The sequence below is a fragment of the Hylemonella sp. GW821-FHT10B10 genome (assembly GCF_059415585.1).
Window position 1 is genome coordinate 284,707 of the sequence record NZ_JBWKNN010000004.1, and the last position, 54,566, is coordinate 339,272.

Consider the following 54,566-nt stretch of genomic DNA (forward strand, 5'->3'; position numbering starts at 1 on the left):
GCGTCAGGGCTGTGGTCATGGAACGGTCCTCCTCATGGGTTTGCGTTTCATCTTACCCTCAGCCATGCCGGGCCGGAAACTAGGAGCGTACGGGCACGTTGCCGTGGTGCGGGCGCATGCGGTCCAGCACCTGGGTGCTCATGCTGCGCGAGAGCTCTTCCTTGCCCAGGAAGACCGTGCCCAGGCCCTCCTGGCGCAGCAACAGAGCTTCGTCCTCGCTCAGGGTGCGCAAGAGGATCTCCACCTGCGGGTTGAGCGCGCGGGCCGTCTCCACCATGCGACGCGCGCGCATGGAATCGGGCGGGGTGATGACCAGCATGGCCGCGCGCGCGATGTGCGCCTGGATCAGTACCTCGGGCTCGGCCGCGTCACCGCTGACGGCGGGGATGCCCTCCTTGCGCAGCGTCTCCACCAGTTCGCGGTTCTGCTCGGCCACGACAAAGGGGATGTCCTGCTCGCGCAGCTCGGCCGCCATGCGCCGGCCCACGCTGCCGTAACCCACCAGCACCACCTGCCCCGTGAGCTGTTTGGGATCGGTGGTTGTGGGCAGCTCGGCCAGCGGGTCGTCGCGCTGTTCGAAACGACGCACCAGTTCAGAACGCTGGCGCAGCCAGGCCTGCAAGGGGCCGATGGCGGCGAAGAGGGCCGAGTTGGCGGCGATCGAGATCAGCGCGCCGGCCAGCACCAGGCTCTGGCCTTCGGCCGGCAGCAGGTTCAGGGCCACGCCCATGCCGGCCAGGATGAAAGAGAACTCGCCGATCTGCGCGAGGCTGGCGCCGATGGTCAGCGCGGTGTTGAGCGGGTAGCGAAACAGCAGCACCAGGCCGACAGCGGCCAGGGTCTTGCCCACCATGATGATGGCCACCACGGCCAGCACCTTGAGCGGCTCCTGCCAGAGCACGGCCGGGTCGAACAGCATGCCGACCGAGACGAAGAAGAGCACGGCGAAGGCATCACGCAACGGCAGCGATTCGTCGGCCGCGCGATGGCTGTACTCGGACTCGCGCATCATCATGCCGGCGAAGAAGGCGCCCAGCGCGAAGGACACGTCAAAGAGCATGGCGGCGCCGAAGGCCACACCGATGGCCGCGGCCACCACGCACAGGGTGAACAGCTCGCGCGAGCCGGTACGCGCCACCCACCACAGCAGCTTGGGGAACACGCGCCGCCCCACCACCAGCATCACGGCGATGAAGGCCGCCACCTTGGCCAGCGTCAGGCCCAGGGTGGTCCAGAGATGGCCGGCATCGGCCACCTTGCCTGCGCCCGCCTCGCTCATGACACCGGCCAGGGCCGGCACCAGCACGAGCACCAGCACCATGACGAGGTCTTCCACCACCAGCCAGCCCACGGCGATACGCCCGTTGATGCTGTCGAGCAGGCCCTTGGCCTCCAGCGCGCGCAGCAGCACCACGGTGCTGGCCACCGAAAGGCACAGACCGAAGATCAGCGCCCCGCCCCAGTGCCAGCCCCAGGCCATGCTGACCCCCATGCCCAGGGCCACGGCCACCGCGATCTGCACGATGGCGCCCGGCACGGCGATGCGCCGCACCGCGAGCAACTCGCGCATGGAGAAGTGCAGGCCCACGCCGAACATCAGCAGCATCACCCCGATCTCGGCCAGCTGGCCGGCCAGGCCAATGTCCCCTACAAAACCCGGCGTGGCCGGGCTGATGACCACACCAGCCAGCAGGTAGCCCACCAACGGCGGCATCTTGAGCTGGATGGCCAGCAGGCCGAGAATCATCGCGAGGCCGAAGCCGGTGGCGATGATGGCAATGAGGCTGACGTCGTGGGGCATGGTATCTATCATGAAGGATTCGTGAAATCGTAGCGTCTTGAAGGGATACAACGCCGCCACACTCTGGCGCGCGCGTCCTGGCTGGAGTAAGCTGGATTGGGTGCGCTGACCCGGCAGCGCCGCATGCACAAACAGACTGCAACCCATGAAAAAACAACTGCTGGCGCTTGCCGCCTTCCTGCTGATACTCACCCCGGCCTGGGGCCAGCCTGCCAATGGCGGCTACCGCTTCTCTCCGGTCAACCAGTTCGACATCAACCTGACGGCCGCGTACTGGAACCCCATCATCCAGTACGTGGCGGACAAGAGCGGCGTCAAGCTGAGCCTGAAGATCGGGCGCACCTCGGCCGACACCACGGCCTATGTGCTCACGCAGGAGGTCGAGTTCGTCTTCTCCAACCACCTCTTCAGTCCCGAGCGGGAACAGCTGGGCTGGAAGGTGTTCGGGCGGCGCCAGATGCCGGCCGTCCAGGGTCAGATCGTCGTGCCGGCCGACTCGCCCATCACCGATCTGGCTCAGCTCAAGGGCGAGGAAGTCGCCTTCCCCGGTCCCGAGGCCTTTCTGGCCTACAAGGTGCCCTACGCGCAGCTGCTCAACCGCGGCGTTGACGTCAAGGTGGTGTTCGGCGGCAACCAGAACGGCGCCCTGGCGCAGCTCATGGCCGGCAAGGCCAAGGCCGTGGGCGGCAACTCGCAGCTGATCGAGGGCTACGCCAAACGCGAAAACAAGAAGTTCCGGGTGCTGTGGACTTCCGAGCCCTTCCACGACCTGGCGCTCATGGTGTCCAACAAGGTTCCCGAGAAGGATGCCCAGGCCGTGGCCCAGGCCTTCCTGGACATGCACAAGGACCCCAGGGGCCGTGACATCCTGCACCAGACCTCGCAGAAAGTGGGCTTGCCGGCCGATGCCTACTTCATTCCCGCCAGCGCGGCAGACTATGCGGCCTACCGCCGCTTCTACCAGACCGCTCCGGTCCAGCTGCGCTGATCGGCCATGCTCTCGCCCCTGATACAGCTGCTGCCCAACTCGCTGGTCAAGCGGGTGTTCGCGCTCTACGCGATCACCATCCTGCTGTTCTTCGGCACCGGCATGTGGCTGTTCTATTACTACGAGTTCACCGAGGAAATCGAAAAGGTCCAGGAGACGGCCACCATGCTGGTGGAAGCCACGGCCCAGACCATCTCCGACAACGCGGTGATCGGCGACTACGACGTCATCCAGCGCACGCTGGCGGGCAATATCCTCGGTTCGCCTTTTGCCTCAGCCGCCTTCATCGACCTGCGCGGCGGAATCGTACAAGGCGAAAACGCCTCGGCCAAAGTCACGGGCTACGTCCCTGGCTGGATGCGCAACCGGGTGGCGGGGCTGCTCTACGACATCAACCGCCCCATCACGGCCGGTGGCAAGGACTACGGCGTGCTACGCCTGCGTTTTGCCGTGGACGTCGTGGCCCACAACCTCTGGAAGCTGCTGCAGACCGTCGTGGCCATGACGCTGGCGAGCCTGGTGGGCGGCCTGTTCGTGATGTGGTATTCGCTGCAGCGCTGGCTGGCTTCCTTCCAGCGCATGGACACCTCCCTCTCCACCAGCGACCCGCGCTTCGAGGAGCTGGTGAGCGACATGGTGAAAGCCGTGCCCGTGGAATTCCGCCCCACCTTCGAAGCACTGCACCGCGTCTCGGCCAGCCTGCGCCTGGAACTGAAGCAGCGCGAGCAGGCCCTGACGGCGCTGCGCCGCGCGCTGTCCAACCTGCTGCCCGACGCGCCCTCCACCCCGGCGGCCCAGAGCATGGACATTGCCGCGCTGTCGCGGGTGGTGCTGCAGGTCATCGAAGAGCGCGAGGACAGCCGGCGCGCCCTGCAGGACGCCATGCAGACCGCTGAAGCGGCCAACCGCGCCAAGAGCGAATTCCTTGCCGTGATGAGCCATGAGATTCGCACGCCCATGAACGGCATCATCGGCATGACAGCGCTGACCCTGGAAACCGAACTCGACGACCAGCAGCGCGAGTACCTCAGCCTGGTCAAGAAATCGGCCGACAGCCTGCTGGCCATCATCAACGACATCCTGGATTTCTCCAAGATCGAGGCGGGCCAGCTTCTGCTGGACTTGCGCCCGTTTCGTCCGCATTCACTCGTGCGCGGCACGCTCAACAGCCTGGACATGCAGGCACGCCTCAAGGGCCTGCGCCTGGCGTACGAGCCGCAGGCCACCGTGCCACCCCATCTGATCGGCGACCCGGGCCGCCTGCGCCAGGTCCTCGTCAACCTGATCGGCAATGCCATCAAGTTCAGCAAGCAGGGCATCGTTCAGGTGCGCGTGCTGCGTCAGCCCGACCGACGGGGGCAGGTGGTCCTGCGCTTCGAGGTGCAGGACCAGGGCGTCGGCATCGAGCCCGCCAAGCAGAAATCCATCTTCGACCCCTTCACCCAGGCCGATGCGTCCATCACGCGCCACTTCGGCGGCACGGGCCTGGGCCTGGCCATCTGCGGCAAGCTGGTCCACGCGATGGGGGGTGAGATCGGGGTGCGCAGCGCACCGGGGAAAGGCAGCACCTTCTTCTTCACCACCGCCTTCGACATCGACCACAGCGAATCGAACAGCGACATCATGTCCATGGACAACGCATCCGACATGGCTGGCGCGGCCAACTCGCTGCGCATCCTGCTGGCGGAAGACAACGAGGTGAACCAGAAGCTTGCGCTCAACCTGCTGGAACGCGAAGGCCATGAAGTCGAGATCGCCCCGGACGGCGCCCTGGCCGTCGAGATGGCCACACGCGGCGACATGCCCTATGACCTGATCCTGATGGACATGCAGATGCCGGTCATGGACGGGCTGGAGGCGACCCGCCGCATCCGTGCCCACGAGCGCAGCACCCGTGAACACGTGCGTATCGTTGCCATGACGGCCAACGTCATGGCGGAAGACCGCGAGCGCTGCCTGGCCGCCGGCATGGATGAGTACCTGTCCAAGCCGATCCGTATCGACGAGCTGAGGGCCGCCTTGCGCTGGCAGGACGCCGGCTACAGCCCGACCATGCCAGGCAGCCTCTCCGCCGACGGCGAGCTGATCCTGCCGACGGCCAAGGTGTCGGCGCCAGCGCCCAGACCCCAACCTGACGCCAACGTGACTTTTGACTACGCGGCGGCACTGGCCCAGGCCGATGTGATGGTCGTGCGCATCATCGGAGACTCTTTCCGCGGCAACTGGCCCGTTCAGATCCGCGATATGCGGCAGGCCCTCGCGCAGAACGATGCCAAGCTACTGCAGCGCAGCGCGCATTCACTGCGCGGGCTGCTGGGCAATTTCGGCGCCGAACCGGCCGAGGCGCTGAGCCGCAAGATCGAGGTGATCGGCGCGAAGGGCGCGACCGATGAAGCAGCCCCTCTGCTGCCGCAGCTCGAAGCCGAACTCAAAGCGCTCGACGCAGCGCTCACCCGCTTCCTGAGCCAGCCAGCCTGAGCGGCCTCAGTGCGTGGGGACGAAACGCCGGCGTACGGTCTCGACCTCGTCGAGCCGGTCCAGGAAGACATCAACGCACTGCGGGTCGAAATGCACGCCGCGCTGTGCGCGCATGAAGGTCACCGCGCGCTCCATGTCCCAGGCGGGCTTGTAGGGACGCGCCGAGGTCAATGCGTCAAAGACATCGGCCACGGCCACGATGCGCCCCACCAGGGGGATGGCGTCGCCCCTGAGCCCCAGCGGATAGCCGCTGCCGTCGAATTTCTCGTGGTGGCTCAGGGCGATGACGGCCGCCATCTGCAACAGCGGCGAGCCGCTCTCTGACAGGATCTGGTGGCCGATCACCGGATGCTGTTTCATGATGGCGAATTCCGCGTCGTCCAGCTTGCCGGGTTTGAGCAGGATGTTGTCCGGTATGCCCACCTTGCCCACGTCGTGCATGGGAGCGGCCTCCAGGATCAGTTGCTGCTGCTCCAGTGGCAGGCCCAGGCGCACGGCGATCATCCAGGAGTAGTGGGCCATGCGCTGGATGTGGTCCCCCGTCTCCGGGTCGCGGAATTCGGCCGCCTTGGACAGGCGCAGGATGGTCTCGCGCTCGCGCCGCACGATCTCGTCGGTCGCCTTGAGCACCTCTTCGGCGAGCCAGCTGGCGCGGTCTTCCAGGCGCTTCTGGTTGGCGCGCAGGGCCAGCATATTGCGCATGCGCGCCTTGAACTCGATCTTGTCCAGCGGCTTGGTGAGGAAGTCGTTGGCGCCGCCCTCCAGCGCGCGGTAGCGCACGTCCATTTCGTCGTTGGCCGTCACCATCAGCAGGGGAATGTCGGCACGCCCTGGCGTGGCACGGAAGCGCTGGATGAAGGCCACGCCATCGAGCTCCGGCATCATGTAGTCCACGATGACCAGGTCGGGCGTCGCCGCCTGGCAATGGGCCAGGGCCTGCAAAGGGTCGGTGTAGGCCTGAACCTCGTGCGATTCACCCAGCTGGGTGATGAAGTGCTTGAGCAGCAACAGATTGGCCTCGACGTCGTCAATGATCACAATCTGCATGGCTTGGCGTCTCCACCTGGCTGTTCTTGCCAGCCATCTTACCCCTGCCTCGGCCCGCCAGACCCGGCTGGCGCAAAAGCTCAGCGATTCAAGCGGATCATGTGCACTTGTACACGCAGGCCAGCACAGGCAAACCCAGAGCGAGCCACGCCAGCACATCCAGCAGACCGTCCCCCAGCAGACCGGCCACGAGGCCCGCGACCGTCACTGCGGCCAGCATCAAGGGGATTCGGAAGACCGGCAGGGCCCGCTTGTCAGTCATACGCCGCCCTCTTGGGTGTGCACCAGCCCCTGGGCCTGCGTCGACTTGTTGCCGGTCTCGCTATGGCCGTTGGGCTTGCGCAGCCACAGGTACAGGCCGCTGCCGAGCACAACGATGGTGATGATGTCCAGCAGCGCCCACAGGACCTTCATCGGCAAGCCGCCGTAGTCACCGAAATGCAGAGGCTGCGACAGGTGCAGCGTCTTGAGATACCAGGGCGGTTCCACCGAGCCGGCCAGCTGCCCGGTCTTCACGTCGACCAGCACGGGCTGGTACAGCTTGGACGTCAGGGGTGTGTTGCCGCGCATGTAGATTGCATAGTGGTGCGGCGTGCCGCCCAGCACCCCGGGGAAGGCGATGTAGCTGAAGGTCATGCCCGGCTCGGCCGCCTCGGCCTGACGCACTGCGGCGTCGAGCGACACAAAGGTATGCTGCGGCGGTGTTGCGCCATCGCCGTACTGCTGCAGCCAGGGGGTGAGGTGGTGCTCGCGCCAGTAGTTGACCACCGGTTGTTCCAGCGTGTTGATCACACCGGTCAGGCCGACCACCAGGGCCCAGGCCGTGGTGGTGATCCCCAGCAGGTTGTGCAGGTCCAGCCAGCGCACACGGCGCGACTTGTCCTTGCGGACTTCGCCGTAGGGCAGCTTCTGCATGAACGGGGCATACAGCACCACGCCCGACACGATGGCGACGACCAGCAGCAGGCCCATGAAACCCAGGAACAGCATGCCCGGCAGGCCCGCGAACAGATCGATGTGCAGGCGGGCCATCCAGTACATGAAGCCCTCGGAGAAATTCGGCGCCTTCAGGACCTCGCCGGTCCTGGCGTCGATGGCGAGCACTTCGAATTTTTCCGTCTCGTCGAGCCGGTCTGCCAGCGACACGTACCAGAAGGTCTTGTCGTCCTCTTCCTGGCTCATGTACATCACGTACTTGCCCGGGAATCTGGCTCTGGCCTGCTCGACCACCCCGTCCAGCTTGTAGCGCGGTGTGTCGGCCGGCATCTCCGCCGTCGTAACCTCGCTCCCTGTGAGGTGCCCGATCTCGTGGTGGAAGATCAGTGGCAGGCCGGTCAGGCACAACAGGAGCATGAACACCGTGCAGACCAGGCTGCTCCATTTGTGCACCCAGGACCAGGTCCGTATCGTCTGGCTTTTCATCATCCTCTGTCTCTCCCAAAATCGGGCACGCCGCGCCTGGACGTGCGACGTGCCCGGCCCTCCTGTTGCCCTTGCCTCTTCAGAAGTTCACCGTCGCGCTCACGTTGATCGAGCGCGAGTCGCCGGCCTTGATGTAGTCGGCGTACTGGTACATCCAGTACTGCTTGTCCAGCAGGTTGTTCACGCTCACGCGGTAGGTCGTTGCATAACCTTGCAGCTTGGTGTCGTACGACGCCCCGAGGTTGACCAGGGTGTAGCTGTCCACCGACAGGTCGTTGGATGCGCGCAGCGGCGTTGCGCCGGTGTACTTGGCGCCCAGGCGCACCTGCAGGCCTTGCACATCGGGCACGCGGTAGGCCACCTGTGTGGTCGCAACGACCTTGGGCGCGCCGACGACGTCGTTGCCGTTGTTGGCACTGCCCGACACGTACTCGGTGTCCAGCAGCATCAGATTGCCGCCCACGCTCCACAGCTTGCTCAGGCGCGCCGTGGCACCGAGCTCCAGGCCCTGGTAGATCGACTTGCCGTCCTGCACCAGGAAGTTCGAGGCGTTCTTGTATTCGGACTTCTTCTCCACCCGGAACAGGGCCGCCGTGCTCGACCATTGCGGACTGTCGGTCTTGACGCCCAACTCCCACTGCTTGCTGGTGATGGGGTCCAGCATCTCGCCCACGGTATTGGCGTAGCCGCTGCCGGCCGTGATCACCGTGCCCTGCTGCAACGACTCCACGTAGCTGGCGTAAGCCATGCTCTGCGGTGTCAGCTTGTTCATCAGCGCCAGGGTCGGCGTCACCACGCCGCTTTTCTCGTAGATCGATGTCACCGCACCGGCGGCATTCATGCTCTTCTGCTCGTAGTTGGTCCAGCGCAGGCCACCCAGCACCGACCAACGATCGGTGAGCTCGACCCGGTCGCTGGCAAAGGCCGTCTTCTGCGTGGTTTCGACCGCGCGGTAGAGCTGCAGCGCGTCGAAAGAACCCACGCTGGTGTAGCCCACGGTGTTCTGCGCGTACAGGTTGCCCGTGCCCACCCCGGTATTCCACACACTGGCGTTGGCGTAGTCGTTCGCCTGCTGCTGCCAGGACACCCCCGCCACGAGGTTGTGGCGCACCGTGCCGGTCGCCACACGACCGGTGGCCATGGCGTCCCAGTAGTTGTACTGGTAGCGCTCGCCGTAGTCGGAGCGGTCGACGCTGTAGTTGCCGGCCACGTTCTGTACGTTCAGGATCTGCTCGTTGCGGCGCGTCTTGCTTTCGCTGTGGCTAAAGTTGGTCTGCGCCTGCCAGTCCGGGTTCAGCTGGTATTTGAGGCCGGTCGCGAGGTATCCGAACTTGTTGTCGGTGTAGCTGCCCGGCCCGACCAGCTTCTGGTCGTTCTTGACGACCGATGGCAGCTGCGCGCCGGTGTAGCTGCCGGTCTTGATGGTCGGCTCGGTGTCCTTGGCCAGGCGCTCCTGATAGAGGCCCTGGAAATCCCAGGTCAGGCGATCGCTGAGCTTGGCATCCAGGGCCAGCAGCATGGAACTGCGCTCCAGCGCACCGCCGTTGGGCGCCGTGCCCTGCTCACGCGTGACGTTCACCCGGTAGCCCAGCGCGCCGTCGCCACCTGCACGGCCGCCCAGATCCACATTGGCGCGCACCAGGCTGCTGGTGCTGTAGCCCAGCGTGACGCTGCGCGTGGGCGTATCGGTCGGCTTCTTGGTGACGTAATTCACCACGGCACCCGGCGCGCCAAAACCGTACATGAAACCCGATGCGCCCTTGAACAGCTCGACCTGCTCGAAGTGCTCGTAGGGCAAGGTCGTTGAATAGCCCAGGAAGGGCTTGCCGTCGATGCGGTAGGAGTTCTGCCAGTCCAGGTCCAGGCCGCGCACCGTCAGGTAGGTGCCCCAGGCGGTGTTGGCGCCGGTGTTGTCGGACACCGAGGCATCCTGGTTGAACAGATCACCCAGTTTCTGCGGGGCCTGCTCCTGGATCTGCTCGCTGCTCACCACCGCGCTGGAAAAGGGGGTGTCCTTCTGGGTGACGTTGCCCAGCGCGCCGGCCCCCACCACCGAGCCCAGGTTCTGCGTCACCCCGAACACCGCCGGGGCCACCACTTCCACGCTGGGCAACACGCCTTCCTGCGTGTTCTGGGCCTGTGCCAAACCCGCGCAGAACAGCGTCAATGCCGTCGCAAGCTGGTGCTTACTAAAGATTTGATCCTTTTCCTTGCATGGTTTTCCGGAACCTCGTTTTCGCACGCTCGCCATCGCTATCCCCTGTTGGTGAAAGCGACAGATCTTATTGCAAGTGAGAATGATTTGCAATTAATAATGCTTTAGGACATCAAAACCCGGGGAAACTGAAGGGCTAAAAGGGAGGTGCAAGCCCGGGTCAGGCCGAACTTGCGCACCCCTCCGACAGCCGCTCAATAGCGCAACAGCACCGGCGCCCCGCCCAGTTGGGCGTTCTGCAGCCAAGCAAAGACCGAGTCCACCGTGACCGTCTCGATGCGGTCGCTGTAACGCTTCTCGCTCGGGTGGTCATCGAAGGCCACATTGGCGGCGCCTATGCGCCCGCCCAGGCGCGTCAGGGGCCGGATGATCAGCACGCTGGGCTGGTAACCCTTGAACTGCAGCCAGGCCTGGGCGCGTTCGCGTGAATACACCGTGGGCTCCATGGCCGCGGCCAGCGTCTCGATGGCCCACTGGTTGCTCTGCTGGTACTTCTGGCTCCAGGGGTAGCTCACGATGTTGTAGGGCCGGTGGTGCAGTGCGGTCGCGCGTTGCTCGTGCAGCAGCAGTGCGTGCAATTTCGCCTGCACCTCTGGCGTGGGCACCACCCAGGCCGCCTCCAGGCGCCAGAGGTCGTCCAGGAAGAACTCGCCCAGGCCCTGGCGGTAGATCGCCGCTTCCTGCGTGCCGCAGTGGTTGAGCTTGTGCAGCACGCGCCAGACATGCCCGCCCTGCCCGTCGGGCTGCTTGTAGGCAAAGCCCAGATGCGACCAGCGCAGGCCGTACTTGCTCAAGTCCTGCCCGGCGCGCGCCAGCAGCACCACCTGCGCGCCGCTGGCGTCGAGCGCCTGCAGCGTGCGTTCGGCCAGCGTGAGGCCCCGCTCTACGGTGATGGCCTGCAAGGGCCGGTTTTCGCAGCTGCGCCCGGCGTGGGCCGGCGCCGCGGCCAGCAGCAGGGCCGCCAGCAGCCCTGCAAACCATAAGCGTGTGAACTTCATAGCGCCACCCGCTCGTTGTGCAGCAGGGCCCGGCCCAGCGCATTGGGAATGAAGGCGATGGCCTCACCCGCCACCGAGAGCACCACACCCGCGCCGATCACGCTGACGGCCAGCACCGTGCCCACGCCCACAACAGATGCGCCCAGGCCCTTGCCCACGATCTCGATGCTGGCCACCGCACCGTCGGAGGCCCGCTCCAGCACATAGACGGTGCCACGCGCGGTGGACTCCACGGTCTTCACGATCAGCACCGCACCGCTGACGGACAGCGCTACCGGCACCATCACCACCGCGGCGGCGGCCGCGCTGCCCACGACCACCACCGAAGCGATGGGCAGGGCCGAGAGCGTGCTGAGCGCCGAGGCCTCGGTGTGGGCACGGGCCGGCAGGGTCACGCTGCCCAGGGCCATGGCAACAGCCAGGGCCAGAGAGAGATAACGTTGTTTCATGATGACTCCTGGTGTCTTGGTGTCATTCATTCGCCACGCGCAGCAGCACGGCGACCTTCCAGGCGGGCCTCGGCCAGGTCGGCTTCGTGCCCGTCACGCAGGGTCTTGGCCAGCGTGAAGGTGGTGGTGATCAGGTAGAGCCAGCTCACGCCCAGGAAGGCCTTGTAGGTCTCGCTGATCTCCATGCGCAGCAGACCCCAGCCCGTGAGCGCCATGGCCAGGAAGAAACCGATCCACACCACGAACTTGAACATCGGCGAGTCGGCCGCCTTGCCCTCGGCCTGCGCCTTCTCGTTGTCACGCACGAACTTGGCCAGCACGAAGGCCGCCGAAAGGCAGAAGAAGTACCCCATGACCATGAAGGCCCGGTCCAGGTCCTTGCCCGGCAACCAGGCCAGGCCCACGCCGCAGAGAAAGACAGCCAGCAGAAAGGAAACCCAGACCTGGAGAGACCAGGCTTTGGAATCACGGTGGATGAGCACTTGCATGTAGGACCCCTTGGGGTTGTTGAACATGCAGCGGACTGTGCAGCGGAACGCTTCAAAAGGAAGCGCCTGGATAGCCCGGTTCTGTTTCTGAAAACCGAAAGTATCCTTATTGGATACTTTTTGGGACGTCGTTATGTCAGGGGGCGCACCACCAGCTCCTGGTAACCGGTACCCGCATCGGGCTCGCGTGCGAGTCGCCAGTCGGGCAGCGTGGCCAGCAGGACCTCCGCCGTCGTCCGGACCTCGTTGCCATGGACCACGTGCCCGCCAAAGACCCGGCCCTGTGCGTCGGACACAGACATGTGCAGGTGCGCCCCCTGGGGCGTGAGCGTGCCGGAGAGCGTGAGGATCTCGAAGGGGCCGCTCAGCGTGGTCTCTTCCGTGGCATCGGCCAAACGCAGCCTGGCATGGACCAGGCTGCCGATGCCGGCGACCACAAAGGCCGAGCCCGTGGGCTCGCTCTGTGCGGCTTCTTCGAGCGCACGGCGCAGATCAACCCCGGGTGGCAGGCGTATGGGGCGGTAGCTCATACGCGGGCTCAGCGTACGGGAAAGGCCGGCCCCGGGCTGCCAGGGCTTCCTGTGATGGCCGCCCCGAGATCCGCCAGCGCGGAGGCTATGGCATGGGCCACGGGCGGTGATGCCAGCATGCCCTCTTCCGTCAAGGTGTCCGCTGTCAGCTGGATGCCGACCGATGCGGACTCGATCACGGCGGCGGACATGGTCTTGAGAGTTTCCCGCAGCGCGGCATCCGAGTAATAGGCTCGGGGTTGTGCATTCAGCAGGACCACCGGCTTGTCGATGAAGGATTCGAGACTGACCAGCCAGTCGAGGGCGTTCTTCATGACCCCCGACACACCATGCGCGTACTCCGGGCTGGCGACGATCAGGGCGTCCGCACCCGCAACGGCGGCGCGCAGCTCGGCGACCGGACGGGGAACGGATGCCTCCAGATCGATGTTGAACAGCGGCAGATCACCTATGCCACTGAACACTTCGACCTGCATGCCTTGCGGCGCCAATCTTGCCGCGGCGCGCAGCAAGGCCGTGTTGATGGAGGCCGCACGCAGGCTGCCGGACAGGGCGATCACTTTCATATCAGCCGACATTAGACAACGTCGGCCTGGACGACCGCAGTCCGGCGCGAACCACGCACTAAACGCCCACCGGCAGCTTGGAGCGCATGGCCTGGCGACGGTCCAGCTTGCGGCCATCGGCGATGAAAGTGCCGTCGCCCACGGCATGCAACATGCGCCGCTCCTTGCGCGTGGCGTCCACCCAGGCGGCCACGCCCCGCAGGAAAACGACGCCGTGTTTCCTGTTGTAGTCGATCACCCGGCACTCGATGTTGGCCAGACATTCCTGGATCAGCGGCGCCTTGACCTTGCTGGCTTTGAGCGGCGTGAGCTTGAATTTCTCGAACTTGTCCGTGTCCGTGCCCGAGCAGGTGCCGATGCCGACGACCTTATCCAGCAGGTCCACAGGGGGAATAGCGATCACGCATTCCTTCGTCTTGCGCAGCGCGGCGAAGGAATGGTTCCACGGCCCGGTGGTGAGGGCGAACACCGGCGTGAAGTCCACCACCATGGTCCACGAGATGGTCATGATGTTGCTCTGTTTGCCGTCGTGCGTGGTGACCAGCACCACGGGGCCGGGCTCGAGCAGGGTGAAGGCTTTGCTGAATGGGAGTTTCTTCATGGACGCCTCCGTCATTGCCTGCGCGTGCTGCTCTGTCTTACACCGAGCAGCAGCCTAAAGATATTGGAATGCAGAACTCATTTCCGCGCTCCGCTATCACGCTGAACTGAGAACAAGAAGCACGAAAGCTCGAACCTTGAACTCAACGGCCACGTCGTAGTCGAGAAAACTTCTCACGGTGCGACTTATCGAGCTTTCTGATATCTAAAGCTTCTCGATAGCAAGGGTGGATCTCCCACGCAAGCCCAAAGTCATCATCTGTCCGCGAAGTTAGGAAGTCGGGCATCTGGTCAAAGCGATAGTGTTCATATCCGGCGTTTGATTCACTTCTGGCCATAATGAAACCAATGCGATACAGGAATCGGGCGACCTCTTTCGGCGATCGCGCATTCTCGCCTTCGATTCTGGGAGTAAGGTGATTGAGGATGCGGTTGTTAATCCAGCTGAAAAGCTTATCCCGTGGCATCAGCCGATCCGCGCCGCGAAAGCCGTTGAGGAGCTCCTCGATTTGTGGGCACTGATGCTTATGCTCTGCAACCAGATCGGCTATACGCTTCGCCCCGTATTCGCCCCACACAAGATCCAAGTCTTCTTTCGTGATTACTGTACGTCGATGCCTCAGTGCGGAGGCCTGAGCGAGCTTGCACAGCTGAATGGCCCAGCGCGGTCGCTCGTAAGAAAGCGTGTAGATAACTTTGTAGGTATCGACCATCTTTTCGGCCCACTCCATCTTTGGAGCGAACACCCTTTCAAGAAGCTGCTCATGCCCCTCTTCCTCCGAAAGGCCGCGCGGCATGGGGGGAACTTTGTTGCCAGATCTCTCGATTTCGGTCGCGATCCGGAGATAAAGCAGCCTAAGAAAATCCTCCTGATACCAGAGTATTTCGAACACATACTGCTCCATCTTGTCGAGAGATTCGTCATATCGACGAATCAATGCCCAGACGTCAGTGCGCATTGTTGCTCGGAAAAAAATTCCCTTTAAGTCTTGCGCCAAGTAACGACATGCCGAGAAAAAAGTGCTGAGTGCCAAGGACTCCTGATTGGTGTTCTGATACGTTGCATCTAGGTCGTCGATCAGAATCCAAACCTTTCGATCTTTCACTCTTTTAAGTAGCTCCAACTCGTTCGGAGCGCGGAGCTTCTTCGGATGCCCATCACCGAGAATTCTGTCGAATCTTTCAACAAGACAACTCACGAGATTTTTGGACTTGTAGCCGTCTAGCTCAGCCGTCTCGACAAGAGTAATTGAGTCATCTGTAAGCGCCAGATTCATTCGCTTCGCTAGCTCGCGGTTCACGAGGGCGCAAAGACGAATCATCCAATCATTTATGTAATCGTTTGGCGTAACCAGGGGCGATGAGAGACCAAATTTGGCACGAACCAAGTCTGCGCCTCGACACTTGATGACGAGTGCATCTGCGTCAGAACTCGCCAGGCGATGGCTCGCCCATTGGAGAAGCGCAGATTTTCCGACGCCTTTTTTTGCAGAAGCAACAAGTATCTTGTTGTCTTCGAGCAAAAACCTTTTGAAGGCCGACTGCTCAACAAAATACTTTGCCAACTGCTCAGGATCAGCGTCATCCCCAGCTTCATTTCCAAAGTCTATGTCTCTTAGTATGTTTGTCACTCTGGCCTCCGATTCCTTAGCTGAACAGTGTAGTTCGATTCTTGATTTCGCCCCTCAGGATGAACAGAGCAGTGCCCTATTAACCCAATCGCCAAAATGTTATTTACGCCTCTTTTGCCAACAATCCAGCCACCCTCTCCCGCAGCTCATCCAGCTGCACTCGATCCGCGGGTAGCGTCGCTCCCACATTCAGGCCCACCGTGTTGAAAATCCCCCGCCGGAACGGCTTGGCCATGGCCGTGGGCTTGCCGCCCACCAGCTCGGCGCGGCTGAAGTAGGAACCCCAGAGGTTGGTCAGCGCCATGGGCACCACGGGGGCGGGCTGCAACTCCAGGATTTTCATGAGGCCGCCCTTGAACTCCTGCAGCGTGCCGTCGTGCGTGATGCCGCCTTCGGGGAAGATGGCCAGCAGGTCGCCTTCTTTCAGCACCTGGGCGGCGGCGGTGAAGGCCGCGTCGTAGGCCGCCGGGTCTTCGGCACGCGGGGCGATGGGGATGGCCTTGGCCAGTTTGAAGAGCCAGCCCAGCACCGGGATCTTGAAGATGCGGTGGTCCATGATGAAGCGGATGGGCCGCGGGCTGGCCGCCATGAGCAGCACCGCGTCCACAAAGCTCACGTGGTTGCAGGCCAGGATGGCGGGGCCCGTTGTGGGGATGTTTTCATCGCCCGTGACCTTGAAGCGGTAGACAAAGTGGCTCATGACCCAGGCCACGAAACGCAGCAGATACTCGGGCACCAGCAGGAAGATGTAGAGCGCCACCACGGCATTGGCCAGGCCCACCAGGAAGAAGATCTGCGGGATGGTGACGTCCATGGCCAGCAGCGCGCCCGCGATCAGCGAGCTGGCGATCATGAAGAGCGCGTTGAGGATGTTGTTGGCCGCGATGATGCGGGCACGGTGCGTGGCCGGGCTGCGCAACTGGATCAGCGCGTACATGGGCACGCTGTACAGGCCGGCAAACAGGCTCAATAGCAGCAGGTCGGCCATGACGCGCCAGTGGGCGGGCAGGGCCAGGAAGGCGGCCAGGCCCATCACCTCCGACGCCGGCAGCTTGTGCGAGGCGAAGTAAAGGTCGATGGCAAAGACCGTCATGCCGATGGCGCCCAGGGGCACCAGGCCGATTTCCACGTGGCGTCGGCTGAGCATTTCGCACATGAGCGAGCCGATGCCGATGCCGATGGAAAACACCACCAGCAGCAGCGAGGCCACGTGCGCGTCGCCGTGCAGCACTTCCTTGGCGAAGCTGGGGAACTGGCTCAGGAAGACAGCGCCGAAGAACCACATCCAGCTGATGCCCAGCAGCGAGCGGTAGACCACGATGTTGCCGTGTGCGAGCTTGAGGTTGCGCCAGGTCTCGCTGACGGGGTTCCAGTTGATCTTCAGGCCGGGGTCGGTGGCTGGCGCGGTGGGGATGCGCGCCGCGAACAGGCGGCCGACGACGGCCAGGGCCACGCAGGCGAAGGCCACGTTCTGGTGCCCCACCTCGGGAATGGCGACGATGATGCCGCCCACCACATTGCCCAGCAGGATGGCCACGAAGGTGCCCATCTCCACCATGCCGTTGCCGCCCGTGAGCTCTCGCTCGCTGAGCACCTGCGGCAGGTAGGCGAACTTGACCGGGCCGAAGAGTGTGGAGTGCAGGCCCATCATGAAGGTGCACAACAGCAGCGCCGGCACGTTGGCCATGATGAAGCCCCAGGCCGCCACCAGCATGATGGCGATTTCCAGGTTCTTGACGAAGCGGATCATGGCCGTCTTCTCGAACTTGTCGGTCAGCTGGCCGCTGGTCGCACTGAAAAGCAGGAAGGGCAGGATGAAGAGTGCGCCGATCACCAGGCCCGCCATGGCCGGCGGCAGCCAGCTGACCTGCAGCTGGTAGGTGACCATGACGGTGAAGGCGAACTTGAAGAGGTTGTCGTTGGCGGCGCCGCTGAACTGCGTCCAGAAGAAGGGCGCGAAGCGGCGCTGGCGCAGCAGGGCAAACTGGTTGGGGTGGGCATCGGCGGCGGCATGCGGCTCGGCCGGCCAGGTCTTGTCAAAGTCGCGCAAGGCGTGCTCCTCTTGAATTGTTCTTAGATGTGCATGGCATTCTGCCCCAGCGCGCGCAGCGCGCTGATGACAGGCCATGCGGCGAACGCGGCCACCAGATGCTTGAGGCTGTGGCCCGAGACCAGCTGTGCCGTGAATGCGTACACCGCCGCGTCGTACTGTTCCAGCGCCTTGGCCGCGGCATAGATGGCGATGACCACGCCCCAGCGCACAGCCAGCGCCCCGGGCAAAGGTTTCACCGCCGCCAGCACCAGCAGCAGCACCATGCCGCTGCCCTGCAGCAGGGCCCAGGGCAGCAGGTTGCCGCTGGCGGCCCAGGCCCCCACGGCCAGCGGCCCGCACAGCAGCACGGCCGCGGCGAACCACCCTGCTGCACGCCCGCCGACATGCGCGGCCACGCCCAGGCCCAGCAGGCCGGCGAAGGCCACCGTCATGCCCAGGCGGTCCACCACCAGGCCCGCGTTGTCGGGCGCCACGTGGTACCAGGCCGAGCACAGGGCCGTGACGATGAGGCCCACGAAGAAGAGCGCGGCCAGCTGGCGCTGCGGCTGCTCCAGCGCAGCGGTGGGCACGCGGCGCAGCACGTACAGGCCCAGCAGGCCGAAAAACGCGAACGGCAGATTGCTCAGTACGTCGAGTGCGCAGGGCAGGCCCAGCCAGCTGCGCTGGTCGGCGAAGTCATGGAAATGCGGGGCTTGCGCCAGCGGCGGCATGAAGGCGGCCAGCAGCACAAGCGCCAGCACACCGAGCCACAAGGGCACGGCCGAACGCGTGGACACGGCGGGGGCGAAGGTGGCTTGTTTCATCACGGCCTCCTCAGCGCCGCATCGCGTCGATGGCCGAGACGGTCAGCAAGCCCGCCCAGAACAGGCCGTAGAGCAGCGCGGCAGCCACGGGCACGCTGAACAGGAACAAGGCGGTGTTGCGCAGGGCACGGCCCTGCCTGTAGCCCTTGTAGATCAGATAGACCAGCAGCGGCGAGCCGTAGGCATACAGCAGCACGGCGAAGTAGAGGATGTAGCCCAGGTGTTCACGCATGGTTGACTCCGTAATCAAGACGGGTGCATGTTCGGACCGACGGGGCTGGGAAGTCTCGTATTTGATGACCAGGCCGATGCATGGTATCTTGAAGTATCTATTTTTGATACCGAGGGCCTGTTCGCACTAATTTCTCAAGTGCGAACGAGGTGCAAACGGTGCCAATCTAGGCGCACGACGAAACCCAGACTGGTGGTCTGGGTGAGGAGTGCAACAACGAGTGGCGCTGTTTGCACCCCGTTCCCTTCGGGTTGTGGCCAAAAAGGCCATGCGGGGTGTTGCGCGGACTTGCCGGGGGGCTACCCCGGCGGCGTCCACGCGCCTACCGCATGACCTTTTTGATCCACAACGCATCTTGAGAAATTAATGCAAACAGGCCCTTTATGAGCACCACCGCCGATCTCGTCCTGACCCTGAAGAAGGAACTGAAGGCCGCCCACCTGACCTATGCCGACCTCGCGAAGAAGCTGGGCATGGCGGAGAGCAGCGTGAAGCGCATGCTGGCCAAGGGGGACATGCCGCTGTCACGCATCGACGCGATCTGCCGCGCGCTGAAGCTGGATTTCGCCGAGCTCGCGCGCCGCGTGGCCGACGCCCAGCCCCTGCTGGCCGAGCTGACACAGGCCCAGGAGAAGGCCGTGGTGGCGGACAAGAAGCTGCTGCTGGTGGCCATCTGCGTGCTGAGCCAGTGGACGCTGGAGCAGATGGTGGCGGCCTACCGCCTGAGCGAGGCCGAGTGCGTGAAGTACCTGGCGCAATTGGACCGCATCGGCATCATCGAGCTGCGGCCACTCAACCGCTACCGCCTGAAGCTGGCCAAGACCTTCCGCTGGCGCCCGCACGGCCCGGTGATGGACTACTTCCGCGAGCACGCGCTGCTGGACTATTACAGCGGCGACTTCGACGGCCACGGCGAAGGCCTGCTGCTGGTGCACGGCAGCGTGAGCCGCAGCCTGGCGCCCTCCTTCATGGAACGGCTGCAGCGCGTGGCGCAGGATTTCGCGCAGCAGCACCAGGCCGACCAGAAGCTGCCCGAGAAGGACCGCGAGGGTTACACCCTGCTGCTGGCCATGCGCAGCTGGGAGTTCGAGGCGTTTGCGAAGCTGCGACGCTGATGAATCAGTCCGCCAGGAACACCGTCAGCACGCCGGTGTAGCCATACACGTGATGCCGCGCGATCTCACCGCCGGCGAAGAATCCCACCAGGGGCACATCACCCAAGGCATGGCGCACGATCTGCAACTCCGCGCTGGGGCCGCCGAAGTGCGGGCCGCCGCGGCCTGAGCAGCTGACGTAGACCGCGCCGGCGATGCGCCGCGAGGCCGGTGCCAGGGGTTCGGGCTCCGCGCCCGCAGGGGCCACGGTAAGCGGCAGCTCCTCGGGTTCCAGCTCCTCGCGGATCTCGGCGCAGATGCGCATGAGGTCGGCGCGCGCGGCCTGCACATTGCGCTGGCAGAAGGCCAGTTGCATGCCCTCTTCCACCACCTCGGCCAGGGCCACGCCACCGCGCTGCGGGTCCAGGCCGATGATGTGACGCACGCGCACATCGCTGCCAAAGTTGCCGGTGCGGTTGATGGCGCGACCGTCGGCCGCCACGTCCTGCATGTGGACCAGACCGGCCAGCGTAGCGCGCACGGCGCTGAGCGCCTGTTCGGGTTCATCCAGGCTGACATCGAGTTCGCGCAACAGCACCTGCAACGCGGGCTCGCCGTCGAGCTGGTAGACCACGTTGCGCTCGGCTTCGGTGATGGTGTGGCTGCCGGCCACGGGGCAGCAGCCCTGGGTCACACGCGAAACCACGGACACACCTTCGCCGAAGGCCACGCCGCTGAGCCCGCCGTGGAAGACACCGGTGGAGCGCCCCTGGCCGCGGATGAAACCGTCACCGCCCAGGGCGAACTGCACGCTCTCGCCGCGGCTCGCGGCCAAGCCACCGAAGAGGTAACCGCTGTCGGTGCGCGCGGCCATCTCGTTGATGAGCTCGGAGAGTTCGGGGGTGCGGCCGTCGGCGTGCACCAGTGCGGTGTGCGCATCGAAACTCAATCCCAGGGGGGCCACGCCGGAGAAAACGCGGTACTGGTCGGCCGGCAGGTCGCAGAGCATCACCGCCATGGCCGGTTCGTCGAAGTACTCGACGTTGGTGGCGGCTATGCCCACACCCACGGTGCCGGCCCAGTCGGTGACCTCGGGCAATTCGGCACTCAGGTGGGCCAGGATGGCTTCGGCATCGGCCGCGTAGTGGTCGCTGATGTAGAGCAGAGCCAGCGTAGGACTGGCAGCACCGGGCAGGGCCAGCTGCGCGCGCAGCTGGGCCAGCACCAGCGCGGCGGCCATGCGCCATTGCGGGTGGGTGGCGTGGGCCAGGGGGAAGTTTTTCATCAGCGGCTCAAGACGCAGGCGGTTTGGGCTTGCGCGGGGTGGTTTTCTTTGCGGCCTTGGCAGGCGGCGCGGGCGCAGCCGCGGCAGCGCTGCGTGCGGCCACGTCTTTCATGGCCTGGCCGGCGATCTGCTGGAACTGCTGCGTGAGCGCGCCCCAGTACTGCATGGGATCGGCCATCGGGGGTGTTGCGCCGGCGGCCGTGTTTTCAGCAGGGGCGGGCTTGGCTTGTGCAGCCGTGGGCCTGGCCGCAGGCGCCGCACCCGGCATGGGCCAGGCCATGCCGGTGCCGGGCATGGGCACGTTCATGCTCTTGAGCGTGGCCAGGGTCATCTTCTGCACTTCGAGCGCCTGGATCGTGGCCTTGAGCGCGGCGGCGTTCTGGTCCAGCCAGAACTGCACGGCCTTGAGTTCGGAGATGCGCTTGTCCAGCGCTTCGGGGTCCATCGTAGGAGCGACCCAGCCGGCTGCGGAGGCGTTGCCACCCTGGGCGAGTTTTTGCAGGAAATCGAAGCCCGGCACGAACTGGCCAAAGCCTGTGGGGTCTGACGGTTTGCTCATCCAGCCGCTCCTGCAGGGTTCACTGGGAAACAGCTTACCCCATGGCAAGCCGCTGCGCTGCGTGGTCCCCAAAAGAAACCGGCCCGCGTGGCGGGCCGGTCACAGTGCGCAAAGGCTTTACTCGACGCGGCCGATGCGCTGCACCAGCGCGGCCATGGCCTTCGCGTCCGCCTGCACGAAGCGCTCGAACTCGGGCGTGTCCTGGTACATGAAGGAGGTGCCTGCCGCCACCAGCGATTGCTTGGCGCGCGCGTCTTCGCTGGCTGCCTTGGCGGCCTGGCGCAGCCTGGTCACCACGGCTTCGGGCGTGCCGGCCGGCACGAACAGGCCGGACCACTGCGAGTAAGTGATCGGCACACCGAGTTCCTTAAAGCTTGGCACCTCGGGCAGAGCCGCCAGACGGCCTTCGCCCCAATGGGCCAGCACGCGCAGCTTGCCGGCGCGCACGTGCTGCATCACGCTGGAGGGGCCGGTGGACAGGGCGTCGATCTGGCCGGCCAGCAAGGCCATGACGGCCGGGCCCGCGCCGGTGTAAGGCACGTGCAGCATGAAGGTGCCGGTGGCGACCTTGAGCTGCTCCATGGGCACGTGCATGGTGCCGTAGTTGCCCGAGGAGCCGAAGGTGGTCTGGCCGGGTTTGGCCTTCACGTGGGCGATGAAGTCCTTGTAGGTCTTCCAGGGGCTGTCGGCGCGCACCACCAGCGCGGTGGGGTCGGCCGTGAAACGCGCGATGGGCTTGAGCTGGTCCAGCGTGTACAGCGGGTTGCGTTTGAGCACCTTGTCGGCTTCGGGCAGCACGACGACGGAGGACAGGGACATGAGCAGGTTGTAGCCGTCGGCGCGCGACTTGGCCACCTGCGCCATGCCGATGCCGCCGCCAGCGCCGCCCTTGTTCTCCACCACCATGGGTTGGCCCAGAGCGCGCGCCATGGCTTCTGCCACGGGGCGGCCCACGGTATCGGCCACACCACCCGGCGGGAAGGGCACGAGCATGGTGACGGGTTTGCTGGGGTACACATCCTGCGCAAAGGCGGGCAGGCCGGCCGCAGCCAGCGCGGCTGCGCCCAGTTGCAGGAATTCGCGGCGTTGGGTCATGCTGGTCTCCTTGTGTTGGAACATCGTCTCGAACTTGGGGCTCAGATTTCCTGGACCGGGTTGCTCAGCTCGCCCAGGCCGCTGATGGCCACGCGCACCACGTCGCCGTGCTTGAGGAACTTGGGCGGGTTGAAGCCGATGCCCACGCCCACCGAGGTGCCGGTGAGGATGATGTCGCCGGGCAGCAGGGTCATGGCCGCGCTCATCTGTTCGATCAGGGTGGGCACGTCGAAGATCAGCTGCGAGATGTGGGCGTTCTGGCGCTGTTCGCCGTTGACCCAGGTCTGCATGCGCATGTCGGTGGGGGCTTCGTCGGTGGTGGTGATCCAGGGGCCGATGGGGCAGAAGCCGTCGAGCGACTTGCCCAGGAACCACTGGGCGTGGTTCTTCTGCAGGTCACGCGCGGTGACGTCGTTCGTGGCGACAAAACCCCAGACCTGCTTCATGGCGTCGGCCTTGCTGACGTTGCGGCAGGTGGTGCCGATGACCACGCCGATCTCGCCCTCGTAGTCCACCGACTGGGTGTGCTTGGGGTTGAACTGGATGGGATCGGTCGGGCCGTTGAGCGTATGCGTGGCCTTGGTGAAGATCTGCGGAAAGGCGGGAATGGCCGAGGCACCGCCGCTGGTGGCGTTGAAGCCGCTCTTGTCAAACTCCATGGCGTGCTCGTGGTAGTTCTTGCCCACGGCAAAGGGGTTGCGCAGGAAGGCCGAGAGCGGCGCCATGAACTTCACCTGGGCCATGGGCACGCGCGCCGTCACGGCGGCCTGCAGCTGCGCTGCGCTCACGCCGAGCTGGATGACGTTGAGCACCGGGTTGGGATGCTGGGCCAGCGTGCCGCCGACCAGGGCGACTTCCTTCTTGGCTTCGTCGACCAGGGCGAGGTGGATCTGGCCGTCTTTTTGGACACGTGCGACTTTCATGCGGACTCCTGAGGGGCAACCGGATATTGGTTGCCATTGGTTTATCTTGGTGAAAAATTATAAAGACCGATTATCACTCTTGCGTTGGTGGAAAACACGTAGTCCTGTGCTTTATTGGTTTCATTTGGTCTATCATTGACCAGAATCCTCCAACCTTTGCCTTGCGACCCATGGACCCCACCGCCCTGCTGCGTGAAACCCTGCTCGAAAAGCTGAAGTCCGGCATCTGGCGCGCCGGCCACCGCATCCCGACCGAACGCGCGCTGTGCACCGAGTACAGCCTGGGCCGCTCGGCCGTGCGCCGCGTGCTGGGGCAACTCAAGGAGGCCGGCCTGATCACGCAGACGGTGGGCAGTGGCACCTATGTCAGCGAGCGCATCGCCACCCTGCTGCCGGCACTGGAGTCCAGCGCGGCCACCGCGGCGGTCAGCCCGTCCGAGCTGATGGAAGTGCGCATGGCGCTGGAGCCGGCCATCGTGGAGATGGTGATCCGCAATGCCACGCCGGCCGATTTCGCACGCATGGCGCAGTGCTGCGATCGCGCGGAAGCGGCCCATACGCTGGAAGACTTCGAGCACTGGGACGGTCTGCTGCACGAGGTGATTGCCGAAGCCGCGCACAACAGCTTCGTGAGCCAGGTCTTCAAGCTCATGAACCAGGCCCGCATGCAGGGTGAATGGGGCATGCTCAAGCGGCGCAGTGTCACGCCCGAGCGGCGCGACGCCTACCAGCGCGAACACCGTCAGCTGGTCGCCGCGCTGCGCGAGCGCGACCTGGACCGCGCGCTGGACTGCACCCGCGGGCACCTGGTGCACGTGCAGCGCAATCTGCTGGGACGTTAGCGCCGGCCCCGGCGCGCAGCCTCAGTGCTTCGCGTCGGTACCCGGTGCCGCCATGCGCACCGGCAGCTGCACCTGCAGCTTGCTCTCGACGCCCTTGGCGTCCTTGAACACCAGGGTCAGGGGGATGGTGCTGTCCTTCCTCAGCGCGGTCTTCAGGTCCATCAGCATCACGTGGTAACCGCCAGGCTTGAACTCCACGGTCTTGCCGGCAGGCAGCTCGATGTCCGGAGCGGCGCGCATCTTCATAATGTCGCCCTCCATCTTCATCTCATGCACTTCGGTGATGCCGGCCACCGGCGAGGACGCATCGACCAGGCGCGTGTTTTCCTTCGCGGTGAGCTTCATGAAAGCACCGCTGGCCTTCTGGCCCTGCACGGTGGCACGGACCCAGGCCTCGCTGACGTCGACGGTCTGCGCATGCGCGCAGCTGACCGATAGCGTGAGTGCGGCAACGAGGATGTGGATGAATTTGCAAGACATGGCGTGACTCCTGATGGAAAACTATAAAGGGAAAGCTCAGTGGGCGTGCATTGCGGACGGCCCCGAGGGCAGCACCTCGAGCAGGACCGCAGGCGTCTTGAGGCCGCGGGTTGACGTGCCTTGCGCGGGAATCTCGGACCAGTCCAGCCGGCCTTGGGCGCAAGTCTGCTCTACACGGAACCACAGGGCCCCGGCCTGTTCGGGCACGGTGGCGCGCAAGACGAACTCGTCGTACCAATCGTCCTGCAAGGCGTAGGCCGGGCTGCTGGCTGTCCAGCTGACCTCGACCACGTCGACGCTGACGGCCTTGCCGTGGCTGCTGTAGGGCTGGGCCAGGGTTTCGCGTCGCACGGCCAGGGTCCAGCCTGCCTTGGGCATGGGCTTGGCGCCGCGCACGCCAGCGGGCAGGACCACCCGAATGGCCGTGGTGGGGCTGCCGTCGCAGCCGTGACCCACGCGGAAGACAGCGCGGTAGCTGCTGCCGGCCAGCGCGGCCTGGTCTTCCAGGACCACGTGGGCCGAGGCGGGAGTGGAGATCGCCAACACGGCGCTGGTGCCAAGGAAAGCAAGAAGGTTTTTCATAGGGGCTCTTTCAGAAATTGACTTTGAGATCCGCCACGTAGGTGCGTTGCGGATAGGGGTGGAAGTTCCAGTAGGTTTCGTCGGTGAGGTTGTCGATGCCCAGTGAAGCCACGGTCCTGGGGTTGAAGCGGTAGCGCCACCGCACATCGGTCACCAGGTAGCTGCTGGCACCTGTGTAGGCGTCACCGTTGACGTCGGAGTTGTCGAGCGTGGAATACTGCTTGCCGCTGTAGCGCACCCCCAGGGAGCCGCTCTGCTGCTCGTCGAAGCGGTAGTTGGCCAGCGCCGTGGCACGCCAGACCGGCACACGCGGCTGGTACTTGCCCACGCTGGCCGGGTTGGTCGGGTTGCTGACGATGCGCGAGTCGGCATAGGTCAGGCTGCCAGACAGCTCCAGGCCCTTGAGCAGCGCATCGCTGCCGTTGTAGGCCAGCTCCACGCCCTGGGTATTGACCGCGTCGATGTTCTGCACACGGCTGGTGGTAGTGCTGCCAGGGATGAGCTGCGAGTAGAGCGCATCACGCGTGTCCTCGTTGAACACGGTCAGGCGCAGCAGACCGCGGCCCAGGTCCTGCTCCAGGGTGAGCTCGGTGGTCCAGGATTTTTCCGGTGCCAGATTCGGGTCGTTCACGAAGGAGAGGTTGGCGTTGGAGGTGGCACCGTAGAGTTCCTGCACAGTAGGCATGCGCACAGCGCGGCCCGTGGCGGCCTTGAGCACCTTGTCGGCCGACCACTGATACGCCAGTGCGGCCTTGGGCGAGACGTAGTTCTCGATGCGGCTGGCGTAGTCCACCGGGGTGGAGCCGCTGAGGCGGGTGTAACCACCCGACGCGCTCCATTGCTCAACGCGCGCGCCCAGCACGGTCTTCCACCGCGGCGCGAAGGTCCAGCTGTCCTGGCCATAGAGGGCCTGAGTCTGCGTCTTGCCGCCGACGTCGCTGTTGAGCGAACCCGCGCCATCGGTCAGCCAGTTGCCGGCGATGTTGGATTTGAGGATGCGCAGCTGGTAGTTGTCCTGCTGGGCGCCGAAGTCCACGATGTGCGCGCCCTGCAGGCCCTGGGGTCGCCAGGTGCCGCGCGCCACCACGGTGGACCAGCCCGTGCCCTTCTGGTCGGTGATCGTGCCCGCGCCGCCGCCCAGGGTGGAAGTGGCCGAGAGTGTGGCCGCACGCAGCTGGTCGCGGCCATAGTCATAGACGCTGGCAGCCAGCTCCCCGTCCCACTCGCCTTTGGTGTTGCTCTTGAGCGAGAGGCCGTGCATCACGTGCGCCAGGCTCTCACGCGAGGCATTGAAGGCATTGTTGACGTTGTAGCTCTGGCCGTTGATCTGCACGTCGCCGTAATACACCGCATTGCCCGCGGCGTCGCGCAGATAACTCTGCGGGTTGCCTTCGGCGGTGTTGGCCCAGCTGCCCAGGGTGTAGCTGGCGCGCAGCGTGGGCGAGAGGTCGTAAGCCAGCTTGATCCGGGCCTGGTCCTGCACGGTGTGGTACTGGGTGTTGGTGCCCAGGATGTAGTTGTCCGCATTGGTGGTGCTCAGGGTGCGCACGGCACCGGTGACCGGCGTGGCGCCCGCGCCGCCCGTGGCCGACAGCAACTTGGTGGCGAACACCAGGGGCTGGCCCGTGCTGTCCGTGTGGTTCACATGGACCCACCAGGACCAGTCGCCACTGCGGCTGCCCAGCGAGGCGCTGCCCTGGCTGCCGCCATAGCTGGCGCTGCTGTTGTAGAGCTTGAAGTTCTGGTTCCAGGCACCCACGCTGGCCGAGCCCTCGAAGTGGCTGGGCATGCGCGTCACATAGTCCACCACGGCGCCCACGGAGTTGCCCGGATAGGCCGCTGAGTAGGGGCCGTACATGACGTCGACCCGCTCGATCTCCTCGGGGCTCACCATGCCCCAGCGCGGCGCATAGGTGGCGCCATTGCCCAGGTAGTTGGAGAGCAAGATGCCGTCGGCGTACACCGCCGAGCGCGCGCTGTTGCCCGTGCCCGAGGCGCGACTGGACAGCACCGCGTGGTTGTAGTCACCCACATAACGCTTGCGCACCAGCAGGCTGGGGAAGTACTTCAGCGCATCCTCGCTGTCGGTGGCATTGACGGTCTCCGCGATCTGCTCGCGCGTCACACCCTCGATGGTGGCGGGAATCTGCGTGGGCAGCGAGGTGGGCTGGCCGCTGTTGACGGTGACCACACCGAGCGACTTCGCCGGCGCATCGGTTTCGGCCTGCGCCGCGACGTTCTGGGCCGAGACCTCAAAAGCCAAGGGACAGGCCAGGGCCAAGGCCATGACCAGGCGGTTCTTCCGCATGAATACGCTCCGGAAACATCAGGGGATGCAGCCGCGCCTTTCACCCGGGTGAAAAGCGGGAACTGCGCAGCGATGGATCAGGAAAGCGAGGGAGGCCCGCGCGCGGGCAGTGCCGCAGCCGTGCGGCCGGAGAGATGTGCGGCGGCCACCGGGAGCAGCACATGTGCCAGCGCTGCGGGAAGCTGCGCTGCAGGCTGGGCCAGGGACGGCGGCGCGCCGGCGGTGACACAGAGGGGGCAATCCAGTGTGAGGCTGGATGCCGCCTGGCTGCCGTCGTCGCTCGTGACGATCAGCTTCATGGCCCCGCCGCTGGCGCAGACCAGTTCCATGGACTGCGGCTTCACCAGGGGCGACGCGATGGCAACGCCCAGCGCGAACGTGAACCACACCAGCACAAGGCGGGCGAGGAAACGGGCGTGGCGCAGGGTCTGCATGCGCTGCATTATCCCCCACCGGTCCCGGCCGGCTGCCGGCACCGACCTTGACCTGTGTCAAAGACGAGCGCAGAGTGGACGCGCATGATGGCTCCGTACCCTGATGGAGAGTCCGATATGAGCACCCAGATCACAGCACCCTTCAAGAAGCAGCTGCTTGAACAGCGCTCCTCCCTGCTGGCCCAGCTGGCCAGCCTGCGCGGCGGCAACGTAGGCCGGGCGCAGGCCTCGGACGAGCATTTCGGCGGGCAGAAGGAAGATTCCCGCGCGCAGATGGAAACCGAACGCGAGCTGGAATTCACGCTCGATGCCCGCGAAAGTGCCGAACTCGACGCCGTGGATGCCGCGCTGCAGCGCATCGCCGACGGCAACTATGGCGTGTGCGTCGATTGCGGCAGCGACATCGCCGCCGCCCGCCTGCATGCCGCGCCCGAAACGCCGCGCTGCCTCAACTGCCAGGACAAGTTCGAACACGGGCGCCGCGCCTGACGCGCACCCTTCACCTTACGACCCGAAGAAAGAAACCACCATGCCCACCTTCCACGCCATCGTCTGGCTCGACCGTTCCGAAGCCCACGTCATCCTCTTCGACCGCGAGCACATCGCCGCGCAGAAGATCAAGTCACGCAGCCACCACAAGGCCACGGGCGGCCACACGGGCTCGCACCAGGGCTCGGGTCGCGGCGACAGTGCCACCGGCCACCACAGCCCCGCCGGCGGCCACAGCAGCGGCGACGAGACCTACTACCACTCGGTCGCCGAGGCCCTCAAGGGCGTGCACGAGATCCTGATCACCGGTCCGGCCCAGGCCAAGGACGAGTTCAAGGCGCATTGCACGCGCCATGACAAGGATATAGCCAAGGCCATCGTCGGTGTAGTCACCAGTGACCACCCGAGCGACGGCCAGCTGGTGGCCATGGCCAAGCAGTATTTCCTCAAGTACGACCAGATGAACTAGAAGCTCTGACTTGCCCTCGGCGCAAAAAAAGGCGACCCTCGGGTCGCCTTTTTTGCGGGCGGGTGGCGCCTTACTTCGCCAGTGGCACGATCTTCTGGTCGATGGCGCCGAAGACCGACTGGCCGTCCTTGCCCTTGATCTCGATGCGGATGGTGTCGCCGAACTTCATGTAGTCAGTGACGGGCTGGCCATCCTGGATGGTTTCGATCGCGCGCTTCTCGGCGATGCAGCTGTAGCCCTTGCTCCACTCCTTCTTGCCATTGACTTCGGTGGCGCGGTTGCTGACCGTGCCCGAGCCGATGATGCTGCCGGCGCGCACATTGCGCGTCTTAGCCAGGTGCGCGATGAGCTGGCCGAAATGGAAGGTCATTTCCTCACCGGCCTCGCACATGCCCACGGTGCGACCGTTCCAGGCGCTTTGCAGGGTGAGGTGCAACCGGCCCTGCTGCCAGCTGTCGCCCAGTTCGTCCAGCGTGACCGCGACGGGGCCGAAGGCGGTGGCGGGTTTGCTCTGCAGGAAACCGAAGTTCTTGGCCAGCTCATCCGGAATGAGGTGGCGCAGGCTGACGTCATTGGCGATCATCACGAGACGGATGCCGTCCAGGGCCTGCTCGGGGCCGGCGCCCATGGGCACGTCGGCGGTGACCACGGCCACCTCGGCCTCGAAGTCGATGCCGTGCTCCTCGCTGACGCAGACCACGTCATCACGCGGGCCCAGGAAATCATCGCTGCCGCCCTGGTACATCAGCGGTTCGGTGTAGTAGTTGGCCGGTACCTCGGCCTTGCGCGCCAGGCGCACCAGCTCCACATGGTTGATGTAGGCCGAACCGTCGGCCCACTGGTAGGCGCGCGGCAGCGGCGCCATGCATTGCGCCGGGTCAAACGGGAAAGCGTGACGCGCCTTGCCCTGGTTGAGCGTGACGTAAAGGTCCTGCAGCTGCGGCGAGAGGAAGTTCCAGTCGTCCAGCACCTGCTGCAGGTGGTGGGCAATGCCGGTCGCATAATGCGCCGTGCTCAGATCGCGCGAGACGACGACCAGTTGGCCGTCGCGCGAACCGTCCTTGTAGGTGGCAAGCTTCATCGATGGTTTCTCGAATGACGTATCGTTAAACTGAGTGCACCCGTCGAAACGGGGTTCCTTCCAATTACATCATGGACAAGACACGCGCAGGCATCCAGTCGGTCGAGGTGGGCTTTGCCCTCGTCGACGCGCTGGCCCGCGCCAACGGGCCACTGATGCTGCGCGACCTGGCTGCCACCGCCGGCATGAGCGCGGCCAAGGCCCACCGCTACCTGGTGAGTTTCCAGCGCCTGGGCCTGGTCAGCCAGGACGCGGCCAGCGCACGCTACGACCTGGGCCCGGCCGCGCTGCGCATGGGCCTGGCGGCCATCACGCGGCTGGACGCCGTGAAACTGGCGCGTGAACGGATGCCCGCGCTGATGCGGCACATCGGCCACACGCTGGCCCTGGCGGTCTGGGGCAACCACGGCCCCACCATCGTGCACTGGGAAGAATCGCCCCAAGCCGTCACCGTGAACCTGCGCCTGGGGGATGTGATGCCCCTGCTGTCGTCGGCCACGGGGCGCTGTTTTGCCGCCCACGTATCACGCGACGCCATCGCGCCCCTGCTGCGCACAGAACTCGCGCACGCCCGCAAACTGGACCGCACGGACCTGCCGCGCAACCAGGCAGAACTGGCCGAGTTGCTGCAAGATGTGCGCAGGCAGGGCATGGCCCGTGTGGTGGACACTCTGCTGCCCGGTGTGGCCGGCTTTTGCGCGCCGGTATTCGATTTCGACGGCCACCTGGTGCTGGGCATGGTGGCCATGGGCTCGGTGGCCCATTTCGACACGGCCTGGAATGGCACGGTGGCCACGGCGCTGGGCCAGGCCGCACGCCAGCTTTCGCACGAACTGGGGCACGCGGCTTGAAAACTTCTTCTGCGATTTCTGCATGCCTGCTGGCTCTGCTGTACACCGCGGCGCTGGCCGCCCCCCCGGCGCCGGCGCCCTCTGTCGCGGCCGGCGCGCCAGCCGTCGTACCGGCGCTGGTCCTGCCGGCCCCGCTGCGCCTGCACTACGCCATCCGCGGTCGCGTCGGTTTCCTGCCCTACCGTGCCGGGGGTGAACTGCTCTGGACCCACGACGGCCGTAGCTACCAGGCCCGCATGGAGGTCAACATTTTCCTGCTGGGTTCGCGTGTGCAGCACAGCCAGGGTCGGCTCACAGCAACGGGCCTGCAGCCGCAGCGTTTCGTCGACCGCGTGAGCAATGACCGCAGCGTGGACTTCGACTACCCGGCGGCCCGCATCCGGTTCAGCGAAGGCACGGAACCGGTGCCGCTGCCCGAGGGCGCACAGGACCATCTGAGTGTGTTCATGCAGCTGGGCAGCCTGGTCGCCGCAGCCCCGCAGCGTTACCCGGCGGGCACGGCCATCACCTTCCCGGCCATGGGCATCTACGGACCGGAAAGCTGGCGTTTTGTGGTGGCGGGCGAGGAAAAGATCGATCTGCCCGGAGGCGAGCAGGCTACCGTCAAGTTCACGCGGGCGGCCACCCGCAGCGACGAACCCAATGCCGAGCTCTGGCTGGCGCCGGCCCTGGGCTGGCTGCCCGCCCGCATACGCCTGTACCAGGACAACGGCGACTATGTCGACCAGCTGTGGCGGGGCAGCGAGACGCCCTGAGCTTACCGTTGCAGGGCCCTTGAAATCAGCCGCGGCGGCGCCAACTGGGAAACAGGCCCTTTATGGCCGACACACCATGAACACGCTCTACGACTCTGACGACTACATCGTGAACCACCTGCTGGCCACCGCCGAGCCGGATGCCACGCAGGCGGTCGAGGACAGCGACGGCAACCTGCCGGCGCTGCTGCGGCACGGCTTCGAGATCGTGGACAAGCGGGCCGGCAAGGGCATCTATCTGGACGGCACCTGGGCCGAGCTTTTCCAGCAGCGCCTGGCCGAATGGCAGCGCACGACACCGTCGCAGGAAGAGGTGGAAGACACGCTGGCCCAGTACACCGAACTGGCCACCCTGCCGCTGCACATGCACTGAGTCGGGATCAGCGCGGCGCGTAGAAGCGGCGATACAGAGGGTCGATCAGCAGCAGCACGGCGAACAGCCGGCAGAGCTGGAACACCGTCACCACCGGTGCCCCCAGCTGCAATACCTTGGCCGTGATGGCCATTTCGGCGATGCCGCCGGGTGCCGTACCCAGCAACAGCGTAGCGGGGTGCAGGCCGGTCGCCTGGGCCAGCAGCCAGCCCAGGCCGGCACTGGCGAGGATCATGGCCAGCGTGCCCAGGGCCACGGCGCCCAGCCAGCGCGGAGCGGTGTGCACAAAGGCCGGCGTGAAACGCACGCCCAGGCTCACGCCGATCACCAGCTGTGCGGCATTCGACAGCCAGGACGGGATGCCCGTGAGTTCAATGCCGCCGAGCGTGATCGCCATGGCCACCACCATGGGCCCCATGAACCAGGGGTTGGCGCGGCCCAGGCGCTCCAGTGCCCAGGCCCCGGCCGCCGCCGCGCAGGCCAGCAGCACAAAACCGCCGGGCTGGAAGACGCGCGAGACCAGTACCGTTGTGTCCAGCCCCTGCACGCCACTGAACTGCAGCGCGAAAGGAATCAGCACCGCCACGATGAGCACGCGCAGGCTGTGGGCGGCCGCCACCAGGTCGGTGCGGGCATGGGAGCGCTCGGCCAGCAACGTCATTTCGGAAGCCGCGCCGATGGCGCTGGCAAACCAGGTCGTGGCCCGGTTCATGCCCGGTAGATGCCCCTGGCTGCGCTGCAGCCACAGGCTGAACAGCCAGCCCAGCAACAGGGCCCAGACCACCCCGACCAGGATGGCCCACCAGAGGCTGACCACCAGCGCGCCGACCGCCGGCGTGAAGTACAGCCCGAGCGCCATGCCGATGGTGCCCTGCCCGACATTGCGCAGCACAGGCCAGCTGGCCGTGGGCGAGCGCAGCATGGAGGCGATGGCCGTGGCCAGCAGCGGTCCGATGAACCAGGGCAGGGGGATGCGCAACCAGACGCAGCACAGGGCGGCACACAGGGCCAGCAGCAGCGTGGCAGCGATACGGGCAGGGGAAGTGAAACGCATGAAGAGCGCGTAGTATCGCCTCAAGCAAGGACCGACGCATGAAGACCAACGGACCCGAACATTGCGTGGTGCAGACGACCCTGCCCAGCGAAGCCCAGGCCGCCGAACTGGCCCGCGCCATCGTGCAGGCCCGCCTGGGCGCCTGCGTACAGCTGCAGGCCATACGCAGCTTCTACGTTTGGCAGGAGCAGGCCCATGACGAGCCTGAATGGCTGTTGAGCATCAAGACCCGCTGCACTCTCTACCCCGCGTTGGAAGCCTGGATCCGCGAGCGTCACCCCTACGAAACACCGGAAATCATCCAGTTGCCCATCACTGCCGGCAGCGTGGCCTACCTGGCCTGGGTGGACCAGCACACCGGCTGAGACCCCGGGCGAGGGTTGGCTCCGGAAAATAGCGACAATTGGGGTCTGCGGCTGCCAAAAGCGGGCGCGGGCCCCATTTCACTGTCCTCACATCCCGGTTTATGAGCCAAGCCTACATCCTCACCTTCTCCTGCCCGGACCGCCTGGGCATCGTGCACGCCGTCTCCGGTTTCCTGCTCGAGCGCGGCGGCAACATCGAAGAAGCCGCCCAGTACAACGACCCGGCTACCGGCCTGTTCTTCATGCGCGTGCGCTTCTCCTGCGGCCAGGTGACGTACGAGGACCTGCAGGTGCAGCTCAAGCTCTTCGCCGAGCCCTTCGCCATGCAGTGGAGCCTGCACGCGGCCGCCACGGCCATGCGCACCGTGCTTTTCGTCAGCAAGGAAGGCCACTGCCTGAACGACCTGCTGTTCCGCTGGAAGATCGGCCTGCTGCCCATCGACATCCGTGCCATCGTCTCCAACCACCGCGAGTTCTACCAGCTGGCGGCCAGCTACAACGTGCCCTTCCACCACATCCCGGTGACGGCGGCGACCAAGGCCCAGGCCGAGGCCAAGCAGTACGAGGTGGTGCAGGCCGAAGGCGCCGAGCTCGTCGTGCTGGCGCGCTACATGCAGGTGCTCAGTGATGACATGTGCCGCAAGCTCTCGGGCAAGGCCATCAACATCCACCACAGCTTCCTGCCCAGCTTCAAGGGCGCCAAGCCCTACTACCAGGCGCACGACCGCGGCGTGAAGCTGATCGGCGCCACCGCCCACTATGTGACGGCCGACCTGGACGAAGGCCCCATCATCGAGCAGGACGTTGCCCGCGTGGACCATAGCAAGACCGTGGAAGACCTGACGGCCATCGGCCGCGACACCGAGAGCCAGGTGCTGGCACGCGCCGTGAAGTGGCACAGCGAACACCGCGTGCTACTCAACGGGCACAAGACGGTGATCTTCAAATAAGCGGTCTTAGTTGAATATGCAAAAGCCCCGTGTTATACAACTCGGGGCTTTTTTGTTGCGAGCTACCGCATTACAGCCGCCCGTATTTCGACGGAGAACAACTCAGGTTTCCCGAGCAATCGCACGGTGTGATTACTAGTCCGCCCTATAGAGCACCCATCCTTCAAAGCTCCGCACGAAGTAAAGCTCGGAGATTGCTTTGCCCTTGAATTTATAGACGAAACCAGACGTGCCGTCAGCCATGCGCAGGTTAACGTCAACGACATCCTTGGACGTCAGGGACTCCACTCCATCCCTTCCAAACAGGAATGTGTTTAACGCCGTTTTGCCTGTGATCTGCTCAACAATGGGACCGTCGACAAGTGAGAAGCTGGACGAAATGCTTTCCGCAATTCGATAGTAGTTTTTCGCGCGGATGTTCTGCAAGAATGCATCCAGATCTGGGCGTTCACCGACCTGAGCCGGACCGCTAAACACGATCTTGATGCTCGTGACCTTGTTTTCTTTTTCCTCGAAGCTGAGGTTGTCGCCGAAATAATTGATATAGGTGTTGGGAATGGACTTCTTCGTCTTGAGATCCTCTGCCTGCTTGCGTTGACTCGGCTTACCCAGCTTCTCAATTGCCATTCTTGCGTCTGACCCAAGATTGATGCCATCAAGCCCCATATTCTGTGGGTTTCTTTCGCCTGCTATCTGAACGGAAACGATGAGATCAGGCCTTGCTTTGTCCGTTTCGAAGAAAACGTTGTGGCCATCTCGCCGATATGCATAGGCCTTCCAACCATCATCAAAGGAAAAAACCTTATCCGGCTCTCCGAATTGCTGCTTGGTGAATCTCAACTCCTGGCCAATTTTGAAGCCATACAGCGTGTAGTAATTTCCGGCGGTAGATTCAAAACTCAGAAGTAAAAGACCATAGAACGCGATGGTCGAAATGAGATGCTTCATGGTGCGATGACCCTCCCTTTGTTAGCTGACTATGCTGTCATACCTTCGGCAGATCGTCCACAGTCGTATCCCTCATAGAGGATATGAGCCACAGCTTTGCGCGTTGAGCTCTTGGGTGACGCCGGTGCCCGTCGTGCCAGTGAACACTTAGTACATATAAACAAAAAGCCCCGACTCTTTCGAGTCGGGGCTTTTTGATGTGCAGTGAACGAGATCAGGCCGCGGCAGCCACCTTCTCCTTGAACCCCATCTTGTCCAGCGCGTCAGCCAGCTGCTTCACGCTGCGGTCCGGATTGTGCAGCTTGTCCAGGCCGAAGAGACCGATGCGGAAAGTGCTGAAGTCGGCCGGTTCGTCGCACTGCAGGGGCACGCCGGCGGCGGTCTGCAGGCCCAGACCCAGGAATTTCTTGCTGTTCTGCACTTCGGGGTCGGTGGTGTAGCTCACCACCACGCCCGGGGCCTTGAAGCCCTCGGCGGCCACGCTGACGAAGCCGCGGCTTTCCATCAGTTCGCGCACCTTGGCGCCCAGGGTGATCTGCTCCTGCTTGACCTTGTCGAAACCGTAGGCCTTGGTCTCGCGCATCACCTCGTCCAGTCGTGTCAGGGCGTCGGTGGGCATGGTGGTGTGGTACATGTGGCCGCCGTTTTCGTAGGCCTCCATGATCTGCAGCCACTTCTTGAGGTCGGCCGCGAAGCTGGTGCTGGTGGTGCCTTCGATGGCCTTGCGGGCACGCTCGCTGAGCATGACCATGGCGCAGGCGGGCGAACCGCTCCAGCCTTTTTGCGGGGCGCTGACCAGGATGTCCACGCCGGTGGCCTGCATGTCCACCCACATGCAACCGGAGGCGATGCAGTCCAGCACGAACAGGCCGCCGACTTCATGCACGGCATCGGTGACCTTCTTCAGGTAGTCGTCGGGCAGCATCATGCCGGCCGCGGTTTCCACGTGGGGGGCGAAGACCACGTCGGGCTTCTGGGCCTTGATGGTGGCCACGACCTCGTCCACCGGACAGGGCATCCAGGAAGCCTGCGAGCCGGTGCCGACACGACGGGCCTTGAGCACCGTGGACTGGGCCGGGATGCCGCCCATGTCGAAGATCTGGGTCCAGCGGTAGCTGAACCAGCCGTTGCGGATGACCAGGGTTTTCTTGCCGGTCGCGAACTGGCGCGCCACGGCTTCCATGCCGAAGGTACCGCTGCCGGGGACCAGCACCGAGGACTTGGCCTTGTAGACTTCCTTGAGGATGCCGGAGATGTCCTTCATCACGCTCTGGAAGCGCTTGGACATGTGGTTGAGGGCGCGGTCGGTGTAGACCACCGAGAACTCGAGCAGTCCATCGGGATCGACGTTGGGCAGAAGACCTGGCATATAAAACTCCGTTATCTCAGACAGTTAATCTGCCATTTTCTCACCAAGCCGGACCAGGCGTGTTGCAGCCCAGCCCGGGTTGAACCCCAGGGAAACCCGGGGCCAGAGCATGACCACGGTGGAACCCAGCAGGAAACGGCCCATTTCTTCACCTTTTTTCAGGCTAATGCCCTGACCTTCGTAGTGCCATTCGGTCACCCGAGGCCGGCGCGGCGGGTTGACCACGCCATGCCAGACCGTCGCCATGCTGCCCACAATGGTGGCCCCCACCAGCACCAGCACCAGGGGGCCCTGCGCGGTGTCGAAGACACAGACCACCCGCTCGTTGCGGGCAAACAGGCCCGGTACGCCACGCGCCGTGGTGGGGTTGACCGAGAACAGGTCACCTGGCACGTAGGTCATGCGCATGAGCGTGCCGTCGCAGGGCATGTGGATGCGGTGGTAGTCGCGCGGGCTCAGGTAGAGCGTGGCGAAATGGCCGTTCTCGAACTGCGCGGCCAATGCGGCGTCACCGCCCACCAGGGCCGCGATGCTGTAGCGGTGGCCCTTGGCCTGGAAGATCTGGTCGCGCTCGATGGCACCGAACTGGCTGATGGCGCCGTCCACCGGGCAGATCCAGCGGGCGGGGGCCAGCGGGCGGGCGCCTTCCTTGAGGGCCCGCGTGAAGAATTCGTTGAAGCTGGCGTAGTTGGCCGGATCGGGGTTGGCCGCCTCGGCCATGTTGACGCCGTAGCGGCGGATGAAACGGCGGATGATGGCCGTGGTCACGCCCCCCATCTGCGAGCCGGCGACCAGGCCGGCGAAGGAGGTGAGCGCCTTTTTCGGCAACAGGTACTGCGGCAGCACCGCAAGACGATCGGACATGGGCAGCTGCCACCGGGGCATGGATAAGGAAGTGGTGAATTATAGGGAAGCGGGCCTGGGCTGGGCCTAGAATTGCCCGCATGAACGCCCCCGCCTCGGCCCCCCAGATCGATGCCCTGCAGCGCAGCCAGCGCCAGGCCCAGGTGGTACCGGCCCTGCTGGCGGTGCTGCCGGCGCATGCCCTGCTCTGGCAGGCCGAGGACACCACCCCCTACGAATGCGACGGCCTCACGGCCTACCGCCAGCGCCCCCTGGCCGTGGCCCTGCCCGAAACCGAAGCCCAGGTGCAGGGTGTGCTCAAGGCCTGCCATGCGCTGGGCGTGCCCGTGGTGGCACGTGGCGCGGGCACCGGCCTGTCAGGCGGCGCCATGCCCAACGCCATGGGCGTAACCCTGTCACTCGCCAAATTCAACCAGATCCTCAAGATCGACCCCGTCAGCCGCACGGCCGTGGTCCAGGCCGGGGTACGCAACCTGGCCATCAGCGAGGCCGCCGCACCCTACAAGCTCTACTACGCGCCAGACCCTTCGAGCCAGATCGCCTGCACCATCGGCGGGAACGTGGCCGAGAACTCTGGCGGTGTGCATTGCCTCAAGTACGGCCTGACCGTGCACAACGTGCTGAAAGTCCGCGGCTACACGGTAGAAGGCGAGCCGGTGGAGTTCGGCAGCGAGGCGCTGGATGTACCGGGTTACGACCTGCTGAGCGTCTTCATCGGCAGCGAAGGCATGCTGGCGGTGACGGTGGAAGTGACCGTGCGCCTGATCCCGAAACCGCAACTGGCGCGCTGCATCATGGCCAGCTTCGACGACGTGCGCAAAGCCGGCGACGCGGTGGCCGCGGTGATCGCAGCGGGCATCATCCCGGCCGGCCTGGAGATGATGGACCAGCCCATGACGGCTGCCGTGGAAGACTTCGTGCACGCGGGTTACGACCTGAGCGCCGCCGCCATCCTGCTGTGCGAGAGCGACGGCACCCCCGAAGAGGTGGAGGAAGAGATCGGCCGCATGAGCGAGGTGCTGCGCCGCGCCGGCGCCACCGCGATTGCAGTCAGCCGCGACGAAGCGGAGCGCCTGAAGTACTGGAGCGGCCGCAAGAACGCCTTCCCGGCCAGCGGGCGCCTGGCGCCCGACTACATGTGCATGGACTCGACGATTCCGCGCGCGCGACTGGCCGACATCCTGTTGGCCATCCAGGAGATGGAAAAGAAGTATGCGCTGCGTTGCCTCAACGTCTTCCACGCGGGCGATGGCAATCTGCACCCGCTGATCCTCTTCGATGCGAATGACCCGGACCAGCTGCACCGCTGCGAGCTCTTCGGCGCCGACATCCTGGAGACCAGCGTGGCCATGGGCGGCACGGTCACAGGCGAACACGGCGTGGGCGTGGAGAAGCTCAACTCCATGTGCGTACAGTTCAGCCGAGAGGAAAACGAGCAGATGCTGGGGCTCAAACGCGCCTTCGATCCGATGAGCCTGCTCAACCCCGGCAAGGTGATCCCCACGCACAACCGCTGCGCCGAGTACGGCAAGATGCTGGTACGCGCCGGCAAGATCGCGCACCCGGACCTGCCCAGATTCTGATTTTCATTTCAACCAGGAGCCTTCCCATGTTTCTCGCCTCCACACGACGCCGCCTCGTCCTGGCCGCCACCGGCCTGCTCCTGTCCTCGATGGCCCTGGCCGAACCCGCCACGATCAAGCTCATGGTGGGTTTCCCGCCCGGCGGCGGCACCGACGCCATCGCCCGTGTGCTGGCCGAGAAGCTCAAGGACCAGCTGGGCGCGAACGTGATCGTCGACAACAAGGCCGGCGCCGGTGGCCAGCTGGCTGCGCAGGCCCTCAAGGCCGCGCCGGCTGACGGCTCAGTGCTGTTTCTGTCGCACGATCACACCATTTCCATCGTGCCCCTGGTCATGAAAAACGCCGGTTTTGACTCGGCGCAGGACTTCGTGCCGGTGGCGGGTTTCGCGACCTTCGTCAACGGCCTGGCGCTCTCTGGCGGCACACCGGCCAAAAGCTACAAGGAGTACGTGAGCTGGGTAAAGGGCAAGGGCAAGGACACCGTGGGTGTGCCCGCGCCGGCATCGGTGCCCGAATTCCTGGTCAAGGTGATCGGCCAGAAGAACGGCCTGGACCTGCAGGCCGCGCCCTACCGCGGCAGCGCGCCCATGATGGGCGACATGCTGGGCAACCAGATCGCGGCGGGCGTGGGCTCGGTGCCGGACTTCATCGAGAACCACAAGGCCGGCAAGATCCGCATGGTGGCGGTGATGGGCGCCAAGCGCCAGGCCATCCTGCCCGATGTGCCGACCTTTGCCGAACTCGGCCTGGCCGGCTTCGAAGACGTCCCCTACTACGGCATCTTCGCGCCCAAGGGCACACCCAAGGCCCTGCTGGACCGCTACTCGGAAGCGCTGGCCAAGGTCATCGCCATGCCCGATGTGCACGATCGCCTGACCGCCATGGGGCTGAGCGTCGGCCATATGACGTCGGAGCAGCTGGGCACCCGTGAACGCGCCTACAGCCAGAGCTGGGCCCGCATCATCCAGGCCAGCGGCTTCCAGGCCCAGTAAGCCCGGCTTCCCGGCACCACCGCTGGGTGCTAGACCTTGAAGACCGACACGGTCTGCACCAGCTCCTGCGCCTGAGTGCGCAGGCTGCTGGCCGCAGCGGCCATTTCCTCGACCAGGGCCGCGTTCTGCTGCGTAGCTTGGTCCATGTTCGTCACGGCCTCACCCACCTGAGCCACTCCCTGGCTCTGCTCGGCGCTGGCCGAACTGATCTCGCCCACGATGTCGGTCACGCGCCGGATGGCCGCCACCACCTCGTTCATGGTGGCGCCGGCCTGATCGACCTGGGCGCTGCCCTGCTCGACGCGGGTGACGCTGTCGGTAATCAGGTTCTTGATCTCCTTGGCGGCCTCGGCGCTGCGACCGGCCAGTGAGCGAACTTCAGAAGCCACCACGGCAAAACCACGACCCTGCTCGCCGGCACGGGCGGCTTCCACGGCGGCATTGAGCGCCAGGATATTGGTCTGGAAAGCGATGCCATCGATCACGCTGATGATGTCGTGGATCTTGCGGGCGCTGTCGTTGATGCCCTTCATCGTGTCCACCACCTGGGCCACCACCTCGCCGCCCTGCACCGCCACGGTGGATGCACTCTGGGCCAGCTGGTTGGCCTGCCGGGCGTTGTCCGCGTTCTGGCGCACGGTGGAGCCCAGCTGCTCCATGGATGCGGCGGTCTGCTCCAGCGCACTGGCCTGGCTCTCGGTGCGCGCAGACAGGTCGGTATTGCCCTGGGCGATCTCGGAGCTGGCCGTGGCCACGCTCTCGCTGCCTTGGCGCACGGCCTGCACCACCTTGGCCAGGCTGCTGCCGATGCGGTTCATCGCACTCATGAGCTGGCCCAGTTCGTCGCCGCGCGTGTTGGCCACCCGCACGGTCAGATCGCCCTGGGCCAGGGCATCCGCCGTCTGAGTGGCCTGCCCCAGGGGCCGGATGACAGTGCGCCGGATCAGAAAGTAGAGCGCGCCCGAGATCAGCAGCACCATGGCCACGCCCATCAGGCCATAAAGCAGGCGCTGGCGGCGCACGTCGGCGGTGAATTCCTCGATATAGGTCCCCCCGGCAACCACCCATTCCCAGCCTGGGAAATGGACAAAGGCGGCGACCTTGTCGCGCGCCTGGGTCTCGCCACGTTCCTTGTTGATCCAGGGGTAGTGGATGACACCGTTCTTGCGCTCCATGATCTCCTTGAGGAATTCACGGCCGCTGGAGTCCTTGCTGTCGAGCAGGATCTTGCCCTCGGAAGTCGGGTGGATGACAAAACGACCGTAGTTGGCCCCGGGCCGCGAGTCCATGATGTAGAAATAGCCGGTCTCGCCGATCTTGAGACTGCGAATGGTGGTCTTTAGCTGGTTCAGATAGTCGCTGTAGTCCAGGCCGATGAAGGACAGGCCGACGACCTGGCCCTGGGCGTTGCGGATCGGGTCGTACTGGGTGATGTAGGGCTTGCCGAACAGCACCGCCGGGCCAGCATAGGTCTTACCCTCCAATGTGGCCTTGTAGCCGGGATGGCCGCGGTCCAGCAGGGTGCCGATGGCGCGCTCGCCCTTGTCGTTCTTGAGCGAGGTCGTGACGCGGATGAAGTCTTCGCCCGTCTTGGCAAAGACCGTGGCCACGGCGCCGGTACCCGCCGTGAAACTGTCGGCGGTCTCGAAGTTCATGTTGATCACCTGCCCGTCCAGCTTGAGCGTGGGTGCGGGCTTGCCGTTGACCTCGGTGATCGCGGGATCGAGCTCGAACTGCCCCTTGAGACGGGCCTGGAAAGCCCGGGCCAGCGCGGTCGCGCGCAAGCGCAAATCCTTGTCCGAAGCGTCGATGAGGTCCACGATCAGTCGGGTCTGGGCGTTCAGCTCCTCGACCGATCGCTGCTCGGCGGTACGCGTCAGCGTATAGCTGATGGTCGCGACGAAAATCAGGATCATCAAGCTGATGATCAGGAAGATAGCCATCGCCAGACGCAGCGACAGGCTCAGATTGAGCCAGCGGGCCACAAGACTTTGCTCCGACTGCATGGCGTCTCCTCGGTTTTGGCAACCTAGGTGGCATTGTGCATAGGCTGTGGCTTTTGTCCACGTACGCGCTTGGCGCCGCAGTTGACGCGCGCCGCGCCGCGCAGTACTGTTATCCGCCCGGGCCTACCTTGACCATGACCCACGAACTGCTGCGCATCCCAGCCGACGACGTGCACCTTGAAGGCCTGCTGGAACTGCCGGCCGATGCACGCGGCCTGGTGCTTTTCGCGCACGGCAGTGGCAGCAGCCGCCACAGCCCGCGCAACAACCATGTGGCACGTATGCTGCACACGCAGGGCAGCGGCTCACTGCTGCTGGACCTGCTGACCCTGGGCGAAGAGCTGGATTACCACACACGCTTCGACATCAGCCTGCTGACGCACCGCCTCCTGGTGGCAAGCGCCTTCGTGATGCAGCACACACCAGCCAGCCGCCACCTGCCCATCGCCTATTTCGGCGCCAGCACCGGTGCGGCGGCCGCGCTGCAAGCCGCGGCTGCGCTGGGTGATGAGGTGCAGGCGGTGGTCTCGCGCGGCGGCCGTGGAGACCTGGCCGGCGCCCATGAGCTGGGCAAGGTGCGCGCACCCACCCTGCTGCTGGTAGGTGGTGCCGACTACGAGGTGCTGCAACTCAACCGAAAGGCCTACGAGAAGTTGTCCTGCGAGAAGGAGCTCGCCGTGATACCCGACGCCACCCACCTCTTCGAGGAGCCCGGTGCCCTGGATGAAGTGGCACGGCGGGCCACACTCTGGTTCGGGCAGCATTGGCATTGATCCGGACGCTCAGGCTCGCAGCAAGGCGATGACTTCGTCGTCCTCGACTTGGTCAAAGTTCCGGTAAAACTGACCCACCGCCTGGAACCGCTCCGGCGCTTCCAGGCAGACCACCTCATCCGCCAGCGGCCGCACCTTATCGAGAGTGTCGGGCGGCGCCACCGGCACGGCGCAGACCAGCCGGGCCGGCTTTTGCTGGCGCAGACCATGCAAGGCGGCGATCATGGTGGCGCCGGTGGCCAAGCCGTCGTCGACGACGATCACCGTGCGCCCGGCCGGCTCCATGTGCGGCCTCAAAGGCGTGTACTGTGCGCGCCGCTGCCGGATGGTCTCCAACTGCTTGCGTTTTTCCTGCTCGATGTGTTGCGCGTCGGCGCCAGCGCTGGCCGCGAAAGGAGCGATGTAGGTCCAGCCGCTCTCGTCGACAGAGCCAATCGCCAGTTCCGGCTGCCAGGGTGCGCGCAGCTTGCGCACCAGCACCACATCGAAGTCACCCTGCAGCTCGGCAGCGATGAACTTGGCCATGGACACTGCGCCACGCGGAATGGCCAGCACGAGGGGCTTCTGTCCCCTGTAGGCCTTGAGCTGCGCTGCCAGGCGTTGCGCGGCTTCATCACGGTCACGGAACATTGCGCACCTCCGCAGCACAATACAGGCATGCCATTGAAGCACGAAGTCAGCCTCGTCGGTGCCCCCGCGGACGCTGGTGCCAGCCGCGCCGGAGCCCGGTACGGGCCGCCGGCCCTGCGCGCTGCCGGGCTGGCGATCGTTCTGCAGCGGCGCGGGGTGGCCGTGCACGACGCCGGCGACCTCACCGGCCCGCGCAACCCGGAGCAGCCACCCGTCGATGGCTATCGGCACCTGGGGGTCGTAGGCCACTGGTGCCAGAGCGTGCACGATGCGGTACTGGCCGAATTGACCTGTGACCGGTTGCCGCTGCTGATCGGTGGCGACCACAGTCTGGCCATCGGCTCCATCAGCGCGGTGGCGCGTCATTGCCTGACCGTCGGTCGGCCGCTGCGCGTGCTTTGGTTCGACGCGCATGCCGACTGCAACAGCCGAAGCACCAGCCCCAGCGCCAACCTGCACGGCATGCCGGTGGCCTGCCTGCGCGGCATCGGCCCTCCGACGCTGACGTCCCTGGCCGGCAGACGGCCCGCGCTGGCGGCAAACCAGTTGCACCTGATCGGCGTGCGTAGTGTGGACCCGGGGGAAGCGGGGGTGATCAGCGCACTGGAACTGGAGGTCAGCGACATGCAGACCTTGCGCGCACAGGGTGTCGACGCCGTGATGGCGCGCGCCCTGGCGGGCCTGAATGACAACGCGCACCTGCATGTGAGCCTGGACCTGGATTTCCTGGACCCTTCCGTCGCACCCGGGACGGGCCTGCCGGTGGCCGATGGCGCCAGCCTGGCCGAGGCCCACGCCTGCCTGCAATGGATACGCGACAGCGGCCGGCTGGGTTCGATGGACGTGATGGAACTCGACCCGACGCGAGACCCGTCGGAACTCACGGCGCGGCGCGTGGTGGATCTGCTCGCGGCCTTGCTGGGCCGGCCCGGCTCAGAAGATCTCGGCGGGGCGTGAAGGGGTAAGCCAGCTTTCGAGCTCGTCGGCCGCCAGCGGTTCGCTGTAGTAGTTGCCCTGGGCCTGCTCGCAGCGCCAGATACGAAGCAGCTCGGCCTGCTGCTCATGCTCCACGCCTTCAGCCACGACCGTCTTGCCCAGGGCGTGCGCCAGGGCAATGATGGAGTGCACGATGCTGCCAGCGCCGTCACTGCGACCCAGGTCACGGATGAAGGAGCGATCTATCTTCAGGATGTCGATGGGCAGGCGTTGCAGATGGCTCAAGGAGGAATAACCGGCGCCGAAGTCGTCCAGCGCAATGACCACACCGGTCCGTTTGATCCGGCTCAGCTGCTCACCCACCTCCTCGATGTTGTTGAGCAAGGTCCCTTCGGTGACCTCGAGTTCGAGCGCAGCCGGCGTGACCTGGCCGGCGTCCAGCGCCTGCCGCAGCTGCTGGCCCAGGCGCCCGGACGTGAGCTGGCGGCCCGAGACGTTGACGGAAACGGCGATACGGTAACCCGCCCCCTGCCAGCGCCCCAGCTGCTCGCAGGCCTGGTGCAAGACCCAACCACCGATCTCGTCGATCAGGCCGACCTCCTCGGCCAGCGGAATGAACTTCTCGGGGCTGACCTCACCCAAATCCGGATGCTGCCAGCGCAGCAGGGCCTCGACGCCCGTGAGTTTGCCGTCAGCCAGGCGGATCCGCGGCTGGTAACGCAGGGAGAACTGGCCGCGCGGGATGGCCAGTCGCAACTCCCGCTCCAGCACGGTCTGTTCCTGCTGGGCCCGATTCATGCCCTCCTCGAAGAAGATGATGCGTCCACGCCCCGTGGCCTTGGCCCGGTACATGGCCATGTCGGCCTTCTTGAGCAATTCAGGCGCAATGCTGCCGTCGTTCGGGAAGATCGCCACGCCAATGCTGGCGCCCACATAGCTCGTGCCGCCGTCGATCAGGAAGGGTTCGGCCATCAGCCCCAGCATCTCTCCCGCCAGGCGCGCGGCCTGCTGCGCGTTGCCCAGGCCGGGCAGCAGCACGACGAATTCGTCGCCGCCCATGCGGGCCACGGTATCACCCTCGCGCGTCGAGGAGATCAGGCGCTCGGCCACCTGGCACAGCAGGCGGTCCCCGACGTCATGCCCCAGACTGTCGTTGACCTTCTTGAAACGATCGAGGTCCAGGAACAGCACCGCCAGCTGCTTGCCGTTGCGTCGTGTGTGGGCCATCTCTTGGTTCAGGCGCTCGACCAGCAGTTGCCGGTTGGGCAAGCCGGTCAGTCCGTCATGGTAGGCGCGGAACTTGAGCTGCTCGTCGCGGGCGTGCGCGGCCAGCGCCACACCGATACGGTTGACCAGGTCGCGCGCCTGCTGCACCAGCTCGTTGCTGAACTCGCGCGACTCCATCAGGCCGATGGCCAGCAACCCGCTGACCTGCTCGCGCCAGAAGATGGGCAGCACCAGGATGCGGCGCGCACCGGCATCGGCCACCATGGACAGGAAATCCGGCAAGTCGCCGCCGCCCACATCGAACCACAAGCCGTCGTAGTCGCGCGCCAGCTGCTCCAGCAACCAGGGCTCCAGCTTGCTGGGCACCTTGGACGTCATGTCGCTCTCGCCAGCATAGAGGTGCACGATGCCGAAGTCTGCGGCCTGCTGGTCGAACACCACCATACTGGTCACGGCATTCGGCCAGAGTTCGTGCAGGCGCTCCTGCACGCGGGTGATGACACGCTCCATGTCCGCGCGCGAGAGGATTTCCTGGTCGATCTCCCCCAGAGCGCGCAGCGTGCCGATCTGCCGCCCCAGGCGCGCAGCCATGCGGTTGAGCGCCTGGGCCAGTTGGCCGAATTCGTCGTCGCGGCTCACGACGACCGGCTGGTTGAATTCCTCCCGCGCGATGCGTCGTGTGCCCTCAATCAGGCGCTCCAGGGGCACCAGCGTGCGTCGCAGCTGTACCCCGCTGAGCAGGGCCACCAGCAACAGGGTCAGCACCACGATGCCCAGGAAGACATAGGCCAGGCGGTTCAGGCCAGCATCGCTGGCGCCGCGGGGGCGCAGGGTGACAACAGTCCAGTCGTCCTGTACAAAACGGGCACGCAGAAAGAGGCTGCGGCGGTTGTACTGCCACTCGCCGCTGTCGCTGATCACCGTCGTGTCCGCTGCCTTCGCCGCGGCCTCGACGGCAAGCGGCGCGAGCTGCGGGTCCGAGCAGTAGAGGACATGTCCCCCGGCATCGAGCACGCATGCCTGGGTCCCGAAGGCCAGCTCTTCCGGATCACCCCACACATGCTCGGGCACCAGTTCAGCCAGCAGCAGCCCCGTTGCGGGGTCTGCCGGATCGATGCGCGTCGCCAGCTGGAGGCGGGCGGGCATCGCATCCCGTTGCGCCAGCAGCACGCTCTCCGCGCGCGCCATGTGGGCCTGCACCTGCGGTTCCCGCAGCAGCGGATCGGGGGGAAGCGTCTCGGCGCCTCCTGCCGTCACCTGCGGGAACGAATCGATCCGCCGGAACACCTTGCCCGTCAACTCCGCATCGGCCTTGAGCACCGGCAGGCCCTGGCGCAGGCCAGCGGCCTGCACGCTGAGCATGAAATGCGCGCCCAGCAGCCGCTCGTACAGGCCGCTGGCATAGTTGCCGCCTTCCATGGCGAGCTGACGCTGCACGTGCTCCTGGTCCAGCCTGCGCATATGGCTGTAAGCCAGCAGCGCCAGCAGCAGCGCCGGCACCAGGGCCGACAGCAGGAACAGCAGAAACACCCGTCGGGCCACCTGGCTGCGCAGGAACAGACCCTGGATGGGAAGTTTCAGAAAGGACAGCATGGAAGGGTCTCTGGTCCGCGTCAATGCGTGTAATCGGCCGCCAGACCGATGAACGCGCCGTCATTGGCACGTACGACGTCATCGAGACTCACCTTGTTCGTCAGCTGGGTCTTCGAGTCGCCATCCTTGCCCAGGCTGTACAGATCAAAGTCGGAGTTGAGCGGGTTGAGCTTGCGGTCCTTGCGCGCCATGCCCTTGCCCGGCAGACTGGCCAGTTCCTGGTAAATATAAGGACGGCCCCAGGGGTCGAGTAGCCCGGCGTTGCCGACCTCGGCCAGCGAGGCCGGATAGCTGCCTTTGTTAAGGTAATAGTCCCTGACCAACACCTGCAGAACCGTGATGTCTTGGATGGCATGCTTCTGCTTGATCCGTTCCTGGTAACTTTGGTATTTCGGCAGGGCGAGGGCCGCCAACACCCCGACCATGGCCACCACGAGCATGAGCTCGATGATGGTCATTCCGGACGATCGACGAGGCGCCTGGGCGGCAAGCTTGGGGTGCATGAGGGTCTGGTGGGTCGGTCTGTAATTTTATGTAACAAGGGCAGGCCTGCCCAGCGGGTTAGCCCACCCACTCCCCCACGCATGTGATTCCGTGACTTATTGCACGTTCCGGGGCCCCAGCCATCCGGACCAGGCCCCCAAGCCCAGCGCAGGGTCTAGCCGCGGCCGCCAAAAATGGCAGTGCCCACACGCACCAGGGTGCTGCCGGCATGGATGGCAGCCTCCAGATCTGCCGTCATGCCCATGGAGAGCGTGTCCAGTGGCAGGCCTGCGGCGCGCAGTTCCTCATACAGCGCATGGGCATGCAGAAACACCGCCTTCGTGGTCTCGAAATCCGGCTGGGGGTCGGGAATGCACATCAGGCCGCGCAATTGCAGGCGCGGCAGCGTCGCCACGGCACGCGCCAGCGCCGGTGCTTCTCCAGGCGTCACGCCGGACTTGCTGGCTCCGCCGTCCACATTGACCTGGAGACAGACCTGCAGGGGCGGCAAGCTCGCCGGACGCTGATCGCTGAGTCGTTGAGCAATCTTGAGCCGGTCCACCGTCTGGACCCAGGCGAAGTGCTCGGCCACCAGGCGGGTCTTGTTGCTCTGGACCGGGCCGATGCAATGCCATTGCAGGGTCAGATCGGCCAGCACCGCCATCTTGTCCACGGCTTCCTGGATGTAGTTCTCGCCAAAGGCCGTCTGGCCGGCCGCATGGGCCGCACGTACCGCCTCGGGCCCGAAGGTTTTGGAGACCGCCAGCAGGCGGACCGTGGCGGGATCGCGACCGGCCGCATGACACGCGGCAAGGATGCGGGCATGAACGGCTTGGAGCTGGGCGGCAATCACGGTCATAATTGTTATGCAAGCGTAGCAAAAGACGACTCAAAGGATAGAGGGACACGTGGACATTACCCAACTGTTGGCATTCAGCGTCAAAAACAAGGCTTCCGACCTGCACCTCTCCGCAGGCCTCCCCCCGATGATCCGCGTCCACGGCGACGTGCGCCGCATCAACGTCGACGCCCTGGGGCACAAGGAAGTGCACGCCATGGTGTACGACATCATGAATGACACCCAGCGCAAGAACTATGAAGAGTTCCTCGAGGTCGACTTCTCCTTCGAGATCGACGGCCTGGCGCGCTTTCGCGTCAATGCCTTCAACCACAACCGTGGCGCCGGCGCCGTGTTCCGGACCATCCCGAGCAAGATCCTGACGCTGGAGCAGCTCAACGCCCCCAAGATCTTCGGTGACCTGGCCCTCAAGCCACGCGGCATGGTGCTGGTGACCGGCCCCACAGGCTCGGGCAAGTCCACCACCTTGGCCGCCATGGTCAACTACCTCAACGAAACCGAATTCGGCCACATCCTGACGGTAGAGGACCCGATCGAGTTCGTGCACGAATCCAAGAAGTGCCTGATCAACCAGCGTGAGGTCGGCCCCCATACCCTGAGCTTTGCTGCCGCCCTGAAGTCGGCGCTGCGCGAAGACCCGGACGCCATCCTGGTGGGCGAAATGCGCGACCTGGAAACCATCCGCCTGGCCATGACCGCGGCTGAAACCGGCCACCTGGTGTTCGGCACCCTGCACACCTCCAGCGCCGCCAAGACCATCGACCGGATCATCGACGTGTTCCCGTCCGAGGAAAAGGAAATGGTCCGCGCCATGCTGTCCGAATCGCTGCAGGCCGTGATCTCGCAGACCCTGTGCAAGACCAAGGACGGCCAGGGCCGAGTAGCGGCACACGAAATCATGCTGGGCACGCCCGCCATCCGCAACCTGATCCGCGAGGCCAAGGTCGCGCAGATGTACTCCAGCATCCAGACCGGCAACAATGTGGGCATGCAGACGCTGGACCAGAACCTGACCGAACTGGTCAAGCGCAACGTCATCAGCGCGGCGGAAGCCCGTGGCAAGGCCAAGATCCCGGAGAACTTCCCCGGCTGACGCCGTGGAGGTAAGAACAACCCACGCGTCCCGCCGTTGAGGCGGGGTGCACCAGGAAGGAGGTGCTCTCATGGAGCGCGACCAGGCAACCAAATTCATCAACGACCTGCTGCGATTGATGATCAGCCGCAACGGCAGCGACCTCTTCATCACAGCCGACTTTCCGCCCGCCATCAAGGTGGACGGCAAGATCACCAAGGTTTCCCCCCAGCCCCTGAGCTCGGCCCACACCATGGCGCTGGCGCGCTCGGTCATGAACGACAAGCAGGTCGCAGAATTCGAACGCACCAAGGAGTGCAACTTCGCGATCTCGCCGCCCAATGTCGGCCGCTTCCGTGCCAATGCTTTCATCCAGCAGGGGAAGGTCGGTCTGGTGCTGCGGGTGATTCCCGCCGTGCTGCCCACCATCGATACCCTGGGCGTGCCGCAGATCCTCAAGGAAGTGACCATGGCCAAACGCGGCCTGTGCATCATGGTGGGCGCGACCGGCTCGGGTAAGTCGACCACGCTGGCCGCCATGGTGGATTGGCGCAACGAGAACTCGCAGGGCCACATCATCACCGTCGAAGATCCCGTGGAGTTCGTGCACCCGCACAAGAACTGCGTGGTCACGCAGCGCGAAGTGGGCCTGGACACCGACAGCTGGGAAATCGCGCTGAAGAACACGCTGCGTCAGGCGCCTGACGTGATCCTGATGGGCGAAATCCGCGACCGCGAAACCATGGAACACGCCGTGGCCTTCGCCGAAACCGGCCACCTCTGCCTGGCCACCCTGCATGCCAACAGCGCCAACCAGGCGCTGGACCGCATCATCAACTTCTTCCCCGAGGAGCGCCGGCCGCAACTGCTGATGGACTTGTCGCTCAACCTGCGCGCCCTAGTGTCGCAGCGCCTGATCCCCAAGCAGGACAGCAAGGGCCGTGTCGCTGCTGTGGAGATCATGCTCAACTCTCCCCTGATTTCGGATCTGATCTTCAAGGGCGAGGTCTCCGAGGTCAAGGAGATCATGAAAAAGAGCCGCAATATCGGCATGCAGACCTTCGATCAGGCCCTCTTTGACCTCTACGAGAGCAACCAGATCACCTACGAGGATGCACTGCGCAACGCTGACTCGCTCAACGACTTGCGTCTGCAGATCAAGCTCAACAGCCAGCGCGGCAAGTCGCAGGATCTGGCCGCCGGCACCGAAAACCTCGCGATCGTCTGAGGGTCTTCAGCCCACCCATGGTCTGGTGCCTCAAACACCAGACCATTTTCTTTTCAGGAGCACATCATGCCCAGCCTCAACCCCAAGACTTACGAATCCACTCCTGCGCGCAAGATTGCCTTCCTGGGCCTGGGTGTGATGGGTTATCCCATGGCCGGGCACTTGGCGCGCGCCGGGCACCAGGTCACGGTCTACAACCGCACCGCCGCCAAGGCCCAGACCTGGGCGAAGGAGTTCGGCGGCCAAGCCGCAGCCACACCCCGCGAGGCGGCTGCCGGCGCCGAGATCGTCTACGCCTGTGTGGGCAACGACGATGATCTGCGCAGCATTGTGCTCGGAGACCAGGGCGCCTACGCCGGCATGCAAGCCGGCGCGGTCTTCACCGACCACACCACGGCCTCGGCTGAAGTGGCCCGTGAGTTGTATGCCGCGGCGCGTGAACGCGGGCTGCATTTTGTTGACGCCCCGGTTTCGGGTGGTCAGGCCGGGGCACAAAACGGCATGCTCACTGTGATGTGCGGCGGTGACCAGCCCGCCTTTGACGCGGCCAGACCGGCAGCCATGGCTTATGCGCGGGCGTTCACCCGCATCGGCGACAGCGGGGCGGGTCAGCTCGCCAAGATGGTCAATCAGGTCTGCTGCATCGGCGTGATCCAGGGCTTGGCCGAGGCCGTGGCTTTTGGTCAGCAGGCCGGGTTGGAAATGAATCTGGTGCTGGACGTGATCGGCAAGGGTGCCGCGCAGAGCTGGCAGATGGACAACCGCGGCAAAACCATGGTGGCAGACCAGTTCGACTTCGGTTTTGCCGTGGACTGGATGCGCAAGGACCTGGGCCTGGTGCTGGACGAGGCGCGCCGCAACGGTGCACGCATGCCGGTGACTGCCCTGGTAGACCAGTTCTACGGTGATGTGCAGGAGATGGGCGGAGGACGCTGGGACACTTCGAGTCTGGTGCGCCGTCTGCGCAAATGAAGTCCGCCGGCCTGCACAGGCCGGCAGGACACTTACATCGGCCGGCCGCTGGCAGCAGGAGCGCTCGGCCCGCCCGAGGTGGTCGGCTGGGATTGCATCTCCAGCAGGTCTTCCTCGGTGATGATCTCGAACAGGCGCACGACCTTCTGCACGCCGTTGGTACGGCGCGCCAGGTCGGTGGCGCGATCGGCCTCGCGCAAGGTCACGCGGCCCAGCAGGAAAACCGCGCCACGCTCAGTCACCACCTTGAAGGCGCTGGCGCTGATGTCCTTGGCGTCGATCAGATTTGACTTGACGCGACCGGTGACCAGCGCGTCGGACGAGCGCTGGGTCAGCGTGGAATGGCCCAGCACGGCCAGTTCGTTGACGATGGAACGTACGTTTTCGATGCGCGACACCACCTGCTCGGCCAGCTGCCTGTCCTGCTCGTTGGGCACCTCACCGGTCAGCAACACCTGGCGGTTGTAGCTGGTGATGTTGATGTGCACGCGTTCGCCCAGATGCTCACGCAGACGGGCGCTGCCACGCGACTCAATGCGCTCGTCCTCGAGCTGCGAACCCGCAGTACGGCGATCGGCCGCCGACATGCCCGTCATGACGGCCCCGCCCACCAGCAGCGGCGCGCAGGCGCTCAGACCGGCACCTGCCGCCACAGCCAGCAGCCAAGCCAGGGTGAGACGACGCACTTCTTGCTTCATGACTTGTTTTCCTGTTCCCCGAGCAACTGGTGATCGACCCCGTCGCAAATGCAGTGCAGCGCCAGGATATGGACTTCCTGGATGCGCGCCGTGCGCTCATGCGGCACGATGATGTGTACATCGGTCTCGCGCAGAGCACTGGCCATCTTGCCGCCATTGCGACCGCTCAGGCCCACCACCACCATCTCGCGCTCGTGCGCTGCGTCGATGGCGGCCAGCACATTGGCCGAGTTGCCGCTGGTCGAGATGGCCAGCAGCACGTCACCGGGCTGGCCCAGGGCACGCACTTGCCGCGAGAACACGGAGTTGAAGTCGTAATCGTTGGCGATCGCCGTCAGGATGGAGCTGTCGGTGGTCAGCGCGATGGCGCCGAGTTCGGGGCGTTCGCGCTCGAAACGGCCGACGAACTCGGCCGAGAAATGCTGGGCATCGGCCGCCGAGCCACCGTTGCCGCAGGCCAGCACCTTGCCACCGTTGGTGACACAGGTCAGCATGGCCTGTACGGCCGCCGCGATGGGCTTGCTCAGGACCTGTGCAGCCTGGTACTTCAGGTCGGCGCTGTCGATGAAGTGTTGTTCAATGCGTTGCTCAAGCATGGCGCCTATGATAACCGCCGTCTGCCGCCCCCTGTGTTACAGGGGCCACTGTCTTTACCCCGCATCGAAAGCCGCCTGCAACCACTGCAGAGTCTCCCCGTCCAGGGCGACCACATCAAAGCGGCAGGGTGGCGGCGCCTGCCAGCGCAGCAGGTAGTGACGCGCTGCCAGCAGGATACGCCGCTGCTTGGTGGCGCCCACGCTGGCCGCCGCTCCGCCATGCCCGGCGCCGGACCGCTGGCGCACCTCCACAAAGACCAGGGTGCCATCGGTTGCCTGCATGATCAGGTCGATCTCGCCGCCGCCGCGCCCCGGCGTCCGATAATTGCGTTCCAGCAGGCGCAGGCCGGCCGCCTGCAGATGCTGCAGGGCCTGGATCTCGGCGACCTCACCGGCCCGCCGGGTACTGGGTTTGCCGGCTGCCGCCAGCCATTTGGGGAACACCATTGAACGCTACCTACGCCTCCGCCCTGACCGCCGCGCATGACGCGGCTGCTGCCCAGCATTATCCGCAGGGTGCGCTGTACGTGGTGGCCACCCCGATCGGCAACCTGGCCGACATCACGCTACGCGCCCTGCACGTGCTGCAACTGGTTGACGCCCTGGCCTGCGAAGACACCCGCCACACCCAGAGCCTGCTACGCGCCTACGGCATCGAGCGCCCCTCGGCAGCCCTGATCGCCCTGCACCAGCACAACGAGGCCGAGGCCGCGCAACTGGTCCTCACCCGCCTTCAGGCTGGCGAGCGCCTGGCCTATGTCAGCGACGCCGGCACCCCCGCCATCAGTGACCCGGGCGCACGCCTGGTCGCCGCGGTGCGCTCGGCAGGCCTGCCCATCGTGCCATTGCCCGGCGCCAGCAGCGTGACCGCTGCACTCAGTGTGGCGGGTGTGGTCGACGAAGCGGGCGCCTTCGTGTTCGCGGGCTTCCTGCCGGCCAAGGCCGGTGAGCGCACGGCTGCGGTGCAGGCCCTCGCCGGCGAGCCACGGGCCGTAGTGCTGCTGGAAGCGCCCCATCGCATCGCGGCGCTGGCCGGCGCGCTGGCCCTGCTTGGCACCCGACCCCTGACTGTCGCGCGCGAACTGACCAAGCAGTTCGAGCAGCTGGCCACCCTGCCGGCGGCGGAACTGGCAGGGTGGCTGGCCGCTGACGAAAAACGTGAACGCGGCGAATTCGTGCTGGTGCTGCACCCGTTGCAGGCGCAGGAAAGCGGGAACGGCCCTGACCTGCGCGTGCTCACCCTGCTGCTGGCCGAGCTGCCACTCAAGACCGCGGTGCGCCTGGCAGCCGAGATCACGGGCGCGCCACGCAACACCCTGTACGAGGCCGCGCTGCAGCTCAAGAAGGACGAGAGCGCATGAAAGCCTACGCCGTCCTTTTCGTCTGCATGGGCAATATCTGTCGCAGCCCGACCGCACACGGTGTGTTCCGCCACCAGCTGCTCGCG

General features: G+C 65.1%; 57 protein-coding genes (2 of these 57 only partly in view). 20 read left to right on the forward strand and 37 right to left on the reverse strand.

The features are described 5' to 3' along the window. Nucleotides 1-19: the start of a hypothetical protein gene (locus tag AC07NT_RS17125; RefSeq protein ID WP_498599840.1), read on the reverse strand. Its footprint begins 1,850 nt before the window's first position; 19 of the gene's 1,869 nt are visible here — the first part of the coding sequence; its start codon is at nt 17-19; its stop codon lies off the left edge, out of view. 60 nt (nt 20-79) lie between these two features. Then, complete coding sequence (locus AC07NT_RS17130) at nt 80-1,801, reverse strand: cation:proton antiporter domain-containing protein (protein WP_498599839.1); 1,722 nt, start codon at nt 1,799-1,801, stop codon at nt 80-82. A gap of 145 nt (nt 1,802-1,946) precedes the next feature. Here AC07NT_RS17130 and AC07NT_RS17135 point away from each other — a divergent pair, with 145 nt between their 5' ends. Both AC07NT_RS17135 and AC07NT_RS17140 read left to right on the forward strand, forming a co-directional pair. Then, nucleotides 1,947-2,789: a phosphate/phosphite/phosphonate ABC transporter substrate-binding protein gene (locus AC07NT_RS17135; RefSeq protein ID WP_498599837.1), complete on the forward strand. Its 843-nt coding sequence runs from the start codon at nt 1,947-1,949 to the stop codon at nt 2,787-2,789. A 6-nt stretch (nt 2,790-2,795) separates the two neighbouring features. Next, nucleotides 2,796-5,267, forward strand: a complete 2,472-nt coding sequence (locus AC07NT_RS17140) for a hybrid sensor histidine kinase/response regulator (RefSeq protein WP_498599836.1) — start codon at nt 2,796-2,798, stop codon at nt 5,265-5,267. A gap of 6 nt (nt 5,268-5,273) precedes the next feature. Here the strand turns inward: AC07NT_RS17140 and AC07NT_RS17145 are convergent, their stop codons facing one another. The 14 genes from AC07NT_RS17145 to AC07NT_RS17210 form a co-directional block, all read right to left on the reverse strand. After that, the gene (locus tag AC07NT_RS17145) at nt 5,274-6,314 is read right to left on the reverse strand and encodes an HD-GYP domain-containing protein (RefSeq protein WP_498599834.1); all 1,041 of its coding nucleotides are present in this window, start codon (nt 6,312-6,314) and stop codon (nt 5,274-5,276) included. 97 nt (nt 6,315-6,411) lie between these two features. After that, on the reverse strand, nt 6,412-6,576 hold the full coding sequence (locus AC07NT_RS17150) for a hypothetical protein (RefSeq protein WP_498599832.1): 165 nt from the start codon (nt 6,574-6,576) through the stop codon (nt 6,412-6,414). After that, entirely contained in the window at nt 6,573-7,739 is a 1,167-nt protein-coding gene (locus AC07NT_RS17155; protein WP_498599830.1) for a PepSY-associated TM helix domain-containing protein, read from the reverse strand. Before AC07NT_RS17155 ends, AC07NT_RS17150 begins: the two co-directional genes overlap by 4 nt. A 76-nt stretch (nt 7,740-7,815) precedes the next feature. Then, the gene (locus tag AC07NT_RS17160) at nt 7,816-9,903 is read right to left on the reverse strand and encodes a TonB-dependent siderophore receptor (protein WP_498599828.1); all 2,088 of its coding nucleotides are present in this window, start codon (nt 9,901-9,903) and stop codon (nt 7,816-7,818) included. Nucleotides 9,904-10,145: 242 nt separating this feature from the next. Continuing rightward, nucleotides 10,146-10,949 carry a DUF2145 domain-containing protein gene (locus tag AC07NT_RS17165; protein WP_498599827.1) on the reverse strand — a complete coding sequence of 268 codons (804 nt, stop codon included), beginning with the start codon at nt 10,947-10,949 and terminating at the stop codon, nt 10,146-10,148. Then, on the reverse strand, nt 10,946-11,398 hold the full coding sequence (locus AC07NT_RS17170; protein WP_498599826.1) for a hypothetical protein: 453 nt from the start codon (nt 11,396-11,398) through the stop codon (nt 10,946-10,948). Before AC07NT_RS17170 ends, AC07NT_RS17165 begins: the two co-directional genes overlap by 4 nt. 26 nt (nt 11,399-11,424) lie before the next feature. Next, the gene (locus AC07NT_RS17175) at nt 11,425-11,886 is read right to left on the reverse strand and encodes a YiaA/YiaB family inner membrane protein (RefSeq protein ID WP_498599824.1); all 462 of its coding nucleotides are present in this window, start codon (nt 11,884-11,886) and stop codon (nt 11,425-11,427) included. Nucleotides 11,887-12,017: 131 nt separating this feature from the next. Further along, nucleotides 12,018-12,416, reverse strand: a complete 399-nt coding sequence (locus AC07NT_RS17180) for a PPC domain-containing DNA-binding protein (RefSeq protein WP_498599822.1) — start codon at nt 12,414-12,416, stop codon at nt 12,018-12,020. 8 nt (nt 12,417-12,424) lie between these two features. Continuing rightward, the gene (locus AC07NT_RS17185; RefSeq protein WP_498599820.1) at nt 12,425-12,982 is read right to left on the reverse strand and encodes an NADPH-dependent FMN reductase; all 558 of its coding nucleotides are present in this window, start codon (nt 12,980-12,982) and stop codon (nt 12,425-12,427) included. A gap of 58 nt (nt 12,983-13,040) precedes the next feature. Next, complete coding sequence (locus tag AC07NT_RS17190; RefSeq protein ID WP_498599818.1) at nt 13,041-13,583, reverse strand: flavin reductase family protein; 543 nt, start codon at nt 13,581-13,583, stop codon at nt 13,041-13,043. A 142-nt stretch (nt 13,584-13,725) separates the two neighbouring features. After that, the gene (locus AC07NT_RS17195) at nt 13,726-15,213 is read right to left on the reverse strand and encodes a P-loop ATPase, Sll1717 family (protein WP_498599817.1); all 1,488 of its coding nucleotides are present in this window, start codon (nt 15,211-15,213) and stop codon (nt 13,726-13,728) included. 103 nt (nt 15,214-15,316) lie between these two features. After that, nucleotides 15,317-17,263 (reverse strand): MFS transporter, encoded by a 1,947-nt coding sequence (locus AC07NT_RS17200; RefSeq protein WP_498599815.1) that lies wholly within the window; start codon nt 17,261-17,263, stop codon nt 15,317-15,319. Nucleotides 17,264-17,286: 23 nt separating this feature from the next. After that, nucleotides 17,287-18,069: a hypothetical protein gene (locus AC07NT_RS17205; protein WP_498599814.1), complete on the reverse strand. Its 783-nt coding sequence runs from the start codon at nt 18,067-18,069 to the stop codon at nt 17,287-17,289. Between the two features lie 10 nt (nt 18,070-18,079). After that, complete coding sequence (locus AC07NT_RS17210; RefSeq protein WP_498599813.1) at nt 18,080-18,301, reverse strand: hypothetical protein; 222 nt, start codon at nt 18,299-18,301, stop codon at nt 18,080-18,082. 383 nt (nt 18,302-18,684) lie between these two features. On the opposite strand from AC07NT_RS17210, the gene AC07NT_RS17215 reads away from it, so the two are divergent. Next, entirely contained in the window at nt 18,685-19,416 is a 732-nt protein-coding gene (locus AC07NT_RS17215) for a helix-turn-helix domain-containing protein (protein WP_498599811.1), read from the forward strand. A 4-nt stretch (nt 19,417-19,420) separates the two neighbouring features. Here AC07NT_RS17215 and AC07NT_RS17220 read toward each other — a convergent pair whose 3' ends face one another. The 4 genes from AC07NT_RS17220 to AC07NT_RS17235 form a co-directional block, all read right to left on the reverse strand. After that, on the reverse strand, nt 19,421-20,680 hold the full coding sequence (locus tag AC07NT_RS17220) for an FIST signal transduction protein (protein ID WP_498599809.1): 1,260 nt from the start codon (nt 20,678-20,680) through the stop codon (nt 19,421-19,423). Between the two features lie 7 nt (nt 20,681-20,687). Then, nucleotides 20,688-21,239, reverse strand: coding sequence for a PhaM family polyhydroxyalkanoate granule multifunctional regulatory protein (locus AC07NT_RS17225; protein WP_498599807.1), 552 nt, complete (start codon nt 21,237-21,239; stop codon nt 20,688-20,690). 117 nt (nt 21,240-21,356) lie between these two features. Next, entirely contained in the window at nt 21,357-22,334 is a 978-nt protein-coding gene (locus tag AC07NT_RS17230) for a tripartite tricarboxylate transporter substrate binding protein (protein WP_498599805.1), read from the reverse strand. Between the two features lie 41 nt (nt 22,335-22,375). Continuing rightward, a complete protein-coding gene (locus tag AC07NT_RS17235; RefSeq protein WP_498599804.1) occupies nt 22,376-23,257 on the reverse strand; it encodes a fumarylacetoacetate hydrolase family protein in 882 nt (293 codons plus the stop codon). Between the two features lie 170 nt (nt 23,258-23,427). On the opposite strand from AC07NT_RS17235, the gene AC07NT_RS17240 reads away from it, so the two are divergent. Continuing rightward, nucleotides 23,428-24,099 (forward strand): FadR/GntR family transcriptional regulator, encoded by a 672-nt coding sequence (locus tag AC07NT_RS17240; RefSeq protein WP_498599802.1) that lies wholly within the window; start codon nt 23,428-23,430, stop codon nt 24,097-24,099. Between the two features lie 21 nt (nt 24,100-24,120). Here AC07NT_RS17240 and AC07NT_RS17245 read toward each other — a convergent pair whose 3' ends face one another. The 4 genes from AC07NT_RS17245 to AC07NT_RS17260 form a co-directional block, all read right to left on the reverse strand. Continuing rightward, on the reverse strand, nt 24,121-24,579 hold the full coding sequence (locus AC07NT_RS17245) for a copper chaperone PCu(A)C (protein WP_498599800.1): 459 nt from the start codon (nt 24,577-24,579) through the stop codon (nt 24,121-24,123). 36 nt (nt 24,580-24,615) lie between these two features. Beyond that, a complete protein-coding gene (locus AC07NT_RS17250) occupies nt 24,616-25,161 on the reverse strand; it encodes a YcnI family copper-binding membrane protein (RefSeq protein ID WP_498599799.1) in 546 nt (181 codons plus the stop codon). A gap of 10 nt (nt 25,162-25,171) precedes the next feature. Next, nucleotides 25,172-27,469 (reverse strand): TonB-dependent receptor, encoded by a 2,298-nt coding sequence (locus AC07NT_RS17255; RefSeq protein WP_498599798.1) that lies wholly within the window; start codon nt 27,467-27,469, stop codon nt 25,172-25,174. Nucleotides 27,470-27,546: 77 nt separating this feature from the next. Next, on the reverse strand, nt 27,547-27,903 hold the full coding sequence (locus tag AC07NT_RS17260) for a DUF2946 family protein (RefSeq protein ID WP_498599797.1): 357 nt from the start codon (nt 27,901-27,903) through the stop codon (nt 27,547-27,549). A gap of 117 nt (nt 27,904-28,020) precedes the next feature. Between AC07NT_RS17260 and AC07NT_RS17265 the strand changes: the two genes are divergently transcribed. Both AC07NT_RS17265 and AC07NT_RS17270 read left to right on the forward strand, forming a co-directional pair. Beyond that, a complete protein-coding gene (locus AC07NT_RS17265) occupies nt 28,021-28,392 on the forward strand; it encodes a TraR/DksA family transcriptional regulator (RefSeq protein WP_498599796.1) in 372 nt (123 codons plus the stop codon). Nucleotides 28,393-28,432: 40 nt separating this feature from the next. Next, nucleotides 28,433-28,861: a hypothetical protein gene (locus AC07NT_RS17270; RefSeq protein WP_498599795.1), complete on the forward strand. Its 429-nt coding sequence runs from the start codon at nt 28,433-28,435 to the stop codon at nt 28,859-28,861. 70 nt (nt 28,862-28,931) lie between these two features. Here the strand turns inward: AC07NT_RS17270 and AC07NT_RS17275 are convergent, their stop codons facing one another. Continuing rightward, a complete protein-coding gene (locus AC07NT_RS17275) occupies nt 28,932-29,942 on the reverse strand; it encodes a fumarylacetoacetate hydrolase family protein (RefSeq protein ID WP_498599793.1) in 1,011 nt (336 codons plus the stop codon). Between the two features lie 71 nt (nt 29,943-30,013). Between AC07NT_RS17275 and AC07NT_RS17280 the strand changes: the two genes are divergently transcribed. From AC07NT_RS17280 to AC07NT_RS17290, 3 genes are all read left to right on the forward strand, one after another. Then, nucleotides 30,014-30,793: an IclR family transcriptional regulator gene (locus tag AC07NT_RS17280; protein WP_498599791.1), complete on the forward strand. Its 780-nt coding sequence runs from the start codon at nt 30,014-30,016 to the stop codon at nt 30,791-30,793. Beyond that, nucleotides 30,790-31,548: a DUF3108 domain-containing protein gene (locus tag AC07NT_RS17285; RefSeq protein WP_498599790.1), complete on the forward strand. Its 759-nt coding sequence runs from the start codon at nt 30,790-30,792 to the stop codon at nt 31,546-31,548. Before AC07NT_RS17280 ends, AC07NT_RS17285 begins: the two co-directional genes overlap by 4 nt. Nucleotides 31,549-31,624: 76 nt before the next feature. After that, a complete protein-coding gene (locus AC07NT_RS17290) occupies nt 31,625-31,921 on the forward strand; it encodes a BTH_I0359 family protein (RefSeq protein ID WP_498599789.1) in 297 nt (98 codons plus the stop codon). A 7-nt stretch (nt 31,922-31,928) separates the two neighbouring features. Here AC07NT_RS17290 and AC07NT_RS17295 read toward each other — a convergent pair whose 3' ends face one another. Then, nucleotides 31,929-32,975: an AbrB family transcriptional regulator gene (locus AC07NT_RS17295; protein WP_498599788.1), complete on the reverse strand. Its 1,047-nt coding sequence runs from the start codon at nt 32,973-32,975 to the stop codon at nt 31,929-31,931. A 38-nt stretch (nt 32,976-33,013) separates the two neighbouring features. Here AC07NT_RS17295 and cutA point away from each other — a divergent pair, with 38 nt between their 5' ends. Both cutA and purU read left to right on the forward strand, forming a co-directional pair. Further along, the gene (cutA, locus tag AC07NT_RS17300; RefSeq protein WP_498599786.1) at nt 33,014-33,340 is read left to right on the forward strand and encodes a divalent-cation tolerance protein CutA; all 327 of its coding nucleotides are present in this window, start codon (nt 33,014-33,016) and stop codon (nt 33,338-33,340) included. 101 nt (nt 33,341-33,441) lie between these two features. Beyond that, nucleotides 33,442-34,290: a formyltetrahydrofolate deformylase gene (gene purU, locus AC07NT_RS17305; protein ID WP_498599785.1), complete on the forward strand. Its 849-nt coding sequence runs from the start codon at nt 33,442-33,444 to the stop codon at nt 34,288-34,290. A gap of 135 nt (nt 34,291-34,425) precedes the next feature. Here purU and AC07NT_RS17310 read toward each other — a convergent pair whose 3' ends face one another. From AC07NT_RS17310 to asd, 3 genes are all read right to left on the reverse strand, one after another. Further along, the gene (locus tag AC07NT_RS17310) at nt 34,426-35,238 is read right to left on the reverse strand and encodes a hypothetical protein (RefSeq protein WP_498599784.1); all 813 of its coding nucleotides are present in this window, start codon (nt 35,236-35,238) and stop codon (nt 34,426-34,428) included. Nucleotides 35,239-35,452: 214 nt separating this feature from the next. After that, nucleotides 35,453-36,607, reverse strand: a complete 1,155-nt coding sequence (locus tag AC07NT_RS17315) for an aminotransferase class V-fold PLP-dependent enzyme (RefSeq protein WP_498599782.1) — start codon at nt 36,605-36,607, stop codon at nt 35,453-35,455. Between the two features lie 24 nt (nt 36,608-36,631). Then, nucleotides 36,632-37,471, reverse strand: coding sequence for an archaetidylserine decarboxylase (asd, locus tag AC07NT_RS17320; RefSeq protein ID WP_498599780.1), 840 nt, complete (start codon nt 37,469-37,471; stop codon nt 36,632-36,634). 80 nt (nt 37,472-37,551) lie between these two features. Between asd and AC07NT_RS17325 the strand changes: the two genes are divergently transcribed. Both AC07NT_RS17325 and AC07NT_RS17330 read left to right on the forward strand, forming a co-directional pair. After that, nucleotides 37,552-39,054 (forward strand): FAD-linked oxidase C-terminal domain-containing protein, encoded by a 1,503-nt coding sequence (locus AC07NT_RS17325; protein WP_498599779.1) that lies wholly within the window; start codon nt 37,552-37,554, stop codon nt 39,052-39,054. Nucleotides 39,055-39,080: 26 nt separating this feature from the next. Continuing rightward, nucleotides 39,081-40,046: a Bug family tripartite tricarboxylate transporter substrate binding protein gene (locus AC07NT_RS17330; protein WP_498599777.1), complete on the forward strand. Its 966-nt coding sequence runs from the start codon at nt 39,081-39,083 to the stop codon at nt 40,044-40,046. Nucleotides 40,047-40,075: 29 nt separating this feature from the next. Here AC07NT_RS17330 and AC07NT_RS17335 read toward each other — a convergent pair whose 3' ends face one another. After that, complete coding sequence (locus AC07NT_RS17335; protein ID WP_498599776.1) at nt 40,076-42,052, reverse strand: methyl-accepting chemotaxis protein; 1,977 nt, start codon at nt 42,050-42,052, stop codon at nt 40,076-40,078. 134 nt (nt 42,053-42,186) lie between these two features. On the opposite strand from AC07NT_RS17335, the gene AC07NT_RS17340 reads away from it, so the two are divergent. Beyond that, complete coding sequence (locus tag AC07NT_RS17340; protein WP_498599774.1) at nt 42,187-42,825, forward strand: dienelactone hydrolase family protein; 639 nt, start codon at nt 42,187-42,189, stop codon at nt 42,823-42,825. A gap of 9 nt (nt 42,826-42,834) precedes the next feature. Here the strand turns inward: AC07NT_RS17340 and AC07NT_RS17345 are convergent, their stop codons facing one another. Next, a complete protein-coding gene (locus AC07NT_RS17345) occupies nt 42,835-43,455 on the reverse strand; it encodes a phosphoribosyltransferase (RefSeq protein ID WP_498599773.1) in 621 nt (206 codons plus the stop codon). A gap of 27 nt (nt 43,456-43,482) precedes the next feature. Here AC07NT_RS17345 and rocF point away from each other — a divergent pair, with 27 nt between their 5' ends. After that, the gene (rocF, locus tag AC07NT_RS17350) at nt 43,483-44,412 is read left to right on the forward strand and encodes an arginase (protein ID WP_498599772.1); all 930 of its coding nucleotides are present in this window, start codon (nt 43,483-43,485) and stop codon (nt 44,410-44,412) included. Here the strand turns inward: rocF and AC07NT_RS17355 are convergent. The 3 genes from AC07NT_RS17355 to AC07NT_RS17365 form a co-directional block, all read right to left on the reverse strand. Next, a complete protein-coding gene (locus AC07NT_RS17355; protein WP_498599771.1) occupies nt 44,389-47,211 on the reverse strand; it encodes a putative bifunctional diguanylate cyclase/phosphodiesterase in 2,823 nt (940 codons plus the stop codon). The two genes, rocF and AC07NT_RS17355, sit on opposite strands and share 24 nt — an antisense overlap. Before the next feature lie 20 nt (nt 47,212-47,231). After that, nucleotides 47,232-47,714, reverse strand: a complete 483-nt coding sequence (locus AC07NT_RS17360; protein ID WP_498599770.1) for a prepilin-type N-terminal cleavage/methylation domain-containing protein — start codon at nt 47,712-47,714, stop codon at nt 47,232-47,234. 155 nt (nt 47,715-47,869) lie between these two features. Then, entirely contained in the window at nt 47,870-48,553 is a 684-nt protein-coding gene (locus AC07NT_RS17365) for a YggS family pyridoxal phosphate-dependent enzyme (protein ID WP_498599768.1), read from the reverse strand. Nucleotides 48,554-48,602: 49 nt separating this feature from the next. Between AC07NT_RS17365 and AC07NT_RS17370 the strand changes: the two genes are divergently transcribed. The 3 genes from AC07NT_RS17370 to AC07NT_RS17380 all read left to right on the forward strand — a co-directional run bounded on the left by AC07NT_RS17370 (nt 48,603) and on the right by AC07NT_RS17380 (nt 51,825). Next, the gene (locus tag AC07NT_RS17370; protein ID WP_498599767.1) at nt 48,603-49,646 is read left to right on the forward strand and encodes a type IV pilus twitching motility protein PilT; all 1,044 of its coding nucleotides are present in this window, start codon (nt 48,603-48,605) and stop codon (nt 49,644-49,646) included. 70 nt (nt 49,647-49,716) lie between these two features. After that, nucleotides 49,717-50,853: a PilT/PilU family type 4a pilus ATPase gene (locus tag AC07NT_RS17375; RefSeq protein ID WP_498599765.1), complete on the forward strand. Its 1,137-nt coding sequence runs from the start codon at nt 49,717-49,719 to the stop codon at nt 50,851-50,853. 66 nt (nt 50,854-50,919) lie between these two features. Beyond that, nucleotides 50,920-51,825, forward strand: a complete 906-nt coding sequence (locus AC07NT_RS17380; RefSeq protein ID WP_498599763.1) for an NAD(P)-dependent oxidoreductase — start codon at nt 50,920-50,922, stop codon at nt 51,823-51,825. A gap of 32 nt (nt 51,826-51,857) precedes the next feature. On the opposite strand, the gene AC07NT_RS17385 is transcribed toward AC07NT_RS17380, so the two are convergent. The 3 genes from AC07NT_RS17385 to AC07NT_RS17395 are packed head-to-tail and all read right to left on the reverse strand — an operon-like array spanning nt 51,858 to nt 53,566. Continuing rightward, on the reverse strand, nt 51,858-52,523 hold the full coding sequence (locus AC07NT_RS17385; protein WP_498599761.1) for a BON domain-containing protein: 666 nt from the start codon (nt 52,521-52,523) through the stop codon (nt 51,858-51,860). Beyond that, a complete protein-coding gene (locus tag AC07NT_RS17390) occupies nt 52,520-53,119 on the reverse strand; it encodes a phosphoheptose isomerase (RefSeq protein WP_498599760.1) in 600 nt (199 codons plus the stop codon). The genes AC07NT_RS17385 and AC07NT_RS17390 overlap by 4 nt, the downstream gene beginning before the upstream one ends. Before the next feature lie 54 nt (nt 53,120-53,173). Next, on the reverse strand, nt 53,174-53,566 hold the full coding sequence (locus AC07NT_RS17395) for a YraN family protein (protein WP_498599758.1): 393 nt from the start codon (nt 53,564-53,566) through the stop codon (nt 53,174-53,176). On the opposite strand from AC07NT_RS17395, the gene rsmI reads away from it, so the two are divergent. After that, nucleotides 53,566-54,480, forward strand: coding sequence for a 16S rRNA (cytidine(1402)-2'-O)-methyltransferase (rsmI, locus tag AC07NT_RS17400; protein ID WP_498599756.1), 915 nt, complete (start codon nt 53,566-53,568; stop codon nt 54,478-54,480). The genes AC07NT_RS17395 and rsmI overlap by 1 nt on opposite strands. Next, a protein-coding gene (locus AC07NT_RS17405) for a low molecular weight protein-tyrosine-phosphatase (RefSeq protein WP_498599755.1) crosses the window boundary here: on the forward strand, nt 54,477-54,566 show its 5' end (the start). The gene runs 396 nt beyond the window's last position; 90 of the gene's 486 nt are visible here — the first part of the coding sequence; its start codon is at nt 54,477-54,479; its stop codon lies off the right edge, out of view. The genes rsmI and AC07NT_RS17405 overlap by 4 nt, the downstream gene beginning before the upstream one ends.

What these genes read in the sequence shown, in the direction of transcription:
- AC07NT_RS17130 (WP_498599839.1), bottom strand. Translation starts at nt 1,801, where the DNA reads ATGCCCCACGACGTCAGCCTCATTGCCATCATCGCCACCGGCTTCGGC.
- AC07NT_RS17135 (WP_498599837.1), top strand. Translation starts at nt 1,947, where the DNA reads ATGAAAAAACAACTGCTGGCGCTTGCCGCCTTCCTGCTGATACTCACC.
- AC07NT_RS17140 (WP_498599836.1), top strand. Translation starts at nt 2,796, where the DNA reads ATGCTCTCGCCCCTGATACAGCTGCTGCCCAACTCGCTGGTCAAGCGG.
- AC07NT_RS17145 (WP_498599834.1), bottom strand. Translation starts at nt 6,314, where the DNA reads ATGCAGATTGTGATCATTGACGACGTCGAGGCCAATCTGTTGCTGCTC.
- AC07NT_RS17150 (WP_498599832.1), bottom strand. Translation starts at nt 6,576, where the DNA reads ATGACTGACAAGCGGGCCCTGCCGGTCTTCCGAATCCCCTTGATGCTG.
- AC07NT_RS17155 (WP_498599830.1), bottom strand. Translation starts at nt 7,739, where the DNA reads ATGATGAAAAGCCAGACGATACGGACCTGGTCCTGGGTGCACAAATGG.
- AC07NT_RS17165 (WP_498599827.1), bottom strand. Translation starts at nt 10,949, where the DNA reads ATGAAGTTCACACGCTTATGGTTTGCAGGGCTGCTGGCGGCCCTGCTG.
- AC07NT_RS17170 (WP_498599826.1), bottom strand. Translation starts at nt 11,398, where the DNA reads ATGAAACAACGTTATCTCTCTCTGGCCCTGGCTGTTGCCATGGCCCTG.
- AC07NT_RS17175 (WP_498599824.1), bottom strand. Translation starts at nt 11,886, where the DNA reads ATGCAAGTGCTCATCCACCGTGATTCCAAAGCCTGGTCTCTCCAGGTC.
- AC07NT_RS17180 (WP_498599822.1), bottom strand. Translation starts at nt 12,416, where the DNA reads ATGAGCTACCGCCCCATACGCCTGCCACCCGGGGTTGATCTGCGCCGT.
- AC07NT_RS17185 (WP_498599820.1), bottom strand. Translation starts at nt 12,982, where the DNA reads ATGAAAGTGATCGCCCTGTCCGGCAGCCTGCGTGCGGCCTCCATCAAC.
- AC07NT_RS17190 (WP_498599818.1), bottom strand. Translation starts at nt 13,583, where the DNA reads ATGAAGAAACTCCCATTCAGCAAAGCCTTCACCCTGCTCGAGCCCGGC.
- AC07NT_RS17205 (WP_498599814.1), bottom strand. Translation starts at nt 18,069, where the DNA reads ATGAAACAAGCCACCTTCGCCCCCGCCGTGTCCACGCGTTCGGCCGTG.
- AC07NT_RS17210 (WP_498599813.1), bottom strand. Translation starts at nt 18,301, where the DNA reads ATGCGTGAACACCTGGGCTACATCCTCTACTTCGCCGTGCTGCTGTAT.
- AC07NT_RS17215 (WP_498599811.1), top strand. Translation starts at nt 18,685, where the DNA reads ATGAGCACCACCGCCGATCTCGTCCTGACCCTGAAGAAGGAACTGAAG.
- AC07NT_RS17220 (WP_498599809.1), bottom strand. Translation starts at nt 20,680, where the DNA reads ATGAAAAACTTCCCCCTGGCCCACGCCACCCACCCGCAATGGCGCATG.
- AC07NT_RS17225 (WP_498599807.1), bottom strand. Translation starts at nt 21,239, where the DNA reads ATGAGCAAACCGTCAGACCCCACAGGCTTTGGCCAGTTCGTGCCGGGC.
- AC07NT_RS17230 (WP_498599805.1), bottom strand. Translation starts at nt 22,334, where the DNA reads ATGACCCAACGCCGCGAATTCCTGCAACTGGGCGCAGCCGCGCTGGCT.
- AC07NT_RS17235 (WP_498599804.1), bottom strand. Translation starts at nt 23,257, where the DNA reads ATGAAAGTCGCACGTGTCCAAAAAGACGGCCAGATCCACCTCGCCCTG.
- AC07NT_RS17240 (WP_498599802.1), top strand. Translation starts at nt 23,428, where the DNA reads ATGGACCCCACCGCCCTGCTGCGTGAAACCCTGCTCGAAAAGCTGAAG.
- AC07NT_RS17245 (WP_498599800.1), bottom strand. Translation starts at nt 24,579, where the DNA reads ATGTCTTGCAAATTCATCCACATCCTCGTTGCCGCACTCACGCTATCG.
- AC07NT_RS17250 (WP_498599799.1), bottom strand. Translation starts at nt 25,161, where the DNA reads ATGAAAAACCTTCTTGCTTTCCTTGGCACCAGCGCCGTGTTGGCGATC.
- AC07NT_RS17255 (WP_498599798.1), bottom strand. Translation starts at nt 27,469, where the DNA reads ATGCGGAAGAACCGCCTGGTCATGGCCTTGGCCCTGGCCTGTCCCTTG.
- AC07NT_RS17260 (WP_498599797.1), bottom strand. Translation starts at nt 27,903, where the DNA reads ATGCAGACCCTGCGCCACGCCCGTTTCCTCGCCCGCCTTGTGCTGGTG.
- AC07NT_RS17265 (WP_498599796.1), top strand. Translation starts at nt 28,021, where the DNA reads ATGAGCACCCAGATCACAGCACCCTTCAAGAAGCAGCTGCTTGAACAG.
- AC07NT_RS17270 (WP_498599795.1), top strand. Translation starts at nt 28,433, where the DNA reads ATGCCCACCTTCCACGCCATCGTCTGGCTCGACCGTTCCGAAGCCCAC.
- AC07NT_RS17275 (WP_498599793.1), bottom strand. Translation starts at nt 29,942, where the DNA reads ATGAAGCTTGCCACCTACAAGGACGGTTCGCGCGACGGCCAACTGGTC.
- AC07NT_RS17280 (WP_498599791.1), top strand. Translation starts at nt 30,014, where the DNA reads ATGGACAAGACACGCGCAGGCATCCAGTCGGTCGAGGTGGGCTTTGCC.
- AC07NT_RS17290 (WP_498599789.1), top strand. Translation starts at nt 31,625, where the DNA reads ATGAACACGCTCTACGACTCTGACGACTACATCGTGAACCACCTGCTG.
- AC07NT_RS17295 (WP_498599788.1), bottom strand. Translation starts at nt 32,975, where the DNA reads ATGCGTTTCACTTCCCCTGCCCGTATCGCTGCCACGCTGCTGCTGGCC.
- cutA (WP_498599786.1), top strand. Translation starts at nt 33,014, where the DNA reads ATGAAGACCAACGGACCCGAACATTGCGTGGTGCAGACGACCCTGCCC.
- purU (WP_498599785.1), top strand. Translation starts at nt 33,442, where the DNA reads ATGAGCCAAGCCTACATCCTCACCTTCTCCTGCCCGGACCGCCTGGGC.
- AC07NT_RS17310 (WP_498599784.1), bottom strand. Translation starts at nt 35,238, where the DNA reads ATGAAGCATCTCATTTCGACCATCGCGTTCTATGGTCTTTTACTTCTG.
- AC07NT_RS17315 (WP_498599782.1), bottom strand. Translation starts at nt 36,607, where the DNA reads ATGCCAGGTCTTCTGCCCAACGTCGATCCCGATGGACTGCTCGAGTTC.
- asd (WP_498599780.1), bottom strand. Translation starts at nt 37,471, where the DNA reads ATGTCCGATCGTCTTGCGGTGCTGCCGCAGTACCTGTTGCCGAAAAAG.
- AC07NT_RS17325 (WP_498599779.1), top strand. Translation starts at nt 37,552, where the DNA reads ATGAACGCCCCCGCCTCGGCCCCCCAGATCGATGCCCTGCAGCGCAGC.
- AC07NT_RS17330 (WP_498599777.1), top strand. Translation starts at nt 39,081, where the DNA reads ATGTTTCTCGCCTCCACACGACGCCGCCTCGTCCTGGCCGCCACCGGC.
- AC07NT_RS17335 (WP_498599776.1), bottom strand. Translation starts at nt 42,052, where the DNA reads ATGCAGTCGGAGCAAAGTCTTGTGGCCCGCTGGCTCAATCTGAGCCTG.
- AC07NT_RS17340 (WP_498599774.1), top strand. Translation starts at nt 42,187, where the DNA reads ATGACCCACGAACTGCTGCGCATCCCAGCCGACGACGTGCACCTTGAA.
- AC07NT_RS17345 (WP_498599773.1), bottom strand. Translation starts at nt 43,455, where the DNA reads ATGTTCCGTGACCGTGATGAAGCCGCGCAACGCCTGGCAGCGCAGCTC.
- rocF (WP_498599772.1), top strand. Translation starts at nt 43,483, where the DNA reads ATGCCATTGAAGCACGAAGTCAGCCTCGTCGGTGCCCCCGCGGACGCT.
- AC07NT_RS17355 (WP_498599771.1), bottom strand. Translation starts at nt 47,211, where the DNA reads ATGCTGTCCTTTCTGAAACTTCCCATCCAGGGTCTGTTCCTGCGCAGC.
- AC07NT_RS17360 (WP_498599770.1), bottom strand. Translation starts at nt 47,714, where the DNA reads ATGCACCCCAAGCTTGCCGCCCAGGCGCCTCGTCGATCGTCCGGAATG.
- AC07NT_RS17365 (WP_498599768.1), bottom strand. Translation starts at nt 48,553, where the DNA reads ATGACCGTGATTGCCGCCCAGCTCCAAGCCGTTCATGCCCGCATCCTT.
- AC07NT_RS17375 (WP_498599765.1), top strand. Translation starts at nt 49,717, where the DNA reads ATGGAGCGCGACCAGGCAACCAAATTCATCAACGACCTGCTGCGATTG.
- AC07NT_RS17380 (WP_498599763.1), top strand. Translation starts at nt 50,920, where the DNA reads ATGCCCAGCCTCAACCCCAAGACTTACGAATCCACTCCTGCGCGCAAG.
- AC07NT_RS17385 (WP_498599761.1), bottom strand. Translation starts at nt 52,523, where the DNA reads ATGAAGCAAGAAGTGCGTCGTCTCACCCTGGCTTGGCTGCTGGCTGTG.
- AC07NT_RS17390 (WP_498599760.1), bottom strand. Translation starts at nt 53,119, where the DNA reads ATGCTTGAGCAACGCATTGAACAACACTTCATCGACAGCGCCGACCTG.
- AC07NT_RS17395 (WP_498599758.1), bottom strand. Translation starts at nt 53,566, where the DNA reads ATGGTGTTCCCCAAATGGCTGGCGGCAGCCGGCAAACCCAGTACCCGG.